Origin of the sequence: uncultured Brachyspira sp. (assembly GCF_944393015.1) — a bacterium.
Classification (GTDB): Bacteria; Spirochaetota; Brachyspiria; order Brachyspirales; family Brachyspiraceae; genus Brachyspira.
The window spans coordinates 57,672-115,342 of sequence record NZ_CALXYQ010000002.1 but is presented as its reverse complement, the minus strand read 5'-3'; the positions used below and the strand labels follow the sequence as shown (position 1 = coordinate 115,342).

The window sequence follows — 57,671 nt, the reverse complement described above, 5'->3', positions numbered from 1 at the left end:
ATATCTCTCTTAATCTTTACAAACTATTACAAAACTCTATAACATTATTTTCGCATTTTATTCTATCTTCATGTAGAAAATAATCTATTTTTGCATTCTCATTTATAGTTTTATTCTGCTCATAAGCACGCCTAACATAAACATTAAATCCCCTATCAAATTTATATGCAAATAAATTATTCCTGCTTTCTTTTTTCATTTTATTTTTAAAATTATCTTCAAGTTTTTTTATCTCTTCAAAGAATTTTATTAATTCATTACGTTCATTCATAGGAAGAACATCATCTCCTATAAAGAAAGTAACATCTCCCCTGCCGTAAGAGCCAAATATATAAATAGCATTTGATTTAGGTAAATTACTATTCCACATAGGACTAGAAGATTTATTACTGCTGTATTTTATTTCTATAGCTATAATTTTTTTAGCTGTAAATATTAGAAAATCTGGAAAATTCTGACTTCCATAAGGCTGACATATAAAGCAGTTTTCCATACTCTTATCTTCTAAAGCATAAACATTATCAATCACTTTATCAGAGCTTTTATCTAAAATATCATTTTTTATAGAAGAAAGTATATTTTTAATTTCTTTATCAGAAGACATTCTCCTATTAAAGCCATGACGTTTTAAAGAGGCTTCAAATCTGTCTTCAAATTCATCACCCTCTTTGCTTTTAAGCCATTCTTTTTTATTTTTCTGTATATCTGTAAAAATATCACTAAGCATTTTTTTAATATAATTATAAATTAAAATATTGTCAAGTATTATACTTCATACTAATTGTTTCCACAACCAAATATCAGGCTTACCTATACCATTAGCATCGGGAAAAATGCCTGCAATTTTATATCCGTTTTTTTGATAAAATTCATGAGGATGATTATTAATATTTTTTATATTATTAAATATATATGATATATCAGTATTATTAAAATCAAATTGATGCAAATTAGTTCTAAAATCTTCATCATCTGAACCAAGCATTATATTAAGTACATTTTTTGATTTAGCCTCTCTTTCAATCTCCTTTAATAACTTAGAACCTATACCCATATTCCTGTATCCGTACTTTACTATCATAGGATGAAGTTCACATGTTATATTTGAGTACATCTCCAAAAGTCCTGCATATCCTATCAATATATTATTTTTTATATATCCCAAAGAAATAAAAGACTTATTAATTAATTCAATTACATCATCTATGCTATAGCAACTATTAAATGCTTCTGTCATCATTATTGATATATCTTCAGCATAATTAATATTTTCTTTAATATTTATAAACATAATCAAAAGCCTTTTTTCATATATTGACTGTTATTATCATTAAATATATAATCTCTAAAATATTTATCAATAATAAAAATTAAAATTATGAATAAAATCATTGTAATAATATCTTTAATCATACTATTAGCAACATCTTGTCAAACTTTGAATATCACTATACCGAATGATGTAAGAAAAATGCTTGCTAAAAATATTGATGAAGATAGAAGTCAAAATCCTCTTTATAGAGAGTTCAGAGCAGCTTGGATATCGTCAGTAGTTAATATAGACTGGCCTTTGAAAGGAGGAAGCGAATACGAGCAGAAAAAACTCATTGTAAAACATTTAGATACATTATATGAAAATAATTTCAATGCTTTATTTATTCAAGTGAAGCCGGATGCAGGAGTAATATTCAAATCAGAAATAAATCCTGCCACAAGATATTTTTTAGGTTCAAAATCAAGCGATGAAAAAGATGATTACCCTTTCAAAACTGATATGCTTGAGTTTATAATAGAAGAAGCTCATAAAAGAAATTTAGAAGTTCATGCTTGGTTTAATCCTTATAGAATGTCTTTTACTTATGATAAAACTAAAAGCTATGAAGAACAATTTTCAAAAAAGAATTTTATTCATACTTATGTTTCTAATAATCTTGAGCCTATATACTGGTATGATAACAGACTTTATTTAGATCCGGGCGAACCTATAAGTGCAAAGTATATAACAGATTCTGTTATAGAAGTCCTTGAAAATTATGATGTAGACGGCATACATTTTGATGATTATTTTTATCAAAACGCTGCAAGAGGAAAAACTTATAAAGATTGGCCTGATGAAGTAAGTGCTGAAAAATACGGAGCTAAAAGAGGATATAATATAACAAATAAATCTGATGATGATTATGGGGTTAATGGTCTTTATGCTTGGAGAAGAGATAATATCAACAGGCTTGTAAGCGATTTATACAGAGAAATAAAATCAAGAAAACCTTATGTAAAATGGACTATTTCACCTGCAGGAGTTTGGAGGAATAAAGATAAATTAGCAGAATATCCGGGAAGCAAATATGGAAGCGAAACAAGATCATATAATCCTAATTTTGATGCTTTGCATGCTGATGTTCTTTTATGGATGCTTAATGGAGAAAAAACAACTACTTTGAATAATGCCACAAGAAAAGACGGATTAAATAGAATGTATATCGATGCTATAATACCGCAAGTATATTGGACTTCAGAACATAAAACAGCACCTTTTGATAAAATAGTAAAATGGTGGGTTGATGAAGCAAAAAAATCAAATAATGAAAAACTTGCCGACATATATATAGGGCATGCTCTATACAGAATGGGAAGTGCTACAAATATAGAACCTTGGCATGATATTGATTTGATGTCAAGACAAATAAATTATATAAGAGATGTAGGTAAAGGATATATTAAAGGATCTGCATTCTTCACAATGCATAATATGTACAGAAAAGACAGAGATACAGGAAATTTCGGAAATGATGCCATTGAATATGTAAGAGAAAATAATTATATATTCAAAGCAATAGTACCAACAATGAATACAATGAAAGATATAAATAAAGCTCCTTTAAAATTAGAAAACCCAAGTATTAAAAAAGTTTTCGGAGGAATTGAAATAACATTTACAGACCCTAATGAATATAAGCTAGATAAATACGGACATCTTCTCCCTTCATATTCTTCATACTATGCTATATACAGAGAAACTATAGGAGAATCAGGAATAGAATTAATAGATAAAATAAGAAGAACAGATTTTAATACAAATGCAAAAATAATATACAAAGATAAAACAGCAAATTCAAAGCAGACTTATATATATTATGTTACAGCTTTGGACAGAATACATAATGAAAGCGAATATCTCACTATAATAAATGATTGACAAATATAATTAATAATATGATATTAGAAAATATATACTATACTGAAAATTTTTAAGTTTGTCAACCGATGCACTTTACATAGAATTATCAACTTTTTTGCCGCACAAAAAAGTTTTTATCCTTCAGATACGCTACGCGAAAACGCAATTGCTATAACTTTATATTTTAAAAATATTTATCAAATCTAAGATATAACCTAAATTTAGCTTAAAAATGCAGTAACAATAATAAATAATTTAATTTTTATTATAATAAATCAAAAATGAAAGCGAATATCTTACTATAATAAATGATTGACAAATATAATCTAATAAATATAATTAATAATATGATATTAGAAAATTTATACTATACTGATTATTATAAAAATCATTGGAATAAATACTCAATATTATTCTCAGATAAATACTTTGAAAGTGAAAATAAAACTATATTAAATGATGATTATTATATCATACATAAAAAATATTCAGGATACATTCATCAAAAAGATATTATAGGATATGAAAGAGGCCTATACACTAATCATGATAATAAACTTGTTTACAATTACAGAAGCGATGATGCCAGAATGTTTAAAATAATAAATCATAACAATAATGAATATTTTGTTTTTAATAGGGATTTGTCAGGTTTTTCTATAATAGATTTAAATAAAACTAATAAAGAATTTAATTTTTATTATAATAAACCAATAAATAAAAATGGAATCATTGTTTTTATGGACGCTGAGTATTGTAATAATAAAATTCTTTTTCATATATTTTATTTATCAAAAGCAGAGAACGGAGCATTTAAAAGAGTATTCAATTATTTATTATATGACTTTTCTAATGGAATTAATAGCAGTCAAAATTATGTTAACTTTATAGATATAAGAAAATCAATATTAGATTTATACGATTATGAATTGTATTTTAGTTATAAAGCATATTTTGATAATAACAGCATAATAGCAGAAGATTTATCTAACGGAAAAAAATTTAATATAAATTTATAAATCAGTTCAAAGCCTTATTTCTCATTAATATTAAAGCTAAATCATCAATTCCATTTTCTTCATCACTATACAATGAATAATATATTCCATTAACATTCCAATAGGCTATATATTCTTTTTTATCATTTGTCTGTATTGTTATTTCTATATTTGTTTCTTCATCAATATTTTTTCTTTCTTCTTTGAGATTATTAAAAAATGAAAGTAAATCATTTAAATTCTTTGAAGCTCTATAATAATAGTTAATATTATTATAATCAAAATTAGATTCTGCAATAGTTTTATTAACGATAGCATATTTAACATTCATAGCATGTTCAGGAGCCGGCACACAGTATCCTAAAACAGCAAAAGATTTTGTAGAGTCCACTGGTACAATATCAAACTTTTCATTATTATTTTTATTATCAGAACATGATATAAATAATAATATACTAAAAATTAAAAATAAGGATTTTATAATATGCATATAATTACCATTAGATTACAATAATTAATAAAATATATTATCAATATTTAAAAAATAAATTTAATATAATATTACTAAAAAATAATATATCATTAAATAAAACTATCAAACAATATTATCATTTCTAAATTTATCTCTGTATTTTTTTATAGGTATCCACCATGCAGTTTTTCTAATTAAAGAATTATTTGCCTTTAATTTATCTCTAATTTTATTTTAATCTAGTACTTGAAACAAAATCATGATTTTTTATAGAAATATCTAAAGATGATAAAAATGAAATTGATAAGAATAAATATTTATCAAGATAATAATTATTAGAAACATAATCCAATATATTAAAATGATTTTTCTTTGTTATTTCTATAATAACAAAATCTTCTTCTCCTCTCCAAGTTCTATTATTAATTTTTGTTATATAGCAATTTACTTCTGCCAAATCTTTTAAAACATCATTTAACATAATCTTTTCTCTTTTATTCCACAATAAAGCTTTATCATTTTCTACGTCTATATTAAATTGATGAAAACCATTATAAAATTCTGTTTCCGCCTCATTTCTGTAGTGTTTTAAAATGACCTTACATCCAATTTTTAAAACATATAAAAAACTATATATTGAATTCATAGGAAAAAAAGAATGATCTAAAGCATTTTGCATATGAACTTCATCAAAAAAATTAGCCTCATATTTTTCATAAAGTCTTTCAGAAAAACAAAATTCAGTATTAACTATTGGTTTTCTATTGTAGTTATTTAGCATTAGCTTATAATATTCAGCCAATGGATCACATGAAAATATATAATTATATTTATTTGGACTTAAAACAGTTACAGGTCCGCTTCCAGCATCCAAAATTTTTTTTACTTTCTCATCATGATCTATTTCATCCTGTATAAGTTTATCATCAATATAAGAATTCCAAGATTCATCATCTGAAATCACAGAATCCCAATAATTTAATTCATATGAAATACCATCTAACCATTTTGATACAAAATCTTTTAATTTATTCTCATTAATAGTCATTTTTATGTCCAATTTTATTATAGTATATTATATTATATATAAATAATAATGTCAATAAAATAATTTAATATACAATAAAATAAGTGATAATAATATTATCTGCTTCTAAGTTTAGGGTGAAGTATTTTATCCAAAGCAAAACCTAAAAATGCAAATGACATACCTAAAATAGCAATCAAAATTCCAGGAGGTATTATCCACCACCAAAGACCTGAAAGAACAGCAGAACCCTTCATAGCATCATGCAAAATCTGTCCCCAAGTAACTATGGAAGCATCTCCAAGTCCAAGTAATGATAAAGAAGATTCATAAACTATAGCTGAAGGTACAGCCAAAGCCATAGAAGCAAATGAAAAAGGCAAAAGTAATGGTGCTAAATGATTAAATATTATTCTAAAATGTCCTGCCCCAATAGTGCGTGCTGCCTCAATATAAGTTTCTTCTTTAAGCTGCATAGCCATAGAACGTACTGTCATAACTGAACCAGTCCAAGAGAAAAATATCATCATTGTTATCATGGTCCATATACTAGGCTTGAATATTGCACTCATAACTATCATAACAGGAAGTACAGGTATGCCTATAAATATTTGGTAAATAAACTGCATAGTATTATCAACAAATCCTCCGAAATATGCTGATACTATTCCATACATTACGCCTATTATAACAGATATAAAACTTGTAGCTATTCCTATAAATAATGCCCATTTAAGTCCTGATACCAAACCTGAAAATATATCTCTTTTCATATTATCAGTACCCATTATACCGGACATAGATCCTACCAATACCATATAAGGATCTTCAAAGCTGGCATTATCTCCTGAAAATTTACCGCTCACTTCAAATTTATAAACGCCTTTCAATGCTTGAAAATTTTTAGCCATATCATCTTTTTTGGTATTAAAAAGTATTTTCATAGGATTAGTTGTGAGAGTATCAATCTGTCTTGCTAATATTCTAGGAACTGACTCTCTATAAAATCTGAATATTCTATTTTTTGAATCATTGAATGATGATATTCTTAAATCACCGTTTATATTATGTAAACTATCAGAAAGCGTAATTACTGCCCCATCTGGTCTTGTTACACTCCATATCAATCCTGTAGAGCCATTAACATTGGCATGAAAAATTAAATCCACTGGAGCTTTATCAAATTTATAATCATATTCAAATACTGCTTTATAATTTAATTCTCCATCAATATAGTTAGTTTCAACACTTATAGGCTTTATATCTGTTGTGATAGCTGATTTTTCTTTCTGAAAAAAATTAAGCCATTCAGGAGCAGCCGAAGCGGGATTATCCTGCCAATAAGTTATATCTCTCCATCTTTTTGGAGCTTCTTTATAAGTTAAAAGCAAAGGCTCTAATAATGATACCATAATAGCCAAAACAAGTATGCATAAACCTACAACACCTGTTTTATCTTTTTTAAACTCATCAAAAAATTCTATTACAGGAGCAAGTTTTTTCTTAATATTATTTTTATTAATATTATTCTCCATTACATCTTGCCTCCAACTTTTATTCTAGGATCTAAGAATCCGTAAGATATATCAAGAATCACCAATCCTAATTGATAAAGTGCTGTGGTTATAGCTAAATTACCCATTAATACTGGTATATCATTCTGCTGAACTGATATCCAATAAAGATTACCTAAACCGGGCCAAGAGAATATACCCTCAAATATAATTGATCCTGCAATAGAACCAAGAAGTCCCAATAAAGTTATAGTAACTATTGGAGGAGCTGAACTTCTTAAAGTATGTCCAAGTAAAACTGACTTCTCTGATATTCCTCTTGCAGTTGCTGCCATAATATAATCTTCCTGCAATGTTGATAATACTATATTTCTTACAACGAATGAAAGTCCCCAAAAACCTATTAATGTTAATGTTAGCAAAGGTAAAGCCATATGCCATAACATATCCAAATAATACATTATGCCTGTAGGTGTTGGTATTGAATGCACACCTCCAGATGGGAATAATTTAAACTTATAAACAAAAATCATTATAAGTATCATTGAAAGCCACCAAGTAGGCATACCGTAAACGATCATAGTTATAATACTTGTACTTCTATCAAATAATCCTCCTGCCTTTCTTGCCTTTATAAGTCCTATTATCAAACCTATCATCATTTGTATAACTGATGCGGTTGTGAAAAGTATTATAGAACGAGGAAGTGCCTCTCCTATTATCTTTATAACATCTCTATTACCGTTTGAATCCATCATAATAGAAGATTTTCCAAATTGAAAAGTTATTGTATTAATGCCTCTTATAAATATTCTCTCACCTATGCTTCTATTAAGCCAATAGATATCATAATAATATGATCTTCTCTCTTTTATAAAATTCTCAACATCTTCAGTACGCATATTACTAAGTCCTCTCACTTCAGCATTTATATTTTCTTCAATTTGTGCCTTGAGAGTTTTTTCACTAACAGTATTAAATATAGCAGAAGACATAAACATCAGTATTACAAACATGATTATGCCTTTCAAAATTCTTTTAATAACAAAATAAGTAAACATAATATAATCCTTTCAAGCATTATACTAAAAATAATAAAAATTGTAAAGTATTATTATGTTAATTTAATTATGTTAATTATTTCGAATTTAAAATCCTACGCACGGTGAGTTCATTAAAAATATTAATTAAATTGCATTTCAAAAAACTGCATTATAATAAAAGAGTATTAATCGTGCGTTAAAAATTTTTTAAACTTAATAAAAACTTGGGTGGGTGCTGGAATTTCTTATTAAGCAACAAATATAAATAAAATATAATTGCAAAATTAATCTATAAAAAGTAAAGGGCGGGGTATGTAATTAAGTTTTAAAACTTTATTTCAATCCCCACCATATTTTCTTATTAACTCATATTAAATTTTTTAATTATTATTTTTTTATTGCGTACTTAGAAAATATAATACCCACCCTAGATTTTTTTAAATTTAGAGTTTACTTACCGCCCTAAAATAGATGATATTTATATATCAGCAATACTCAGTTTTTTCATTAAACGAAGCTGACTCACCTTTTTCTGTATGCTCATCCATAAGAATATTAACTATTTCATCAGCACGATTATTTTCTTTGTTAGTGGAATGACCTTTTACTTTTATGAACTCTATATTATGTTTTTTAGAAAGTTCTATTAATTTTAACCAATATTCTTTATTTTCAACAGGCTTCTTATCACTTTTTACCCAATTATTTTTCTGCCAAGAATATATCCATTTAGTCATGCCATTTACTAAATATGCACTGTCGCTATGAAGCTTAATATTATGTGAATGCTTTAATCTCTCAAGTGCTTTAATAGCCGCTTTCATTTCCATTCTGTTATTTGTGGTATTATCCTCACTTTCTCCTATCTCAAGACGAAGATTATACTTTTCACTTATAAGTATTGCCGCCCATGCACCAAGCCCAGGATTTCCTCTGCATCCGCCATCTGTATATATAATGATATTATCTTTTGTCATGAATTTTTCTTATGTTTATTTGATATTATAAAAATTATGAAGCTAATAAATTAATCAATTTATCATTTATTTCTTTTATTAAATTTTCTCTAGTATAATCTTTTTTATACACTGTAAAACCTGAAGCTTTAGGATGTCCGCCGCCGCCGAAACTCTCAGCAACTTCTCTAATATTTTTAGGACATCTGCTCCTCATACTCACTCTAAAACTATCTTCATTTTCATGAATAATAAAACCTATCAATACATCGTCCATTTGTATAAGAGTATCTGAAGCACTAACAGCAAGCTCTTTCATATTAGTTCCGCAAATAGTGTCTCCCAAGCATAGATATCCTATTTTGTTTTTATCATCTATCACCATACTTCTGTATATTTCCATTAAAGCAGCAACATCATTCTTAGTATATCTTTTTCTAACAACATTTCCAAGATTTTCCTGTATGATTCCAACTTTCATTAATTGAGAACCATAAAGTAAAGTCCTATCTGTTGTATTGCTGAATATAAAACTTCCTGTATCTGTACAAATACCGCAGTAAAGAAGTGTTGCTATATCAGAATCAAACTTTTCTAAATAATCCTGAAATATATCAACTATTATCTCGCAAGTAGCACCTGCAGTGGTATCATCATAAAACATAGTAACACCATTAATATTTCTAACCTTATGATGATCTATAAATATTACTTCATTATACTCATTTAATATTTCAGAAATCCAACCAATTCTGTCTATATCACCTGAATCAAGAACAACCAAAACATCTTTTTTAGGTAAAGAGTTTTCATTAACTTCAAAAATCACTTTATCAATAAATAAAACATTCTGCAAATCTCTTTGCATTTTATCAGTATTTACAACCTGAGCATTTTTACCAAATATATTTTTAATAATTAAAGATAAAGCAAGCCCTGAACATATACAATCGCAATCCGGATTTCTATGCCCTGTAATAGTAACATTATCAGCCTTTGAAAGTCTATCTATTATTTCTTTTTTTGATACATTTAATTTATTATTTTCCATAGATTGTTTATCTTTAATTCATTTATTATTATAAAATTAATTTTCTTCAGGAATTTCTTCCGGTATATCTAAGTTTTTTATATCAGTTAATACTTTATTTGTTTCTATTAGATTTTTATCATAGTGAAATGTTAAATTAGGAACATACCTAATAGTAAGCTGTTTTTTTAGATAAGAAAATATAACTCCCTTAGCACTATTAAGTCCATTAAGAACTTCATTTTGCTTATCTTCATGCAAGCATACAAAATATACTTTAGCATTCTTTAAATCTTTAGCAGTATCTACTTTAGTGATAGTTACAAGATTATTTTTTATTCTAGGATCTTCTATCTCTCTCATAATAATCATAGAGAGAGTCTGCTTTATATTTTCATTAACTCTAAGTATTCTATGTGAGGACATAACAGTATTTACTTAATTATTTATTTTACTATAGAATTATTAACAGCATTAGTTAAATCATCAAGCTCATCTTTAATGAATACTTTATCTATATCAACTAAAATAATCATCTGTTCATTAGCTTTAACTAATCCCATTATATATCTGCTGTCAATTCCAACATGCATATCTATATCTTCTTGAATATTTTCGCTATTTATAGTAAGAACGTCTGATACAGAGTCAACAACCAAACCATATTTTTTATCACCTATAGCTACAACTACAATTACGCAGTTTTCAGGATTCATAGGCTCATCAAAATGGAATCTTGCTCTTAAATCTATAACAAGAATTATAGTACCTCTCAAATTAATAATACCTTTCAAATAATCCGGACAATTCGGAATTGGAGAAGGCTGCATAAAGTTTAATATTTCCTGAACTTTTAATATATCTATTCCATATAATTCATTATTTATTTTAAATACAAGTATTTGATTTGATATGGCACTGCTCATGTTATCTCCTTTAAATCATATTAAGAATTATAATATATAATGTACATAAGTCAAGTAATTTTATTATTGTTTTTATTCATTTTATATCATATTTAATAAAAATACAATCATATTTAAAAATTAATATTTAAACTCTACAATATAATCATTATTTTTATATGACATTATATGATTTTTTTCAACTTGTATTATATATTTTCAATAATTAAATATTATTGCAATTAACATATTTTTTATAATTTACATATTTCTTCTATGCTTAACCCTGTTATCTCACTTATTAATTCTATATCAATATTTTTATTTTTCATATTTTTAGCAGTTGAAATTAATGTTTCTTTTGTTCCTTTTTCTATACCTTTTTCTATACCTTTTTCTATACCTTTTTCTATACCTTGTTTAAAACCTATTTCTATACCTTCTTTTTTTCCTTCCTCTCTCTCATACTGAAGCATAACTGACTGTCCGTAAAGAAAAGTATCTCTTTCATTATAGGCAGACATTTCTTTTTCATCAGCTACAAATCTTTTATATTTATCTATTACTTTAGGCATGATAATGTTACCCCCTATTAACTTATTAATACTTTTTTCTAAATCTTTAGTAGTAAAAAAATCAATCCAAGATAAAAGTTTATTTTTATTATACTCATCTATACTAGCATTTTTTAATATTTCCATAAATCTCTTAATCTCTATAAAATGTATCTGAAAATCGTCTAATCTAAGAGTGGGATTATATATATCAGCAAATGTCAAACATTTATGTTCTTTTCTTATATCAGTTTCACTTCCTATGTTTAAATTAAAATTTAAAAAACTAATACTAATCATTTGACTTATATTAATATAATTTTCATTTTCTTTTAATTCAGAAGCTACATTTTTTGCTATGTAATACAATATTCTTTTTATAAAATTATTATTTCCAACTAGCTGTATTTCAATAAGTATCTTTTTACCGTCTTTAGTTTTTGCTTTAACATCAAGTATAGACTCTTTTAAATTCTCATTTTCAGGTAAGTTGTAAGGATTAATTATTTCAAGATTACTGACAGATTCAAGACCTGCATCATTCAAAACAGCATTAACAATATTTTCTAAAATATCCTCATCTCCTTCTTTTCCGATTAGATATCGTACAAATAAATCATTAAGTCTGTTAATCTCTTTCATGATTTTATTATACTAAAAACATTCCAATTTGTCAAAGTTTATAATTATAACTAAAATAATTCTATAATTTTTTAATATAAATAGTCATAAAAATATATTTTTTCACATAAAAACTTGACATCATATTTTTGTATAGTATAATAACAAATACGGTATGTTAATATAAAGAGGTATAATATGACTGAATTGACAGATAAACAAAGAGATATTTTTAATTTTCTGCAAAAATTCACTAATGAAAACGGCTATCCTCCTACTGTTAAAGAAATCATGGTTCATTTCAATTTCGCTTCTCCTACTGCAGTAACAACTCATTTGACAGCATTGGAAAAAAAAGGATATGTAAAAAAAACAGGTAAAAGAGCAAGAGGTAGTGTACCTATAGACACTTCAGGAAAAGGTAATCATAATATGATAAAAATACCACTTCTAGCTAATGAAGTTAAAGCAGGTCTTTTAATGGATGTTGCAGATGAAACTGTAGAAGAAACTTATTCGCTTCCTAAATCTATAGCACAAGATGAGAATAATTTCCTTATGAAAGTAATTGGTGATTCTATGATTAATGCTCATATAAAAGAAGGTGATATGGTTTTGGTTCATCCTTCAAATGAAGCTGATAATGGTGATATTGTAGTTGCTAAAATAGATGATAATGGAAATGAAGAAATAACTATTAAAAGATTTTTCAGAGAAAAAGATTTTATTAAATTAGTATCTGAAAATAATAATTATCCTCCTATAGAAAAAGAAAGTGTAACTATAGTAGGTAAAGTAATAGGCTTAATAAGATTAAAAATATGATTGATATAATAAAAAAGGGGGCTTTTGAAAGCTCCCTTTAATTTTGCATTTTTATAAATATTATCTGTAATTTGTAAACTGTAAAGGTATAGGATAATCTTTTCCTTTAATCATAGTAATAACAGCCTGCAAATCATCTTTTTTAGCTCCTGATACTCTAATTTGTTCATCTTGTATGCTAGCCTGAACTTTCAATTTCATGTCTTTAATATCTTTAACTATTTGTTTAGCTAAATCTTTATCTATACCATGAACTATTTCATTAATCTCTCTTATAGCATCTCCGGCAGCTTTTTCTTTTTTCTTTTCTCTTAAGCACTTTTGATTTAAGCCTCTTTTAATGAATTTCTGAAATAAAATATCTCTAACCTGATTAAGAACAAAATCTGCAGGTGCTAATATAGTTATTGTTTTTTCACCTTTATTTAGTTCAATTTGTATATTCTGTCCTTTGAAATCGAATCTATTATCTATTTCTTTAACAGCAACATTAACACAGTCATCTATAACCTGCATATCAACCTCAGAAACTATATCAAAACTTGGATCTTTTGCCATATTTAAACTCCTTTAAAAATATAATATTTATAACTCTAATACAGAATTATATTAATTCAAATAATAATATTTATATAAAAGCAATATTACTTTTCGGTATTTAATAATTTTTTATAAAGTTTAGTATATTCCAAAACGGTTTTATGAAGAGAATAATCTTTACTCATAGCATTAAATATGAGCTTATCCCAAACATCTTTTTTATTATAATATAAATCGAAAGCTAAGTCCATAGTATCAACGAAACTTTTCACAGAATATTCATTGAAAGTAAAACCTGTAGCCTTATTGACGCTTTTATTTCCGCTGTAATTGATAACCGTATCTTTAAGTCCGCCTACTGCATGAACTATAGGAATGCTTCCATATTTCATGCTGTATATTTGATTAAGTCCGCAAGGCTCGAAACGGCTAGGCATTAAATACATATCGCTTCCTGCTGTTAATCTATGTGCTAATGATTCATCAAATGTAAATAGTATTTTTATATTCTTAGCTCTGCCGGCTCTTTTAGTAAATTCATTTTCAAAATCTTTGAAATAATTATTCTTACTGAAAAGAAAAATAAAGTTAGCATCATAAGTAGAAATTTCAAAAAAAGCAGAATATATTAAATCAAGTCCTTTCTGCGGATCAAATCTTGATATCATAGTTACAAGAGGATAATTTTTATTTGCAAAGCCTAATTCTTTATATAAAGAATTTCTTATAAGTTTTTTCTTTTCTACAGAATTAATATCATAATTATTTTTTATAAGTTTATCAGTTGCAGGATTCCAAGCTTCATAATGAATGCCGTTAAGTACTCCGTATAATTTTTGAGATATTCCTTCAAGAAGACTATTCATTCCGCATCCGAATTCTTCTCCCTGTATCTCCTTAGCATAAGAAGGACTAACCGTTGTAACTATATCTGAAAGTATAATACCAGCTTTAATGAAACTTACATTTCCATAAAACTCTAATCTGCTATGAACAAAAAATTTCCAAGATACATTAAGTAGCGTATATATATCAGAAGAGAAATTTCCTTGATAAGCTAAATTATGAATAGTAAACATTACTTTTAATTTTTTCAAAGCCTCTTCATCATTATAAACTTCTTTTATATAAAGAGCTATCAAAGCAGTTTGCCAATCATGAATATGAACTATATCCAATTTAAAATTTTCTTCCTTATATAAATATATTATTAATTTAATAACAGCTTTCGAAAATAATATGAATCTGCTTGCATTATCAGGATAGTCAATACCATTTTCAGAATATAATCCATCTCTTTTAAAGAAATTATCCTGCTTTATAAAATAAATATTTACGTTATCATTTTCGGGATGCTTTATTCTAGCTGCTTCTACTTTTATTTTTTCTTTTCCATGCTCTATTTCAAATTCAGCTATAATATCTTTTTTGCTTATCAATTTATAATTTTGTTTGTATAAAGGTATAACTAAAGATGCATTAATATTAGAAGAACCTAATTTAATGGAAGATAATTCCAAAGGCAAACTTCCGGCAATATCTCCCAAACCTCCTGTTTTAGAAAATGGATATGCTTCGCTGGATACCATAAATATATTCATAAATTACTTCCATAAATATTTTTAGTATAGTATAGTTATATATCTTTTAGGCTGAAAAATCAAGTAATTTATTTTTATAATATAATGAGAAAGTAATATATATTTTTTTACCATAAATTTATAATATTGTTATTATTTAATAAGTACAAAATCTATAGGAAAAAATATGAAGTATTTTAAAGAATTAATTAAAAATTATAAAGTTTCAAAAGAAAGTCAATTAACAAAAGAATGCTTAAACACAGAAATAAAAGGCATAGCATATAATTCAAGATTAATAAAGAAAAATTATTTATTTGTTGCCATAAAAGGACTTAAAGATGACGGACATAAATATATAGAAAGTGCAATAAATAATAAAGCAAGCATTATAATATATGATAATACTGCAGATAAAGAGTTCATAAAAAAATTACAAGATAATCATAAAGATGTGCATTTTGTTGCTGTAAAAAATCCTAGAGAATGTCTTGCATATATTTCAGCAAAGTTCTTTGATGAGCCTACAAAAAAAATAAATACAATAGGCATAACAGGAACTAATGGAAAAACTACTACAACATATCTATTAAAATCTGTACTTGAAGCTAATAAAAATAAAACAACTTTAATAGGCACTATCAAAAATATGATAGGAAAAACAGAAATAAAAACTAATCTAACCACTCCTGAATCTATTGATTTAGAAAGTATATTTGATAAGTCTATAAAAAAAGGTGTATCTCATATAGTTATGGAATCATCATCTCAGGCACTTACTATGAATAGATGTGATTATTTAAATTATGATACTGCTATTTTTACTAATATAACAGAGGATCATCTTGATTATCATGGAGATATGCAGACTTATCTCAAAGCAAAATTAAAATTATTTTCACTATTAAAAGAAAGCAGCAAAAAGAAAAAATTAGCAATAGTAAATATAGATACTGACAACTTTAAACAAATATCTAATCATATAAAAAAATTAGGAATAAAAATGGTTACTTATGGAATCAATGAAAAAGCTGATTATTATGGAAAAGTTATTTCATTGAATTCTAAAAATACAGAATATGAATTCTATGCTAAAGGTAAATTTATATCAAAAGTAAAATTATCAATGCTTGGAAGATTCAATATTTTAAACTCGCTTTCAATTTTAGCTTATGTTTGTGAGAATAAATTGGATATAGAAAAGTCAATAAAAGCTATGAGAAAAGTGCAAGTAGCAGGAAGATTTGAAATAGTAACAAAAGAAAAACATCCATTTATAGTAGCAGTTGATTATTCACATACGCCTGACAGTTTAGAAAATATTTTAGTAGAAGCTAAAAAATTAAATCCAAATAGAGTTATAGCAGTATTTGGATGCGGAGGAGATAGAGATAGGAAAAAACGCCCTATAATGGCAGAAATAGCTGAAAAATATTCTGATATAGCAATACTCACAACTGATAATCAAAGAACTGAAGATATTAATCAGATAATGAACGATATTGAAAAAGGATTCAAAAATAATAATTATAAAAAAATTATTGATAGGAAAGAAGCTATATTTGAAGCTGTAAAAGAAGCTAAAGAAAATGATATAATTATAATAGCCGGAAAAGGTCATGAAACATATCAAATATTCCCTGATAAAACAATACATTTCGATGACAGAGAAGAAGCAAGAGAAGCTTTAAAAAAGTACTATCCTAATATTTAAAAAAAATATGAGCAGACAATAATTCAATTTCATATTGCCTGCTCATTTTATGTATATGAATTATAATTACATTCCAAACATACCAAGTATAGAAACAAGTATATAGTCAGTTATAAGTATTATCATAAAACTATAAACAACGCTTATAGTAGTAGCCTTACCTACTCCCTCAGCACCGCCTGAAGTTCTAAAGCCATAAAAACAAGATATAATCATAACTTCAGCACCGAATATTGTAGACTTTATTAAACTTCCTATAAAGTCTCCCATACTTATTACAGAAATCGCTCTGTCAAAATAATGCATAGGATCGCTATGTAAAACAAATACTGTAACAATGGCACCTCCTAAAACACCTATAACATCTGCAGAAACTGTAAGCATAGGAAGTGATATAACAGCAGCCCAGAAACGAGGAACAGCAACATACTCTATAGGATTGGTATATAAAGTTTTTAAAGCATCCAACTGTTCACTTACCTGCATAGTACCAATCTCAGCAGTAACAGAACTTCCAACCCTTCCTGCAAATATCAAGGCAAGAAGCATAGGAGATAACTCCTTAACCATAGCTTTACCAACCATAGAACCTACAAATTGCGATATACCTTTCAATACACTGTCAAGAACTACGGCTATCTGCAATGACATAACCATTCCTGTACAAAGCACTGTAACGGAAGCAACAACAAAGGAATCAACACCCATTCTTACTATCTGTTCTTTTAAAAGTTTAAATGAGAATGTCGGTCTGAATGTGTATTTGAACACTTCTATAATAAGAGCTGCAAATTCCCCCAAAGTTGCCAAAAAACCTACTACTTTATTTTTTATACCCTTTCGTAATTCTATTTTCATATCAAATAATTCCATAATAAAATTACTCCTTATAATTAAGACTCGCTGCTATTATAAATATTTTCAAATCTAGTTTGATCTGCTATAAAGTGAAGCGGTATACCATCATGTATAGCACCATTTCTATGTTTTGCAAGTATAACTTCAACTTGATTAGTTCTTTCATCTATGACTTCATCATCTTTGCCTTCTTTATTAGGCTTTTGTCTATGCAAGAACATGACTATATCAGCATCCTGCTCTATAGAACCTGACTCTCTCAAATCTGAAAGTCTTGGTTTATCCTGTCTTTGTTCAACGGCTCTTGATAACTGCGCCAAAGATATAACAGGCACATTAAGCTCTTTAGCCAATGCTTTAAGCCCTCTTGAAATATCAGCTATTTCCTGCTCTCTTGTACCATTTCTTCTAGCATTAGAACCGGAATGAATTAACTGCAAATAATCAACAACAATTAATTTTAAATCTATTTCTTTGCCTGTTGTTTTACTCATTTCAGCAAATTTATATTTCATTTGCCTAGCCTTTCCCCTTATTTCCATAATAGTTAATTGGCTTGAGTCATCTATCAATAAATTTGCCTGAGATAAGCTATTAAAAGTTTGTCCGAGTTTAGTCCATTCCTGTTTTTCTAAATCTCCGGATCTTATCCTAGATAAACTTATTCTAGCCTTACTTGCAATTAATCTTTCTACAAGCTGCATTCTGCTCATTTCAAGAGAAAAGAAGCCAATACCGAAGTTAGAAGTTTCTATATTTGTAATGACATGTTCTATTATATTTAAAGAAAAACTAGTCTTACCCACAGAAGGTCTTGCAGCCAATATTATTAAATCTGATGGCTGAAAACCATGTGTAACCTTGTCAAGTGCTATAAAACCAGAAGGTACTCCTGTAACAGTACCTTTATGTTTTTTTCTGCTTTCTATTGTGGTTAAAGCTTCATAAAGTAAATCTCTTATATGAATAAAATCATTATCAAGTCTTCTTTGAGTAACTTCAAATATTTTCTTCTCAGCAAAATCAGCAATATCTTTAGTTTCAGCATCTTTTGCCTCATAAGCTGATTTTTGTATATCCTGAGAAACAGTTATCAAATCTCTTAATAATGATTTTTCTGCAATAATTTCAGCATAATATTTGGCATTCTGATGAAAAGGAGTCCCATCTATAATACGAATCAAATATGCTTCATCATTTTGAATGATTTTTTCAAATAAACCATTTTCTTTAAGATATCTTAAAGTTGTTTCTGCATTGATGGCTATTCCTCTATTATGCATTTCTAAAATGCTTTCATAGAGCATACGATTTCTTTCACTGTAAAAATCAGTAGATTTTATTTTGGATATAGCGACAGATACAGCCTGAGAATTTTGAAGCATGGCACCCAATAGAGACTCTTCAGCCTCTATTGAGCAGGGTGTATTATTCATTAAATATTATGCCTATTAATTGGATATTAGCTTTTTACTTAAGCTTCTGCAGATGCTGTTTCAACTGCTGCATTATTTTCTTCTTTAACTTCTTCTGCAGCTGGATTTTCATCTACATTTACAACTTTAATTTTGATATTAGCATTAACGCTATGGTATAATTTGATTTCTACTTCAAAGTCACCTAGTTCTTTTATATGTTTTTCCATATGAACATCGCGTTTGTTTATATCAATTTCTTTTTCTTTCAAAGCATCAACTATAGTTTGTTGGCTTACTGAACCATATAATTTGCCGTTTTCAGCAACTTTCATAGGTATAACAACAGTAATGTCCACAATTTTACCTTTTAATATTTCTGCTTCCATTTTTCTTTTAGCTCTTTTCTTTTCTAAGCTTTTTTGCATTTGAGCTAAAGTTCTTAAATTAGCAGCATTTTTTACTACTGCTATATTTCTTGGAATAAGGTAATTTCTTGCATAGCCGTCTTTTACTTTACATATATCACCTTCATAACCTAATGATATAAAATCTTTTTTTAAGATAACTTCCATTTGCCTTCTCCTTGATTTACTCTATTAAATAATAATATAATAAATTTCACTTTATAATTTCCATATTATAACATATTTTACATACAATAGCAAGTATCAAAAAATAGTCAATATAAAAAATAAATAAAATACTACTACATAGTATATTGCTAAACTTTTAAAAAATGTTATAATAAATTAGAATAATCTAACAAAAGGAGTTAAAAAATGAAATATTCTATTGTTTATACAAGTAAAAGCGGAAATACTGAAAAATTGGCTTTGGCTATAAAAGAAGCTGCTAATGGAGAATGTCTTCAATGCGTAAAGGCTGATGCAGTAGACAATAACAAAGTTAATGATTCAGATATAGTATTCGTTGGTGCTGGAAGCTACAAAGGTACTTGCGATGAAGCTGCTGGAAAGTTTATGCAGACATTAAAAAATAAAAAAGTATTCTTATTTATGACTGTTGGTTATGGTGATAATCAGGCTTATTATGATAAAATGCTTAATCCAGCTAAAACTTTCTTGGATTCTTCAAATAATTTAATTGGTACTTATGCTTGTCAGGGTCAATGGATAGACGGACAAAAGAAAAATTTAGAAAACATGCTTGAAAAAGCTGCAAGCGAAGATGAGAAAAAAGTTGTTCAAGCTAAATTAGCAAATTATGATAATGCTATGGGACACCCTAATGCTGATGATTTAAACAAATTAAAAGAAGTTGTTAAATCTATTAATTAAAAAATAATATAAAAAATAAGCTCTCGATAATAGTCTTTACATTATTGAGAGCTTTTCTATATTAATCATATTCTATTCAAATCTACAGGCAATTCTAAAACTCTTACAGCATTTTCTAAAGCAGTTCTCATAATATCTTCTTTGCTTTCTCCCCTAACCTCTGCAAGTACTTCTACTGTATAAGGAATAAAAGAAGGTTCGTTAGCTCTGCCTCTAACCTTCTGAGGAGTAAGATAAGGAGCATCAGTTTCTATTGTAAACATGTCCTTAGGTACATATTTTACAGCATCTCTTATAAAATCATTTTTCATATATGTGGAAGATCCTGAAAAAGATAATATATATCCCAAATCCAAAGCATTTTTTGCATCCTCTACATTTCCGCTGAAACAATGAAATATTCCTCTTTTTGGCAAATCGGCATCTTTAAGAACTTTAAAAGTATCTTTGAAAGCATCTCTGCTGTGAATCAATATAGGTAAATCAACATTTTTTGCTGCCTCGCATAAAGCTCTAAAAAATGCTTTTTGTTCATTTTTATTATCTTCATTATGATAATAATCGAGTCCTATTTCTCCTACTGCATATATAGATTTGTTTCTTTTCTCTAATGTTTTTTTATTTAAATTTTTTATTTTTAATTCAAAAGCTTTTAAAGTGTCTTCATCATTCTCATTTGCATAATCAGGATAATAACCCATACTAAAAAATACACCTTCAGCATCGGATAATATAAACATACGTTCATCTATATCATCTGGGTGAACTCCTATATCTACAAAATAAAATATTCCTGCCTTATTAGCACGCTCTAAAACTTCCTCTAAATCTTTGCTTTTTTTAGATATATATGTAAGATGGCAATGACTGTCTATCATTATGTTAACTCCAATTATAATCTATTTTTATTATTCTTCTAAATTATCGCCTGAAAGTATGTGGAAATGAACATGGAATACTGTCTGACCTGCTCCGGCACCGCAATTATTCATTATTCTAAAAGATTCCAAACCTTGTTCTTTAGCAACTTCTTTTATAGTTTCAAGAACCTTATTCATTATAAACTCATCTGTTTCCAATATATTTTTAACATGAGGCTTTGGAACAACAAGTAAATGTACTTTTGCTTTAGGATTTAAATCTTTAAATACCACGCAGTATTCATTTTCTTTTATAAACTGTGAAGGAATTTCTCCTTTTATAATTTTACAAAATATACAATCTTTATCAAAATATTTATCTTCATTATAATTACTCATAATAATTCTCCTAATAATTAAAATATAATTTTATAATTAAAAAACTATTGCAATATAAATATAATAAATCAAAATGAAAAATTAATCTATATTATAATAAAAAAATAAATAATATTATTAGTAATTATTATCAATAAGTATTGAAATTAATTTTCATAATATATATAATAATTTCATAAAAAATAAAAACAAAAGGTATAAAAATGATAGAAAATTATTCACCTGTATCGTTGGCATTATTTGGAGGCGGTATAACTTTTGCATTTACAGCATTAGGATCAGCACTTGTATTTTTCTTTATGTCAGAAATAAAACCTAAACTACTAGCAACTATGTACGGATTTGCAGCAGGAGTTATGACGGCTGCTAGTTTCTGGTCATTGCTTGCTCCTTCAATAGAATTATCAGAAAATACTAATCTTCCTAATTGGTTAATACCAGTAGCAGGATTTTTATTAGGGGCATTTTTTATATGGGTATTGGATAAAGTAATGCCTCATATGCATATAGTAAATGGTCATGAAGAAACAGAAGGTACTAAAGTTCAATTATCAAAAAGCATACTATTATTCTTAGCTATAACTTTACATAATATACCTGAAGGTTTAGCAGTAGGTGTAACATTCGGAGCTTTTTCTGTTGGGGACAGCGGAGTAACATTCAATGCTGCATTAGCTTTAGCACTTGGTATAGGTTTGCAGAATTTCCCTGAAGGTGCTGCGGTTTCTCTTCCTCTCAAAACAACAGGGGTATCAAAATTAAAATCTTTTTCACTCGGTGCAATATCGGGAATAGTAGAGCCTATTGCTGCCGTTATAGGTGCTTTGGCTGTTACAAAACTCACAATAATACTTCCAATAGCTTTGGCTTTTTCTGCCGGTGCTATGATGTATGTTGTTATAGAAGAACTTGTGCCTGAAGCTGTTGCTGAAGAACATAACCATTTTGGTGTATTCGGTTTTATATTCGGATTCGCTATAATGATGGTTTTAGATGTGGCTTTAGGTTGATAAATACTATATTGCAAAGTTAATAAAAAAATATAATATATATTGCATTGATTTAAAAATTAAGGATATTTAATGCAATATATATTATATATTATACTTTCCATAATAATTTTTTTACTAATAATACTAACAATAATTTCAAATCACTTCGTCAATAAACTTCTAATAAAAACAAATAAAAAACTATTTGAAAGAAAAGAAAGTGGTAAGGAAGAGAGCGAAGAAAAAAAACGTATAAAAGAAGAAAGAAGAATATGGTTTGAAAGCTCTCAAAAAGATGTATATACCACTTCAAGTGATAATTTAAAATTGCATGCTCATCTTATAAATAATAAAAGCAATGTATATGTTATAATAGTTCACCCTTATGAAGCAAGAGGCTCATATATGAAATATTTTATAGAAAAATTTTATAATATGGGATTTAATATATTAGCAATAGATTTAAGAACTCATGGAGAAAGCGAAGGAAAAATATATTCTTTAGGATATTTAGAAAGATTAGATGTTTTAGCTTGGATAAAATATATAAATGATAATTATAATGATAGCCAAATAATTCTTTACGGAATTTCTATGGGAGCAAATGCTGTCATGATGTGCTGTAATGAAGATAACACAAATAATGTAAAGGCAATAATAGAGGATGCTGGTTTTACTAATGCCTATGAGCAGTTAAAAAGAAGATTGGACATGGCATATAAATTTTCTTTTCTTCCAATAGTTGAAGCAACATCATTAATGTCAAAAATAAGATTAGGTTTTTCATTTGAAGATATTGATGTTAAAAAAAGAGTGGCAATGTCAAAAATACCTATTCTTTTTATACATGGTGATAAAGATGAGCTTGTAGATTATAATATGGCTAATAAACTTTATGATGCTTGTTCCTCTGAAAAAGAAAAACTCATTATAAAAGATGGGCATCATATATCTGCTGTTTTCAGTAATGAAGATTTATATTGGAATACAATCAAAAATTTTATAAGTAAATATATTAGTTAAATAAAAAAGCAGGATAATAAATACCCTGCTAAAAAACTATTGAGAATATATATTAATTGTCTACTAAATATAAACTGAATTGTCCGCCTATATCAACAGCACCATAATCATTTTTACTAAATCTTGAATCATTGACTCTTCCAGGTCCGAAATCATATCCTACATAAAGACCTAATCCTAAAGCTGTTTCATCGCTAAAGAAGAATAAATAATCCACTGTTAATTTAAGATAAGGAATTACTGACATTTGATATTTATTTTTAATATCATTTAAAGTATAATAACTATTAGAATTTTCAAATTGATTATAAGTGGAATTATAATTTTTTGTAGATTCTCCTCCAGCCAATGGAATTTTAACTCCTGCACCTAATCCTATAAAGAAATTATATATATTAAATTTAGGAAGTATGCCTATATTCAATGTGTCGAAATAATAAGTTGTTTTTACATTTTGATATTGACCTGTAGTTCCTGCTGCTTTGCTTTCATTAAATGCATAAACTTCTCTATGATAAGCCAAATCCAATGCTATAGAAAATCCCATAAAATTATCAAAACCATTATATATACCAGGAGTTATTCCAACACCCCATTCAAAACCAGCATCGGTAGTTAATTTACCATCGCTGCTATTAACTCCCAATTTATGATCCTGATAGCTTTGAGATATAGATGCACCTAATGGTATGTATAATCCTATACCAGCATGAAAATCGCCAAAAACAGTGCTGAATTGCATTATAAAAATACTAATAATTGCGATAAGTATCTTTTTCATAAACACTCCTTTATTAATTAATTATAATAATATTATAATACATTGTAAATAAAATGTCAAGAAAAAGTAAATAATTTTTACTAAAAAAGATAAATATCGCTAATAAAGTAAAATTTATTTATCAACATAATTCTTAGGTATACCAGGAAGTATATAATCAAATAAAGCATAATTAGCCATATATAAAGTATCTCTGTCATTTGGGTTTATAGCATTAACAGGAACTCTATATGTCTTTATATATCTGTATGAATCAATTATACCTTTATCAAAATTATTATATAAATACTTCATCACAGTATAATAATCACCTGAAGCATTAGTTGTATATGTAAATAAAAGTTTAGTATCATTTCTAGCTTTTAAATATCTGTTTATATCATTATTTCTAGCTGGAGATAAGAAAATATCCATATCATCATAAGGCTTATTTCTATTTGTATCTATTCCTATATAATGCATTAAAGGTATTTTTCCATTCGCATTATCGAATGATTTTACAGCTAAACTTTCTAATGAAGTATAGAAGTTAGTTTCAGTATTAAGTTTTATAGAAGGCTTACCAACATCTAAAATAGATGAAGGAGAATACTGGAACTCTCTTATTTTTATAACATCATTATTCTGGAATGCCTCCAAATATGCAAAAGGAACAGTAAATAAATTAGCAGCCGAACCTGTTATGTATATAGTCTTCACTCTTTCAGCATCTTTAATTATATCAGATGAAAGCATAGCACTTTGAATAGATTTCAATGAATTTCTTCTATCCCTTGGTTTTGCCACATTTGTAAAACTATTTAAATATGTATTGAGTTTATCCCTGTCTATCAAAACGGCTTTTTTTACTTCACTGTCGCCTATAACATAACTATAAGCTGCATATTTATTATCCTCATAAGCATAGAATATGAACATAGTATTAGTATTTTCATTAGAGAATATTTCATAGGCATCTTTTATGTTATTATCAAAATTACTTTCAGGAACTCTTATTTTATTTAATAATCCGTATATATAAGCTGAATTAGTTTTATATAATGAATAGAATCTATTAGCAAAAGAGGCTACTGTTTCAGCTTCAAATATATATTGATTTCCATAAATATAATTCATAGTAGTGAATATATCATTTTCATTAGTTGCATCTTTATTCATAATAGTATTTGCAACAGTTAATACTTCATTAGTATTTTGCATTCTATTCAAGAAATTAGTTACTGTATCAATAGGAGTCTTAGCATATATTAAATCATAAAGAACGGCAACTTCTAAAATTTTATCTTTATTTTCTCCGTCTACCCTATTTGCAATATAATTCAAATATCTTACAGACTCTTTAGGATCATTTTTAGCTTTTAAGAATCTTGATAAAGTTCTAGGTGTAAAGTATTCATCTATTAAATCATAATTATTATTAGTATACAAATACATAAAATGCAATGCTCTGTTAGCACCTTTAACTGCCCATTCTTCTCCCATTCTTCTATAAACAGGAAGCATTGCTTTTATAAATCTGTAGGCATTAGAATCGCTTATATTAGTATATGAACTTGCAAAGAATTTATATCCTTCTTCAGAAAATAAATAAGCTGTATTTGTATCTCTAACAGAATATCTATCTTCAACAATTCTAGCATAATTAAGCATCTTTTCATTGTCGCTTTGAGAATAAGCAATAACATTTGACATCATTGTCATACTTGGAGATGCACTTGCCGAATAAGAATTATAAAGTCTAGTTTTAAACTCATAAGCTGCATTTGATAATGAAGATACACTGTAATCAGGTTTTCCATATACAGTAAACATATTATTATCATAGCCTTTCATACTAACTTCCAATGAATTAGATGATAGTTTTCTGAAATAATTAGTGTAGAACATCACTCTAGAATCTTTTCCGCCTTTTCCTACAACTAAAGCTATATTATTTATATTTCTTATAACTCTCCTATTATTTGTAAATGTTTCATTATCACAATAAACTATATACAAATTCTTTTTCATTATATTAGATATATCGGAAGCACTAGCACCTGTTATATCAGTAACCAATGGAACATAAGAATTAGTAATAATATCTTTTAACTCTATAAATCTGAAATTGCCTCTTCTTCTCCTGTTTGTAGAAACTGTATTTGTAGAAGTCATATTTGTAGACATATCATTTGAAGACATAGTATTAGTCTCTTCAGGATTATAAGAAACATTCATATATAAATTATTATTTAATTCATTATCATTTGTCAAATTATTATAACTATAAACACTATTAGTGGCATTGGTATTACTTGCCATAGTCATACTATTATTTATTTCTTTCTGAGCATTTCTAGTAGTTCTAAAGAATGCTATCAATTTGCTATCTATATAAGCAGTTTTTACCGGAAGCATATATTCTGTTGAATCGTACAATTCTCTTACAAAAATATTTTTATTGCTTATAACAATAGGTCTGAATCCTATATGAGTAACATAGTTTTTAGTTTTAGGCATAGCATTAGTCTGCATATAGAATTTAGTTTTTCCATTTTCTCTAACGAATCTATATCCTAAATAAGTATCCCAAATAAGAGTTTCATCTTTACGCATAGATTTATCAATATCTTCAGGTTTAACATCGCATATAACTATAGGCTCTATAGGAGTATTAGAGAATTTTTCTATAGCCTCTTTTTCATATTTAGATATTTCTTTAAGCATAGCAGCTTCCATCTTACTGTCATAAGGAGTAGCTACAGCATTTAAATACATTTGATATGAGTATAAAGCTTTTTCATAAAGTTTATAATATTCTCTTAAGTAATAATTATTTTCACCCAAAGTATAAAGTCTTCTATCTAAGAATTTTCTTCGCATATCAATAGCATCAAACATAGCAAGTATATTGATACTAGCATCAGGATAACTGTCTTGTAAAAACTCTATAACTTTATATTTAGCCTGTCTTAATATAAAGTTATTATCTTCTACAAATGTTATCATAAATACACTTTCTCTTAATCTTTTTAATATTCTAAATACATACTGCACAGGATAATCCAAACTATCAGGATATCTATTTCTATATTTAGAGCTGAAATCAATCAAGGTAGTAAGTATTGCTATTTCTTCAACAGCAAATGCAGAAGTCTGTGCTTTTGAGAATGCTGACATATATTCTCTTGCCGCTTCTTCTATATATCCGGCTAATTCATAAGCTTTAGCTAAATTATATCTTATAATAATTTCTGTTTTTAGATCTACTGGAAAATTAGAATTAGATGATAAAATATATTTATATCTATCTATAGCATCTTTAAGCATAGATAATCTTTGTACATTAACATCATGATCTCTCATATCTGTAGGATCATCTGATTGTTTTTTTCTATAATTAACACTATTATCAGCTGTAAGTTTGAATGCCATTATATAATTGAAAGCTGCTATATGAGAATATAATAATAATCTATCCTTTGTACTTACAACATTATTTGTAGATAATATCTGAAGTGTTTTAGTAGTATTAAATAATTCTATAAAGAATTCTCTTTTAATAGAAGTTAAATCATTTTCTGATAAATATCTTAAATATAAAGATGATAAACTTAAATAGTTTTTAGCATCATTTTCAGCATTCTGATACTGCAGACTAGGATTATTTTCTAAAGTTTTTTTATCTAAAGTTTTCTGATATTCTTCTATAGAAGTTTTGAAAGACATTATAGAATTTGACTGATCTCCCTGTCTGTAATAAAGATATCCTTCATTGTTATAGTATGTAGCAAGCATTAAAGGCTGAATAGATTTTTTAGGCTTATCCTGAATAATATAATTACGGTATGAAGATAAAGCCTCTCTGGCTTCAGAATATCTTCCCATTTTCTCATACAATTCCTGATATATAGAATAAAGCATCTGCTGTTTATCTACGTTTAAAGGTTCTCCAGGTATATATCCTCCAAATGAAGCAAGTCCCAAATTCACCACATTAATATTAGCACCATATAAAGTAATACTAACATAATTAGGAGTATAAACAGAAGAATCCAAACTATCTATTTGAGCCTTTACACTATCACAATAAGCCAAAGCATTATTATAATCTTCTAATTTTAAATAACATGCAGCAAGTAAAAGCTGATTAAGTTCATTTTTATTAACATCATCTTTTGTAAGTTTATCTCTTTCTAATAAATACTCTATAGCTTTTTCATAATCTTCTTGTTCTATAGCAGCAACAGAAGTATATCCAACTATTTTGTATACACTTTCCTTATCACCTAATTTTTCAAACAAAGCACGGGCTTTATCATATTCAGCATAAGCTCCTTTTATATCATTGTTCATCCATAAAGAATAACCATAAAAGAAATGATACCAAGCCTTACTCTTATCAGTTCCTATTTGATTAAGCAAACTTTCAGCTTCTTTATATTCATTAACTGCATCTGAATATCTTCCATTTATCAAATAAGAATTGGCAAGCATTATAGATACAACATTAGGTTTAGTTCTTACCTTACTTTTAGCCATTATTAGTGAATCTATAATTTCTGAATCCAAATTCTGAGTTTGGAATGCAAGCATATTATAACCCATATATTGACCATTAGTAATAGCATTATCTTTATAAGCTGGTACTAACTCTATTACACTTCTAGATATTTTTTCATCTTGAAGAACCTGCATTCTTAAAGCCTGAGCAAATGTTAACATCTCAGCTTTTTTTACATAATAATTTTCTTCATCAGGATATAAGAATATGGCAAAATTAATATATGAAGCAGCCTTTTCAACTATAGTATCAAAAGCCTTATTTAAATACAAATAAAATCCGTCTTCTCTTTTTTTCTCGCTTACAACATAACGTTCAGGACTATACTGTTTTGATATAGCTATACCATAATATCTATTAGCCAAATAATAATAAGCATTTGCAAGTTCAGCATGTGCCTCATGAGAAGAATATCTAGTTGATAAGATATTTCTCTCTCTCTCAAATATAGTTTCTTCAAGAGACTCTATTGTACTGTAAGCTCTAAGTCCGCTCTCTATAACTCTTGATGATGATGAAGTATCATTAGGGTTATATTTCAAAGTTTCATTATAATTATCATAAGCAGCTGCATATTTACCTTCATTGTAGGCTTTATCTGCTAAAGATTTATAATAATCAGCTAATGTATCTTTACAATACTGAGCTTCATAAGTAGAATCAAAATTCTTTCCGCCTGAACTTAATGCTTCTTTAAACAAAGCATAAGATCCGTCATCTTTCTCTGCCATAAGAACCTTAGCATTAGCATAATATCCCAAGGCAAGCATTATATCATTTTTAGATTCAACATAAGGCTTAAACAAATTAGTAGCATCATCATAATTTCTTGAAAGTATAAGTCCGTCTAAATATATAAGTCTTGTAGCCACAGCTAAAGGAGCATAAGGATGTGAATTTTCTATTATAGTATCATAAGAAATTTTTGAATCCTTTATGAAATCTTTTGCGATCTCCAATCTATCTGAAAATAATAAATCTTTTCTTTTATAAGGATTATTATAAATATCATCATCTTCAGGGTATTTATATCCATTATCTTCAACTGAATGTGCATATAATTTAGCTATAAGCAAATACAAATCTTTATTAATATTCAAATTAAGAAGTTCAGTTAAAATTGAAAATGTATCTTTATTATTTTTATTAGCTTTATATTTTTCATTGGCTGATATATATCCTGTCCAAGCTATTAGATTTGTCATTTCCAAATCATTATTAGTTAAAAAATATTCATTTGTATAAGATCCTATATCAAACCAATTATTATTAGTATCAAAATTCTCATCTATTTTTGATGTTAAAAATCCCGGAAATGTATCTAAATATTCAGATGTTAATACTTTTTTAGTATTATTATATTCTTTAAGATTATTATTAGTGTATGATGATATCATCATATTAAAATATGCTTTAGCAACGTTATTTTGATCTTCAGAAAAAGGAAAATATTCAGCAAATCTATCTATAACATCAACTTTTCTATTGTATGGAAGCTCTACAAAACTATTATACATAGTTGCAGAATTAGCATCTTTTATAAAATACTCCTTAGTAGACCCCATTGTTACTACAGTTGTACCATCTTCGCTTACAACATAAGCACCTACTAAAGCGGAAGGATATGCAACATCAAAAGTAGTTAATTGTGTATCTTCTGATAAAACATAATATTGATGAGTTGCCAAAGAATATGACATTAAACGTCTTTTATCATAATAGGTTAAATTGCCGTCTCTGTCAGAATCTTTTTCTATTTCAAAGAAAATAATAGTATCATCATTATAAAATGTAGGATTAAATTTAAATGTATCGGTATCTGTAAGTATAGTTAAATTTGTTTGAGAATTAGTATCAGCATTTAAATCTAATAAAACTAATTGAGAATATCTTTCCCCTATTTTAGAAGTAATAAAGGCTATTTTTGTATCATCAAAAGAAAATGCTGGGGAACTGGCTTCAATATCTGATAATTTCTGAAGATCTTTACCATTAGGTTTAACAGTAAAAAGTTTTTTAATTCCGCCGTCTCTATCTGAAATAAAAGCTATAGAATTACCTTTATGAGAAACAACTGGATCAGTATCATACCCCTTATAATCAGTGAGCCTTATAATACTTTGCTCTAAATTTTCTAAATTATTTTTGGAAGTTCGTATACCAAGATTATAAAGCTTGAATAAATAAATATCTCCGAAAGCATCATCTCTAGTTGAAGAAAATACTATATATTTAGATTTATCATCGACAGAAACAGATGTATCTATTCCAGGACTTCTAGTTAATCTATAGGTTTCTAAAGTATATGAATCTACTGCAAAAATATCAGTATTTCCGGCATTTTCCCTTGAATAATAAATCCAAGTACCTTCTCTATCAATTACAGCATCTAATGCCGGATTTACTTCACCAGATGTTAAAGAATATCTTTTATATTCTCTTAAAAAAGGTCTGCTTTCAAATGCATAATCAGTATTTTTCTGACTTGATGCACAAGCAAACAAAATAAAAGAAAATAAAATTAATATTTTAAATTTTATATAACACTTTAATCTCATACTCTTCCAATTATAATAATTTATTACAAAACTAAAACATATGTAAAGTATTATACAAAAAAAAACAAATAAAATCAATCTAAATATTAGAATGAATCTACTGCCTCATCTACACTTTCATATACTTCAAATAAATCTTCTAACTCTACTGTTTTTAATATTTTTTTGATTATATCAGGAACGCAAGCTAGTACTAATCTTCCATTTTTATCTTTAATTTTTCTCATTATAGAGATGAATACTCTTATACCGCTAGAACTCAAATATTCAATACCTGATAATTCTAATATTAAATTAATAGAACCTGATTCTACTAATTGCTCTAATTCAGCTTCAATAGATACTGATAAATTAACATCTAATTTACCAACTAAACTTACAACTTTTACTTTACCTTTATCTTCTATATTTAAACTCATATATTTCTCCTTGAAAATAATAATTGATTTTGCAAGTATAACAAATAAAAAAAATTATTCAATATACTTACATATATAACAATAATATTAATAAAATTGTAATATCTATTTTTCTGAAAAATTGATTATTACGATAAAATTCCTATCATAGCTTTTTTTTCCCAATTTATATCCGATGACTGAGGACAAGGAAAAGTACTCCATTTAACATTTTTTTTGGCAATCCAATTTTCTTTATCTTCAAAAACTCCGTTAAATTTCATCCATTTATTTAGCTTGGTATAGTAAGAAGGTTTATAAGCATAGGTATAATATAATTTATTGTTTTCAACTATATACCCTTCCATAAATGTTACTTTTATAGAAGGATATCCTGAAAAAACAAGCATAAATTTATTTAAATGATCTGTATTGCTGTAAACTGCCATATTCTCATGTTTTGCTTGAATAAAACTTAATCTCTTTTTTTTATTTATGATAAGGTCGCCGTCTTCTCTGAATAGATAATCTCTATCAGCTTCCTTTACAATTCTAGTCTTTACTAATTTAATCCAAGCATTATCATAAGAAATAACGGTTTTATTAGTTATGAAAAATAAAACCGTTAAAACTAATAATATAACTAATATAATAGAAATATACGACATTATATTTTTTAATATAACTCTCCTGCATATTCACCTTCAGCCCAGTTAACATCTTCCGGCTGAGGTACAGGATAAGAACTCCAATCTGCATCTGAATTTGCTACCCATCTATCATTTGTAAAAGTAGAATTAGCTTTTTTCCAAGAATCTAATTTACCTTGATAGCTTCTTATATATTTTGAATATCTCATTATTTTTCCGCCTTCTATAGAATAGCCTTCAACTAGATTAAGACCTAAAGCTGGAGCATTATCATAAAACATAGATATAGGCACCTGATGATTATAATATGCATGAGTATCTGATCTAGCTCCTATGAATTTATAAATTTTAACTAAATGAAGCGGATTATTGCCTGAAACTAATTCTAAATCCCCGCCAGGTCTTCCTTCATATAAAGCTCCTCTCATATCTATTGTCTTTCTAAATATAAAACTAGACCAATTTTTAGAATAATCACTATCTTTTGTTATATTTTGGGCATTTAAAAAATTAAATGAAAAAACAAATAACAATATAAATAAAATTATTTTCTTCATAATTTTCTCCTATTTTTCTATTATATATAAATCAAATAAAAAATATAAATGTAAAATACACTTTTCCGTATTATTATCGGAATAATACTTTATTTATAAAAACAATAAAAAAATTAATTATGAAAAAACAACATTATTCAGAAAAAACTCTCTGCATAATAATATCTGATATATAAGAAGCCAATTCTTCTACAGATATAAAACAATCATTAACTATCCAATCTGTAAGAACTGATATGAATGCTCCGGAATAAAAGCTAACCATAACTCTAATAACATTATCTTTATTTGGACGTATAGTCTTAAAATCTTTTATTCCTTCTATTACATAAGAAGCTAAATACTCTCTCAAAATACTAGTAACACTTCCGTCTTTATTGTTTTGGAATATTATTTTTAAATATTTTCTGTTCAAATAAAAATATTGTAATATTCTTTCCATTATATCGACATGCGAGTCTTTTAATTTATTTTCTATTTTATATCTTTTCAAATCTTCTAAAAATTTTGCCTCATATTCATCTAATTTTGATTTTAATAATTCATATTTATCATTATAATAAGTATAAAAAGTACTTCTATGCATATTAGCTTTTGCACATATATCAATTACTCTTATATCTTCAAAAGGCTTTTCTTCCAATAAAAGACCAAGAGAGTCTTCAAGCAACTTTTTAGTTTTTTTTACTCTGGCATTATTTTTATTTGAACTGCTTTTCATATAAAATGTCCTAGATTTTGATAAATAAAAAATATTAATAGACTTGTGTATATTATATTATAATATTATAAAATGTAAACAATTTATATTTTATAATTATAAATATTTTAATAAAAAATATAAATTAATTTCACAATAAACAACAATATAATACTTATGTCTATAAAATAGTCCTATTTTCTACTATTTATAAAATAATCCGATTATGAATATTATTTGATATATAATTTTTTTAATTAACAATATAAATTCATAATAAAATTTGCTATACTATAATGTATAATATATAACCTGGAATAATGAGATAATGAAAAATTTAATATACTTTTTTGCTAATAATAGAATGCTGGTAAATATCATAATATTCGTTTCTATTATGATAGGTCTATATTCATACTATAATATAGATAAAGAATCATTTCCTTCTACAGACTTGGAATTAATGATTTTGCAAGTTGTTTATCCAGGAGCTTCTCCATTAGATGTAGAACAAAATGCCGTTATACAAATAGAAGACCAATTAAGGACTATATCCGGAATAGATGAATTTACTTCTATAATAACAGAAAATGCTGCTATTATATTCGTGCAGTTAGATATGGAAATAGATACAAGCAAAGCTAAAGATGAAATATTTAGAAAGATGCAAAGCGTGCCGGATATGGCTTCAGAAGTTCAAACTATAGAGATAACAGATATAAACCCAAAATTAACTCCAATATATAATATAGGCGTGCATTTCAAAAAAGGATATAATGGAGATGAAAAAGTTTTATACGATTTCAGTAAGGAGTTAGAAAGACAATTAAAATATGTTGATGGTGTTGCTGATATAAGGGTTCAGGGAAGAACTGATCCGGAAATAAAAATTCTAGCCGATCCTAAAAAACTTCAGGAATATTATATTTCTCTAACAGACATAGTAAATTCACTTTCTGCAAGAAACATAAGAGCTACAAGCGGTGATTTGAAAAAGCCTATCTATATGGATTTAGAAGAAAATGAAGAAGAAAAAACAATAGTTACAATGGGACAATTTGAAAATCCTACAGAAGCTACTAATGTTGTTGTTCGCTCTACTTTCAATGGTCAGAGAGTAAGGATACAGGATTTGGCAAAGGTAGACAGCGGTTTCGTTGAAAAATCTATATATGTAAGAATAAACAGCGTTGAAGGATATTCTTTAAGCATATTAAAAAAAGAAAATGCTGATATAGTAAAAACTACAGAAAATATAAATGCATTTCTTAAAAATAATCAAAATTTAATACCTGAAAATATTGAAGTTACAACTATGGGAGAAACTTCAAGAATGGTATTGGCTCTTACAAATGTTGCAACAAGCAATTTAATATTTGGTTTTATTATAATATTAGTGGTTCTTTTAATATTCTTAGATTTCAAAAGTGCTTTATTTACAAGTATAGGAATGATAGTTGTAATATTTATTACTTTTTCATATATACATTTCTCTGATTTAACATTCAATATAATATCTCTTGCCGGAATAATTACAGTTATAGGAATGGTTGTTGATAATAGTATTGTAGTGTGTGAAAATATATATGACTTTCAAAAGGTTGGTAAGACAGGACTTGATGGTACAGTAGAGGCCGTAAAAGATGTTGTTAGTCCTATAATGGTTGCTACTATGACTACCGTTGTTGCTTTTATGCCTATGCTTCTTACTAAAGATGTTGTTGGAAAATTGATTGCTCCTTTTCCTAAAGTTGTTGTAGTTGCTTTGATTGCCAGTTTATTTCAGGCTATATTCCTTCTTCCTAATAATTTGCAGGATAAAACTAAAAAGAATTCTAAATTTAATTTTTTAAGAAAAATAAAAAATCCATTAGATTTTGATAAAGAAAAGTTATTCAATGCTATGAAAAATCCTTTTAATAAGGCTTTGAAAATATTATTAAAATTCAGATATCTTGTAGTATTATTTTTTGTAATACTTTTGATATTTTCATTCTTCCTAGCAAAAGACAGTCTTAAAAAATTCATACTTATATATGATACAAGCTCAGACAGTATAATGATAAATATTGATTCGGGAATAGGAAACTCTATTAAAAACACTATGAAATATGTTGAGCAAATAGAAAATGCCATATACAAATCTGTTGATCCTAAAAACTTAGTTGCAGTAAATAGCGTAATTGGAAAACAGGTTAATCAAAACATAGTTGATATTTCAGAAGAATCTGCAAATCTTGCCGGTATTACAGTTTATCTTATACCTTCTACAGAAAGAAAAAAAACAGCCTATGACATAATGGACGATATAAATGCAGAATTAGAAAAAACAAGTTTAAGACAGGAACTCGATGCTTTGATGGTATCTGTTAAACTTCCAATGGATCCGGGAAAAGCAGTTGATATAAAAATCGTAGGTAATGATATTAATCAAACTAGAAAAGTAAGAGATGAAGTGAAAGCATATTTACTTAGTTTAAATGGCGTTATAAATTATTATGATGATGACAAAATAGGAAAAGATGAATTAAGAGTATTATTCGACTATGATGAAATAGCTCAATTAGGTATGAATGTTGCTAATGTTGCAAATGAACTTAGAACTGCATACAGCGGAACAGTCGCAACATCAATACAGGAACTTGATTATAAATTAGATTTTAGAGTACAGTTAAACAGAGATTATATATATGATACTAATGTACTTAATAATCTTGTTATACCAAATACTTATAATAGACTTCTTTATTTGAAAAATGTTGCTAAAATAGTTGAAACTAATGGAGTATCTGCAATAAGGCATTATAATGGACAGAGATGTATAACAATCAATGCCGATTTAGTTCAGGGACAAAATACATCTATACAGGTAATGTTTGCCATACAGAATAAATTTAAAGATATAAGCCAAAGATATCCGGGTGTTATAATAGGATTCGGAGGTGAGGCTGATCAAACAGTAGGAGCTTTAGACGGACTTACAGTTACATTATTTATAGCAATAGTTTTAATATATTTAATATTATTATTACAATTTAAAAAATTTGCTCAGCCTTTGATGATAATGTTCTTAATACCATTTACATTAACAGGGGTATTTATTGCATTCTATCTTCATGGTATGCCTATGTCATTTATAGGTTTTATAGGTATAGTGGGATTATGCGGTGTTCTTGTAAATGACGGTATTATAATGATAGACTTAATAAACAAAATCATAGAATCCGGTAAAACAAATCCTGATGCTTTGGATAATCCTAAAAAGTTTGCATTTAATTCTATAGTAGAAGGCGCCACTCAAAGACTTTTACCTATATTCTTAACTACAGTAACTACAGTTGGTGGATTGATGCCTACGGTTTATGGTATAGGAGGAGATGCCGATTTGATAGTGCCTATAGTTATGAGTTTAGCTTATGGTCTTATATTCTCAACATTAATAACTTTGATATTTTTACCTTGTGTATTCATGATAGCAGTTGATTTGAAACTTATAAAATTAAAATAATTTGCAAGGATTACAAAATATATTTAATATTTAATTAAAAACATTTTTCATATTGACCTTAGAGTTAACTCCAATGTTATAATTAGAAATATAACAATTAAGGAGAATACTATTTATGAATATAAAAGAATTTTTAAAAGATTATAGTTCAGGAAAATCAATAGATATGTTTTCTGAAGAGTTTATAAATATAGCAAATAAAATGCAGGAAACAGAAAAACTATTATGGCAATATAATAATACATTTCAAAGCTATAAAAATAACAAAGAAATTTTAAATCAAATTTTTGAAACCAATTTAGATGAATCTGTAATTATAATGCAAAATTTTCATGTTGATATAGGAAATATAGAGTTCGGAAAAAATATATTTATAAATAAGAACTGCACTATAATGGATATAGGCGGAGTAATTATAGAAGATAATGTACAGATAGCACATAATGTGAGTATAATAACTCCTAATCATGATTTTGATAATAGAAATATACTTATACCAAAAAGAATTGTAATAAAGAAAAATGTATGGATTGGTACAGGTGCTATTATACTTCCGGGCGTTACCATTGGAGAAAATTCAATAGTTGCTGCCGGTGCTGTTGTAAATAAAGATGTTGAAAGCAATACTATAGTAGGAGGCAATCCCGCTAAAGTGATAAAACCTTTATAAATTATACTCGTTTCAAAACTAATTGATAAATTAGTTTTATATAAAAAATATAGTAATAACTTATTTTTTATAATAAATGTTTTACGTACTGTATTACTTATCTATAGAATGCAGTCTTTTTGGTTCTTTGTGTCAACAAAAGAACTGGGGGTGTGGGGGCTAGTCCCCACAATTATAAATAAAATTAGTTTTGAAACAAGTCTATTGTTTTAGCTTTAATTAATAATAAAAAATTGGTATGTTCTTAAAAAATTATTAAGTCATACCAATTTATCTTCTTTTATTTATTACATATCATTTAATGACTATCATTAACTATATTGAAACTTTATCCATTTACCGCTTAAATATCTAAAAGTAAATATTATAGCCTTAACTATCCAATCAACAAACATAGCTATCCAAGTGCCAACCATACCCATTTTGAAATATAATGCGAATACATAAGCCAACACTATCCTGCATAACACCATTGAAACTGAAGCTACTATCATAGGAAACTTAGCATCTCCTGAGGCTCTGAATACCACAGGCAAAGAATAACCTAAAGGCCATATAATCATCATAATGGCATGATACCATGATAATTTATAAGTATATCCTGTAGCCTCTGCTGATAAATGATATATATTAAGTATTATAGGCAAAATGGCAAGCATAATAGCACTAGTTATAGTCTGAGATACATAAATAATAGCTATAATCTTTTTAGTATAATATTTAGTTTGATTATAATCATTAGCACCCACACATTGAGATATAATAGTTGTAAGTCCTAAGCCTATAGCCATACCGGGAAGAACCTCCAAACTAGCTATAAGAGTAGATACAGAATTTGCAGCTATTGAAGCTGTTCCGAATGTAGATATTAAACTCAATATAAGAAGTCTTCCTAAATAGAACATTCCATTTTCTATACCATAAGGAATGCCTACTGATAATATTCTTTTTATTGTTTGCAAATCCATCTTATACATAATTTTATTTTTTATATATATAAGATTATTTTTATTAAGCCCCAAAATTATAATTATTAAAGCCGAACCTATTCTGCTAATTAGCGTAGATATTGCCGCCCCTGCTATACCCATTTTGAATACATAAATTAAAAGAGCATTCCCTATAACATTTAATATATTCATAGATATCATAATCTTCATTGATATTTTTGAATTACCTATAGTTCTAAACATTGAAGCCCCGCCATTATAAATAGCTAAAAATGGTATTGAAGCTGCCACTATCAGCATATAAGTATTTGCTTCATTTCTAACTTCATCGGTTATGCTTCCGAACAATGCAGAAAATATAGCATCTTTAAATAAATATATAATTAATGTTATAAATACAGAAAATAATAATAAAAATCTTATAAGCTGATTGATAGAGTCATCTGCCTTTTCTATATTATTAGCTCCTATATGCTGACCGCTTGCAACTGCACCTCCTGTAGCAACAGCAGCAAATATACTTATAAGAAATGCAATTACAAAATCCACTAAGAATACAGCAGATACGGCAGACTCCCCTACACTAGCAACCATTATAGAATCTATAAGCCCCACTAAATATTCTAAAAATACTTCTATAATAAGCGGAACAAATAATTTTATAAGATATTTATTAGAAAACATATAATTTGTTTTTATATTATTGTTAAAGTCCGAATAACTTATATCACTCACTTTCCAACCCTCAAAAAATTAATTTAATTATTCTTTAATAAAATAATCAAACATTCAATCCCATATTGTATGCTTCCTTCATAAAATCTTTATCGTTAATCTCTCCTTTATTCCAAACGCTATGTGCTAATATAAAACCTTTCTCTCTTACATCTTCCAAACAATCTAAAAAGCCTCTGAATCCGTCAATAGTTCTAAGCATTTCATCTTTATTTTCAGTAGCAGCAGTTGCAATAAAATAAAAATCTTTGTTCTTAATCTCTAAATATTTAGTAACGCATCTGTCTATAAATGTTTTCATTTGAGCATTCATTGTATAGAAGTATACAGGTGTAGCCATTACTATTACATCAGCTTCAAGCATTTTATCCAATATATCTTTCATATCATCTTTTTGTACGCAAGGCTTATTATTTTTATAGCAAGTTCCGCAGTCTTCGCAATAACCTATATTCTTATCTTTAAAAAATATTTTTTCAGCATTATGTCCTGCTTCTTTTGCACCTTTTAAAAATTCATCGCATAATGTATCAGAATTACCGCCTCTTCTTGGGCTAGATGATATTATCAATACTTTTTTACTCATTTTACAACACCTCATTTTTATTAATTTTGAAAGTATTATAGCATTAGAGTGCACTCCAATGTCAAATGATTTTATAGAGTTTTTTATAAAAATGAATAAATTTTATATAAAAATTATAGATTATAAAAATATATAATTAGCTATTAACATTCAAGATAATAATAAAATAATAATACAATTCATTAATATATACATAAACAACTATATTTTATCAAAAATAAAACTATAGTTTCTTTTTAATATATGGGGCTTTGCCCCATACCCCACTTCTTTTGTTGCCACAAAGAAGCAAAAAGGCTGCATTTGGTCTTTAATTTAATAAATTATATTACATATAATACAATTTTAGTATGATTTAGTGCTAATTTTATACTTGCACTTTCGCGAAGCGTATCCGAGCTTGTCGAGGATATAGGTTCTTTTTGCGGCGGGAAAAAGAACAACAAAAAATTGAAAAACTTAAAAATTTTTAGTATATATAAATAATATTACTACAAGATATATATTTTTATAATTTGTTTTTTAGTTCTTCTAAAAATATTTTTGAAGCTTCTGAAAATACTTGATTCTTCTTCCAAACCACTCTCAATTCTATTTCTAATCTTGGATTTAGTTTTATAAAGCATAAATCGCTTGTATTGATTGTATTAACTAATTTATCTATAGTTAAAGCATATCCTATACCATCTTCTACCATTAAAGCAGCATTGTAAATCAAATTATAACTTAATATAATATTCAATTTATCAAAATCATTTCCTATCCATTCACTAAATTTTGAAGTTTGTATTTTATTATTAAAAAATATTTTTGGACATATTATAGGTATATCAAATAAATCATTTTTTTCTATGAATTTATTTTTAGATAAATGAGAATCTTTCCTCATCAATAATCCATAAACCTCTTTATAAGGAATATCTATATAATCATATTTAGATGAATCTATATTTCCTATAAGCACTCCAAAATCTAAAAGTCCTTTATCAAGTTTCTCTGTAATTTCAGAATATGCACCGCTATGAATATGGTATATTATATTAGGATGAGACTCTCTAAGATCTTTTATCACATCTGCAATTAATTTTATATAATAAGTTTCCGCACTTCCTATATAAATATCGCCTGCTATAATATCATCTGAAGATTTAAACTCCATTCTGGTTTTTTCTACCATGTCAATAATTTCTTCTGCCCTCTTTTTAAGTAAAACACCATCGGAAGTAAGTTTTATACTATAGTTGCTTCTTATAAACAATTTCTTACCGATTTCTTTTTCTAAATTACTTATTTGTCTTGAAAGATTAGGCTGTGTTAAATTGAGAGAATTTGCTGCTTTTGTAATACTTCCTTCTCTGGCAGCCGTTAAAAAATATGTTAAAGACTTTATATCCATTTTTAATACCAATCAATTTTTATTTTATAATATCATATTCAGCATTATATAGCAATACCTTTTTAGTATAACTAATTATAAGATATAAGTATTTGATATATTTTAATAATAACTTAAAATTACCGCATAAGATAAAGAAAAGGAGAATATTATGACTATATCAGAAGTAAGCGAATTAACAGGTTTATCAAAAGATACTTTAAGATATTATGAAAAAATAGGAATAATACCTGAAATAAGCAGAAACAAAAGCGGTATTAGAATTTACAATGATTATAATTTGCAATGCATAAAATTCTCAAAATCAATGCGTGATCTAGGTATATCATTAGATTCAATAATCAAATATATAAAATTATACAAAAAAGGAAAAAACACTTTAAACGAAAGAAGATCAATACTAATCAATGAAAGAGATATTATGCAAAGACATATTAATGAAATGAAAATGAAATTAGAAATGTTAAATAAAAAATTAGAAGAAAAAGATTTCTTTAATTAAATGAAAAATATCTTTTCATATTGACACTGGAGTTAACTTCAATGATACAATCATAAAACAATTTGTTAGTACATACAAAAAAGGAGAAAAAATGAAAAATATTTTATTAATCTTATTTGTTTTGATTGCAGTAATATCATGCAATTCAAATAATACCAACAATACTGCTTATAAATATAATGCAGCACCTACAAACACAGTTTTAATTAAGAATGGAGAGGGACAAAAATCAAAAGGTTCATCTGACTATTTTACAGGCGATGTTGAAGTTGAGACTATAACTTCCCCAAATGAAACTTCCAAATTTTCTGTAGCTTATGTTACATTTCAAGCTGGTGCAAGAAGTGCTTGGCATACTCATCCCTGCGGACAGCATTTAATAGTTATTGAAGGTATAGGACTTACTCAGGAAGAAGGAAAGCCTATACAAGAGTTCAGAGCTGGTGACACTCTATATTGTCCTTCTAATATAAAGCATTGGCATGGGGCTTCTCCTACTTCACCTATGAAGCATATTGCTATAACAGGAGATTCTAACGGTAATAATGTTACTTGGATGGAGCATGTTACTGATGAAGAATATTACAGCTATACAAATCAATAATAAAGGATTTTAAGTTTATGAAAAAAATTATTATAACTTTTATACTATTTATAGGATTATTTACTATGAACGCTTTCGCACAAACTACAAGAATAAAATTAACTTTTGGAAGCAATGAAATCTATGCGGTAATTACAAATTCAAAAGCTGGAAATGATTTTTTATCATTACTTCCTTTAAATATTAAAGCAGAAGATTATAACAGCACAGAAAAAATATTTTATTTAAGTAAAAAACTAAACACTCAAAATGAACCAGATGGAATAAATCCTAAAGCCGGAGATATTACTTATTATGCTCCTTGGGGCAATATTGCTATATTTTATAAGAATTTCAGATATTCAAATAATTTAATTTATTTAGGAAAATTTGAAAATGCATCAGATATATCAAAGCTTTCAAATATGAAAGGAGATTTTGATATACGTATTGAAAAAGCAAATTAATATTTTATTTAAAATTCGGAGATACTATGAATACTATAAAATTAAATAATAATGTTGAAATGCCTATTCTAGGATTTGGAGTATACAGAGTAGAAGATTATGAGGAATGCAAAAAAGCATGTCTTTATGCTATTGAAGCAGGATACAGACATATAGACACAGCATCAATATATCTTAACGAAAAAGCTGTTGGAGATGCCATAAAAGAAAGCGGAATCAACAGAAAAGAAATGTTTATCACTACCAAATTATGGATACAGGATGCTGATTATGATAAGGCAAAGAAAGCATTTCAAATATCTATGGAAAAATTAGGATTGGACTATTTAGATTTATATTTAATTCATATGCCTTTTGGTAATTATTATGCTGCTTGGAAGGCAATGGAAGAATTATATGAAGCAGGATATATAAAATCTATAGGCTGCTGCAATTTCTATAAAGATAGATTAATTGATTTTGCTGCACATAGTAAAATAATGCCTGCAATTAATCAGATAGAAACTCATCCGTTTTTTCAAAGATGGGAAGATCAAGATTTGATGAAAGAATATAATATAACATTAGAATCTTGGGGACCTTTAGCAGAAGGAAAAAATAATATTTTCAATAATGAAATATTAAAAACTATAGGCAAAAAATATAATAAAACTGCAGCTCAAGTTATTTTAAGATGGCTTACTCAAAGAAATATACCTATTATTCCAAAGAGTGTAAACAAAGAAAGAATAATAGAAAACTCTAAAATATTTGATTTTACATTAGATGATAATGACATGAATATTATAAAAACTTTGGATAATAATAAAAACATAATATTTCTTAATGATGACGCTGACTTTATAAAGCAATTATTAAAATTGAAATATTAAAAATTAATAAAAATCAAGGAGATTATTAAATGAAAAAAACTTTAAAAATTATTTTATCTTTATCTATCCTAGTGATAGTATTTTCATGCATAGCAAATTCACAAAATAAAGGAGAAAGTTTAACTATGACAGAAAAAGCAAAAAACAAATATAATGAATTACTCAAAAGAGATGCAAGCTTAACTAAACCTAATGATCCAGATCTAGAAAGTATATTTAATAATTTCTTATATGGAGAAGTTTATAATCATGGAACATTGGATCCTAAATTAAGAGAACTTGTAACATTAGTTTCTTTAACTGCCTCACAAGGTACTGACATGATAAAACCTCATGTAGAAACAGCTTTAAATATTGGAGTTAGTCCTATAGAGATAAAAGAAGCATTGTATCAATGTTCGCCTTATGTAGGATTTCCTAGAGTATTTGCTGCATTAGAAAAAGCAAATGAAGTATTTAAAGAAAAAAATATTTCACTTCCTATAGAATCTCAATCAACAGTTACAGAAGAAACTAGATTCGATAAAGGACTTGAAATACAAACTAATACATTTGGCACAAGAATATTAGACGCTCATAATAATGCTCCAGCAAATCAAAAACATATTCAAAATTTCTTATCAGCTAATTGTTTTGGAGATTTTTATACAAGAAAGGGACTTAATATGAAAGAGAGAGAGTTATTAACTTTCATAATGATAGTATCTTTAGGGGGAGCTGAGCCTCAGGCAGCTTCTCATGCAAGTGCTAATATATCTATAGGAAACAGTAAAGATATGTTAATAGAAGCTGTAACTCAATGCATACCTTACATAGGTTATCCAAGAACATTGAATGCTATAACAATAATTAACAATCTAAAATAATTAAGATTATAAAATTACATTAATTATACTCTATCATAATAAAAATATAATGAAAATAAAAAATGCAGATAGGTGTATATTTTCAAAATAAAATTTTATTTAATAGTAGATTAAGGAGGAACAAAAATGAAAAAAATAATTAAAAGAATATTAATGTCATTGCTTATTTCAAGTACATTATTAATCGGAGGCTTAAACGCTCAAAGTTCAAAAACATTAATAGTATATTTCTCTTGGGGCGGAAATACTAGAACAGCTGCTAATATGATAAAAAATCTTACTCAGGCAGATATATTTGAAGTAAAAACTGTTGAAAGCTATCCGAGTTCTTATAATGATACTGTAAATCAGGCAAGAAAAGAACAAAATGATGATTTTTTACCAAAGTTAAGTGCTAATATAAATAATTTATCTAACTATGATACTATAATATTATGTTACCCTAATTGGTGGGGAACTATTCCGCAGTCAGTAAAACAATTATTATTAACTCATGATTTCAGCGGTAAAAAAATTGCTCCTTTATGCACTCATGGAGGAAGCAGAATGGGAAGAAGTGTTACTGATATAACTTCATTATGTCCTAATTCAACTATACTAGAAAGTTTAAGTATATCTGGAGGAAGCGTTAATAGTTCAGAAAATAATATAAAAACATGGCTTCAAAATATTAATATACTATAAGATTTTTATTTACTGTCATTGATTATTAGTTATTAATTAATCGATGACAGTACAAATTAATTAATAATTTTAATAATATTTAAATAAAGGAGATTTTATGAAGAATTTAATCTTTATACTTTTATCAATAATTATATTATCATCATGCAGTAATAAAAATAATTCTGAAAAAACAATAAAAACAGATTACATAGTTTCTAATATTGAAAATTCAGAAATTAATAATAATGAAAAACAAACTATAAATATAAATTATACTCAAAACGACTCAAAAATATTAATAGCATATTTCACTTGGTCAGATAACACAGTAGTAGAAAATCCTGCCTCTATTGATGTAGATGCTGAAACTTCTGCAAGTGTACTTTCTCCGGGCAATGCTGAATTAATAGCTACTTGGATACAGGAAGAAACAGGAGGAGATTTATTCAGTATAAAAACTCAAAATAAATATTCAAGCGATTATGATGAATGTTTGAATCAGGCTAGAAAGGAAAGGGACAATAACGAAAGACCTGCACTAACTGACAAAGTTAATAATATAGATGATTATGATGTTATATTTTTAGGCTTTCCTAACTGGTGGTATACATGTCCTATGGCAGTATTTACATTTGTTGAAAGCTATGATTTATCAGGAAAAACTATAATACCATTTTGTACTCACGGAACAGGAGGACTTTCAAGAACGATAAGAGATTTAAAAAAATTACTACCATCTAACTGCAAAGTATTAGACCCTATTGGAGTATACAGACCAGAAGTAAAAAATTCAAAAAGTAAAGTTGTGGATTGGGTGAGAAAATTAAATTATTAAAATTAAATAGTATGTTTTTTGAAAAATAAATTAATAAAAATTTTTAAGTTTATCAGTTTTTTGTTGTTCTTTTCCCGCCGCATACGCTCTGCGGACTTCGTCAAAGAACCTTATATCCTCATAAACTCGGATACGCTTCTCGAAAGTGCAAGTATAAAATTAGTATAAATCATACTAAAATTATCTTACATGTAAGATAATTTATTAAATTAAAGCCCAAATGTAGCCTTTTTGCTTCTTTGTGGCAACAAAAGAAGTGGGGTCTGGGGCAAAGCCCCAGATATCAAAACAAAAATATAACTTTACTTTTGACAAAATATAGTTGTTTAGGTATATCCTAAAAACAATCAATTATATTATATAAAAGAGGAGGAACTTATTTATGAAAAAAATAATTAAAATAATAGTGGATATAATAATGACTTTGCTTTTTTTCATTTTAATGGCATATCATTTTACAGGAGACGCTATACATGAATATTTAGGTTTCTCACTTTTTATATTTTTCATACTTCATCATATACTAAATTTTAATTGGTATAAAAACTTACCTAAAGGAAAATACAATTTTAACAGAGCATTAAACACATTTATTAATACTATGCTTTTTATATGTATGGCAGGTTTAATGATAAGCGGTATACTATTTTCTCAAAGGGTATTAGGTTTTCTTAATATTCATAACAGCGGAATGTTCACAAGACGCTTACATATGATTTCAAACTCTTGGGGATTTATATTTATGTCCGCACATTTAGGAATGCATTGGGGTATGTTTATAAATATGAGTAAAAAATTCATTAATATAAAAAAGCAGATATCCATAGTAATAGCTTCATTAATAGCCTTATACGGAGTTATTTCATTTATTAAAAGAGGCTTGTATAATAAAATGTTTTTGCTTGTGGAGTTTGCTTTCTTTAATTATGAAGAACCTGTAATATTTTTCTTTATGGATTATGTATCCATAATGGGCTTATTCATATTTATACCATACTATTTACAAACTTTAAGCAACAAATTAAATTCTAAATATTAGAAAACAAAACATAAAAAATAACTGGCATTCTGTAAATTTATTGCTAATAAGTTGTTAACAATAATAAAAAATAATAGCTGATAACTTATATACTAAATTATCAGCTAATTTTTTACTTAAAAATAATTAAGATTTACAAATTTTAATTATTTATTTTATTATCATTTCTTTTGTAAAACTATTTAAATTTTTATGTCCGTCTTTAGTTACAAGTATCAAATCTTCTATTCTCACACCTGTATTTTTATCAGCACAATAAATACCTGGCTCTATTGAAAATATCATACCCTCTTTTAATAATGCATGATGAACAGAACTAACATCTCCATATTCATGAACATCCATACCTATACAATGTCCTGTTCTATGAGTAAAATATTCACCGTATCCATTTTCTGTTATATAAGAACGTGCTTCATTATCTATATCTGAAAATTTTAATCCTTCTTTTACTTTATCAATGGCTCTTTCATTAGCAGTTTTTACTATATTATATATTTTTTTAGCCTCATCATTAGGCTCTCCGAAAAATATAGTTCTAGTCATATCTGAACAATACCCATCATGCATACAGCCCATATCTATAACTAAACAGCCATTATCACCTATTACAGTATTGCCTGTAGAATAATGAGGATTAGCAGCATTCTCTGCAAAAGCTATTATAGGAGTAAATGAAAATCCTCCGTCTGCTCCATTTCTTTTATATATAAGTTTTAATTCCTCTAAAGCATCAAGCTCCTTCATACCTACTTTTACAAAATCAATAATATCTTTCATACTTTTATCATTGATTTCTGAAGCTTTAATCATCTTTTTTATTTCTTCTTCGTCCTTTTGCATTCTTACATAATCTATACATGAAGAAGCATTTATATATTTTTTTGCTATATCTAATTCCATCATCTCAAGTAAGAAATTGGAAGTCATAACCTTATCTATACCAATATTTTTATCTTTATGTACAAATTGAGATAATTTTTTCACTGCACTTTCTGTATCTGAATAATATAAAATATCTATATCTTTATTATTTAATGGGAAAAGCTGATTATTAATAAGATGAACTTCATTGTCCTGATTGATATAAAGTCCTAAAAATCTTTCTCCTGAATGTATATTAATATTTGTAAGATAATATATAGACATTCTGTCTGTTATAACAAATTGATAAATATCTTTTTCTTTCATAGAGCTAATAACTCTGTTTAATATATTAGTATTCATAAAAAATAATTCCTTTTATAAAAATCAAAAAATTATTAATATATATTATATAATGCAATGTATTATTTGTATATAAACTATTTATTTTTTTCGGGCAAACTAAGCAAAGTTAAAGCAGTCAATGTTAATAATACACCTATAACAGAAAGCACGGTAGGTATTTCATGATAAAAGAATATTCCAAAAAACATTGCAGCTATAGGTTCACCTGAAGCCAATATAGAAGCCTTTCCAGCATCCATATGTCCTAAAGCTATAGTAAAAAATGCATAAGGAAATACCTATGTACAAAGTGAATGAAAAAGCATAAAAACCAACATACCAGAACCATTTTCTACCACAACATTTGAAAGTGCTTTCCAATCGGTAAAAGGCAATGATATTATAGCTATACTTATTAATGCATATAAAGTAACAGTTAATGTATTATAATTTTTTATTATAGCAAGTTTAGAAAATATACTGTAAAGTCCGTAGAAAAATGCTCCTAAAAAACCTATAAATATACCGAAATATGTCCAACGCATAGTTTCATTAGTTTCAAGTACTCCGCTTGCAAAGAAACAGCCGAGCAATGCTAGTATCATACAAATAACTTTTTTACAGTGATTTTCTCTTTAAAAAATATATTAGCAAATATCAAAACAAATATAGGAGATAAACTCAAAAGTACAGCAGATAAAGATAATGATAATTGCTTTACTGCCTCATTATAACAAATATTAAGTCCCAATATTCCAAGTATGCCAGCTGAAACAAATATCCATAAATCTTTTAATTTTATTTTTATTAAAGATCTATCATATAAAAATACGCATATAAAAAATATTATGCTTGCTACAATAACTCTTGAAGAAACAACAGTAAAACTATTAATATTCAATTCCATAAGTCTTCTTATAAATATTCCGCCGCCTCCCCAAAATATACCGGATAATATAGGAAGAATAGGTATAAACTTTTTCATAATGAAACAAGACTCCATAAAATAATAATTAAAAATTTGAATCAGTATTATATATTAAAAATAATTTTTTTTAATAGTGAATTTCTAAATATTTTTTATATTAAACTGCTTTTTTATTAATTCCTGATGTTCTAAAGATGTATAACTTAAAAGCTCAAAAAATAATTTACTTGGAAAAACTGAATATTGAATATATCTATGATAAGGACGAACCAATTTATAATATTTTTTATCTAATAGTTTTGAACGTCCTAATGTTAATAAAAATACTCCTACATATTCTCCAACTAATTTTTCTTTATAATCATAATCATCTTTGAAATCATTTACTTTTATTAATGTTTCATCTAAATAATTAAATATTTCATCTTTATAGTTTTCTATACTTTTGGCTAGGCAATTAGCTATTGAAGATAAAAGGATACTGTTATTTTCATTTAATATCTTTTTATCATCAAAACTGCTGTATATATTCAAAGTATTTATTATTACTTCCCTATTAATAATATTTTTTATAGGAGCATATATTTCAAATAATAATTTCATTGAATCTATATTATTATTAATAACAATATCCGTAATAGTTTCTTCATCTTTTTTAATCAATAATTCTTCTATAATATACCATAAAGGTTTTGAATCAATTATTTTGCATAGAATTTTATTTTTTATATAATTATCATCTATAAGTCTTTTTGCAGATTCGGTATTTAAAGGCATATTAATGGTTTCTAGTTCATAACTTCCAAATAAATTAGGAGCATTATCAACAATTTTTCTTAATACTCTTTTTTGTATATCATTCAACTCTGGATTTATTAATTCTTCTTTTTTCTTTTTATTTAGAAAAACTCTTGTAACGGCTTCTATTAATATATCATCATAACTTTTTTCATCACTATTAATATTACCTGTAACATTACTTTTTGTTTTAATGCCTTCAGTACTTAATAATGTTTCAATATCAGCTGAATAAGCCCAAGCATATTTTGCTATATTAGAAAAATTATCATCCCATACCCAATCAACACCTGCACAATTATTTTCTATTATATACAAAAGCAAATTAGAAATATCTTTATTAAATATTCCCGTATAAGCTAGACAAATTGCTGCCGAGCCTCTTACCAAAAGAGAGTCACTGCTATTCATAATATTATAAACTTCTTCAATATGTTTATTAACTTTTAATTTTTTTATGTCATTGATATCACTAATATTTGGATATTCTTTATAATAGTCTTTATTATAAATTTTATAATTATGCTGTGCTGCTATAAAACCTTGTACTAATAAAGTTGAAGCCTGACGAATATAAGCATTATTTTTATTTCCATTTTCTAATTTTAAACATTCATCGTAAGAAAAATTCAATATTTCATCTAAAGAGTTTGGAATAAAACATAATAATCTCATAGCCTCAAGTGAATTGCTTTTATTATAAAAATCAAGTATTTCATTTTTATATTTTTTAACAGTACCATAATATTTAGTTTTATAAAAGAATGGCGTATTAATAAAATGCTTTTCTCCCAATGCTATTCTTGCAAGAAATATACATGCCAATTCTGAAGCATTATTATTTAACTTAAGTAAATCTGCCAAATAAGGAACAGCCATTTTTGAAGATTTATAAACACTTCCTTGATGAGTAGTTGCTGCATAAAGTCCATAAACTCCGAAATTAACATCATTATCATCATCGCTAGTTAAAGCTTCTATATAATAAGGAGTTAAATCTGCTTTACCGTAAGCATCATAAACATTACCCCATTTCTCATCATAAAGTCCATTAGGAACATATCTATTTTTTCCAGTTAATGGAGGACGTTCTATTTTATCCGATTTAAATTCAGAATTCTCATCATTATTTATATGATAATTATCCCATTTTGGAAGTAATTCTATATTCATAATAGTTTAAGCTCCTTACAAAAATCAATAACTATTTCAAAACCTTCATTTGCCAACACCAATAATAATTCTTTAAACTTAATTAAATAATTTTCATTAACAGAAGCTAATTCATAAGATTTTTTGATATCTTCTAATGCTTCATCATATAATTTTTTAGGATTTTCATTAGTTTCAGCAAAATTAAGCTTGATACTTGCCCTATTAAAATATAAAAGCCAATACTCACTATCTAACTCAATAGCTTTATCGCAATCTTTAATAGCTTCCTCGTTTTTATTTAAGTTATATAAAACAATAGCCCTATTTCCATAAGCCTCTATATAATACTCATCTATCTCTAATACTTTATTATAAAGATTTAAAGCCTTCTCATAATTTTCATTAGTATTATAATATAATGCCTTATTATAATAAGCATCTATATTATTATTAATTTCTATAGCCTTATCATAATTTGCTATAATATCTTCTTCATTATAATTTAGTTCATTTTTTGCATTTCCTCTGCTATTATAAGCATTGCTGTATTTAGGATTTATTTCAATAGCTTTATCGTAATCATCTAATGCATTTTTATAATCTTCTAAATTAGATTTTGAAAGTCCTCTATTATAGTAAAGTTCTGCATCATTTTTATTTAATTTTATAGCACAAGTAAAATCTTCAATAGCCTTTTCAAATTCTCCTAATGCTCCATAACATAAGCCTCTATTATTATAAACATAGCCAATGGTATTATCAAGTTTTATACTTTTAGTGTAATCTTTAATGGCTTTCTCATAATGACCCATATCATATTCAGTTAAACCCTTATTATAATATATATCTGCATTATTATTATCCAATTTTAAAGCAGTATTAAAATCTTTTAACGCCTCTTTATATTTGCCTAAATTGTTTTTTGCAAGTCCTCTGCAATTATAAACTTCTGCACTATCTCCATTATAAAATATTAGTTTATCATAATATTCTATTGACTTTTCATAATTTCCTGCATCGAATGCTTCATTTGCTAATTTGTAAAAATCATCAATCATACTTTATCCTTTAAAAATTATTATAACTCTTTTACTAAACCGCATATTGAAGATACAAATCTTTTATTCAATTCCAAAGGATTGCTTGGACAATTAAAATCAAAATTATTATCTTCATCTAATTTATAAAACACTGCTCTTTCAATATTAACATCTTCATCTTGTACATAACCAACCATCAAATAATTAAAATGAATAACAAACATTATTTTTGCTATTTCATCTTTCAAAGAATATTCAAAAAAAGTTCCAGCATCTAAAACCTCTCCCCTTTTCATATCAAGAGAAGCTGCAAATTTCATTAATGCATAAGGATTAACTTTTTTATCATGATATACTATTTCAAGATTTTTATTTATATCTTTTTCTTCCGGAAGTTCATAAATCATATTAAGCTGTTCTATAGGCTGGGCAATATCATAATCTGCTAATTGATTTTTCCATTTTAATAAAATTTCATTATCAAGTTCTATAGGGTGAATTAATGTTATATTCTTTTTATTTTTTAATTCATCTTTAAATATATATTCTTCATCATATACTGTATTAAAAGAACCGTCTTCTGTGTATCTGAATGACTCTATTAATTTATTATTATCATCGTAAATACCCCATATAAGTTTTTGAGCAAATATATTCATCAAAGGATTATCCACAAATACTTCTTTAAATCCTTTATAGCTCCATTTCCTTCCATTTAATAATACTTTTTTCAATCTTATAATTTGATTTTCTACAGTATTTTTTATAGATTTTTTCAATTCTGTTAATTCTTTTTTTGCTTTTGATGCAGTATCTTTATCATCTTTACTATTTAGAGCTGGCAAAGATTTTATTATTTTATCATTTTGATTGTCTTTAATAGATAAACTAAAATCATTATTTATGCTTATAGTAAAAGTTCTTTTAGCCTCTCCGCCATAAGATAAAATCTTTTGTCCTTTACTGTCAAAATCAAAATTAGGTATTATTTTATCAATAAGTTCATCTCTGCTGATTCCAAGTATAGAAGAAACATTTTCTAATGCGGTTTTAGCAGCATTTTTTACTTGATTATTTTTATACTTTAAAGAAATAGAATCAAGCATAACAAGAACCAATTTATTTCCATTCAATGCCATACATTGTACTATATGTGCAGCCAATGCTCCTCTGGCATTATTAGTTAAATAATCAACTTCATTTTTTAATTTTAATACTGTTTCATTATCCATATATAAACAGTAAAGAATATATATGTTTTTTAATTCTATAGGATATTTCAAATTAACAAATTCATTATAAATATTTGATAAAGCATTTCTAAAATATTCCATATCAAAATGATTAATTATTTTTTCTATATCTATTAATTTATTTATTTCTTTTAATGCTATATATTCAGTAAAAATATACTTCATTACTTTTAATGGCACTAATGTTTTTTTATCTTTAAATAATACATTTGATATTTCTTTTTCTATAAAGCTATATTTATTGATTTTTTCTTCATATCCTTCATTATAATATTTATCTACATGAGAGATTATTTCTTCTATATTTTCAAATTCAAAATTTTCATTGAATCTGCTCATATCCCAAATTCTTATTATGCTTTTTAATGAAGTTTCAAATTCTCCTTTAGCTTTATCAAGTTTTTGAAGTACATCATCTTTTACTTTGCTTTCTGATTTTTCTAATATTTTAATGCATGTCTTTTTTATCTCTTTTGATTTCGATGTTTCAAGAAGTTTTAATACTAATTTATAATTTTCTATTTTACTTTCTTTAGTATATAAAGTATTCAAAAAATGTATGGTAAAATTAATATCCTTAGAAATATTTTTTATTAACTTATCATCATCTATAAACTTATAAATATCTTCTAAATAATCATTGCCTATTTCTGTGATATTATATATATTCAACAATGTTTTTTTCTTATTATCTGCAGAATATATAGCACTTGTATAAATATAATAAGTTAAATAAATATCTATTATGTTAACTTTATCATTTAAAGTAAATATTTCTTTTACGATATTAAAAACTGTTTCATCATATAAATAATTTCTAGCCAAAATAAAACTATTTATTGTAATATAAGAATAAAGAGTTGAGTTTATAAAATTTTTAGCCTTATCATTATAATCATACAATAAAGCAAGCATATAGGTATGATATTCAAATATATTATGTATCAAATATTTATAATCATTATAATCATCATAACATTCAGGAAGCGGATCTAAAAAATTAAATAAAAAATCTACTGCCCTGTCAACTATATTATTGTCTATAGTTTCAGTTTCTTTTTTATTAAATAAAAATGCGGATATAAGCAAATAAATATCAATACAATTATCTACAAAATGCATGTTATTATATTTTAATTGAGGATTAGAATTGTTATAATCAAGCAACACAGATTCCTGATATAATTTATACATGTTATAGAAATTATCTTTATCTTCATTGTATAATGATTCTATTAATTCCAATTTTATACTTTGAGAATTAGATTTAAATAAATAAAATATTTTCTGTAAGATTTCAGGAAGTTCATTAACAAAAGGATATGTTAAAGTTACATTATTATATTTATTATCAGAAGAAGTGTAATCAACATCTATTATATATCTTATAAAATATTCACTCTTATAAAAGACATTAATATCCTTCATAAATAAAGCTGACGAACCTTTATTATTTAATAAAATTTCTACAAACTTCTTTTTTATTTCCTCTGATACATCAATTATTAAAAATAAAGAACATAAAATATTTCTAATTATTATATTTTCTCTGTCTTCTATTTTTGAAATAATAGATAATAATTTATTAGCCAAATTTTTATCTTTTGTATGTATTATTAATTGAGATAAAATATATAATGGACAATATATTTGATAATCTTTATATTCATCGATTATTTCATCATCAGTTTTATTTTTTATTTCTTCTATAAATCTATTAAAAGAATTTTTTATTTTATTATCTATTTTTACCAAATCCTTAAAAATTAAATTATAACATTTTAAAAAATCTATAAAAAAATGAATTCCTATAATATTTTCTTTGTTTTCAAAAATATAGTAAAGAAATGCATTTTTTACAGACTCATCTAAATAATAAAATCTTATAATATTATAAGTATTAGTTTCTCTATACTCATAATTATTATGTATATAAAGAATAAGCAGTCTTTTATATGATTCTCTTTCATCTTGTCGGCATTTACTTAAATCATTAATAAAAGCATCAAAATCATTTCTATTCATTATAGAATGAACTCTTTCAGGTACTTCATCAGTTTTTAAATACACATAATCTTCAATACTACGTCTAAGCTCATCTGAAATATCTTTATTGTTAGTAACTTTTTTTATATGACTTTCTATACTTCCCATAATTTATCCTTATATAATTTGAATGATACAAAAAATATATAATGAAACTATTTTTTTATCAATTTTATTGTTATTCATATATGTTATAAGTGTTTATTGATTGATTAGGATTTTATTGAAATTTAAAAGAATTATTAAAAAAAATAAACCGCTTTTGTGGGATGAACAAAGCGGCTTATTACAAATATAGTTATTGGGGGGTAGTCCAATCAACTAAATATATTATCGGCCGGAAGGAAATTAACTTTAATATTTTTATAAAAAATTCAATATTTTAAACTTTATTTATTGAAATTATTTACAGATAATAAAAACTAAAAATATATAATTTTTATTGATAAAAATTTTAATTTTAAATAAAATCTTATTTTTGTATTGACATAAATACAGGATATGTTAGAATACACTAACAAAAGAAAACGTATACCTAACAAAATAAAGCTCTTTGTATCTTTAATATGATACTATATTTTATAACCTTCATTTAATTAAATTGTATGCCCCCTATTTTTAGGGGGCATAAAAAATAAATGCTTCCAAATATTAAAACCGCATATTAAAAAATATGTAAAAAAATATTACTATTTGACATTATAAATAATATTGCTATAATAAAATAATATTATTTATGTAGAATATTAATTAATTGTTATGGATAATCAAAAATGAAAGTTATAAAATTGCTGAAAAGAATAAATAAAAAAAAAGAATTAGACATATCAGAATACAAGAATAAATACGTAGAAACTAAAAAAGATAAACTACGTTTTGATAAAATGCTTCAGAAGTCAGTTTCTATGGGACTGGTAATGAAGAAATCTAATACTTTAAAACTCACTAATGAAGGGAAAATATATTTAGAAAGAGAATTAAAACAAATAACAAATAAAGAAAGAGATATATTAAAAGATAGAAAATCAAAATCAAAAAATAAAAAAACTGATTCCGGCAATAAAAAAACAAGCATACCAAAACCAGAAATAAAAATAGATATTAATAATGCTAAGAAAGACGCTGAGATAATAGCAAAAGCCTATAATGTTCCGACTGAATTTCCAAAAAAATGTTTGGAAGAGGCTAAACTATTACCAGACAGCATGGAAAATGTAGAATTAGAATTTGACAGAATAGATTTAAGAGATATAAGAACCGTAACAATAGACGGAGCAGATTCAAAAGATTTTGATGATGCTATAAGTATAGAAAAATTAAATGACGGTTATAAATTAGGTATTCATATTGCTGATGTCAGTCATTTTGTAGTAATGGGAAGTGCTTTAGATAGAGAGGCAAGAAAGAGAGGAAACAGCGTTTATTTAATTGATACAGTTTATCCAATGTTTCCGCATGAGCTTTCAAATGGGATATGTTCTTTAAATGAAGGCGTAAGCAGATTCACAATGACTGTATTTGTAACAATAGACAATAAAGGAAATATAAAAGAAAGTACTTTTCATAAAAGCGTTA

The 57,671-nt window shown here is 26.5% G+C and carries 52 protein-coding genes (1 of these 52 only partly in view); 18 read left to right on the top strand and 34 right to left on the bottom strand.

What is annotated here, in order from left to right:
* Window positions 1-16: 16 nt before the first annotated feature.
* Both Q0K19_RS01425 and Q0K19_RS01420 read right to left on the bottom strand, forming a co-directional pair.
* Entirely contained in the window at window positions 17-727 is a 711-nt protein-coding gene (locus Q0K19_RS01425; RefSeq protein WP_297244856.1) for a type II restriction endonuclease, read from the bottom strand.
* A 45-nt stretch (window positions 728-772) separates the two neighbouring features.
* Window positions 773-1,291, bottom strand: a complete 519-nt coding sequence (locus Q0K19_RS01420; RefSeq protein WP_297244855.1) for a GNAT family N-acetyltransferase — start codon at window positions 1,289-1,291, stop codon at window positions 773-775.
* 87 nt (window positions 1,292-1,378) lie between these two features.
* Between Q0K19_RS01420 and Q0K19_RS01415 the strand changes: the two genes are divergently transcribed.
* Together Q0K19_RS01415 and Q0K19_RS01410 are read left to right on the top strand one after the other, a co-directional pair.
* On the top strand, window positions 1,379-3,196 hold the full coding sequence (locus Q0K19_RS01415) for a family 10 glycosylhydrolase (RefSeq protein WP_297244854.1): 1,818 nt from the start codon (window positions 1,379-1,381) through the stop codon (window positions 3,194-3,196).
* Window positions 3,197-3,525: 329 nt separating this feature from the next.
* Window positions 3,526-4,197 (top strand): hypothetical protein, encoded by a 672-nt coding sequence (locus Q0K19_RS01410; RefSeq protein ID WP_297244853.1) that lies wholly within the window; start codon window positions 3,526-3,528, stop codon window positions 4,195-4,197.
* Window position 4,198: 1 nt separating this feature from the next.
* Here the strand turns inward: Q0K19_RS01410 and Q0K19_RS01405 are convergent, their stop codons facing one another.
* The 9 genes from Q0K19_RS01405 to Q0K19_RS01365 form a co-directional block, all read right to left on the bottom strand.
* A complete protein-coding gene (locus Q0K19_RS01405; RefSeq protein ID WP_297244852.1) occupies window positions 4,199-4,666 on the bottom strand; it encodes a hypothetical protein in 468 nt (155 codons plus the stop codon).
* A gap of 211 nt (window positions 4,667-4,877) precedes the next feature.
* Window positions 4,878-5,696 (bottom strand): hypothetical protein, encoded by an 819-nt coding sequence (locus Q0K19_RS01400; RefSeq protein ID WP_297244851.1) that lies wholly within the window; start codon window positions 5,694-5,696, stop codon window positions 4,878-4,880.
* A 95-nt stretch (window positions 5,697-5,791) separates the two neighbouring features.
* Window positions 5,792-7,210 (bottom strand): ABC transporter permease, encoded by a 1,419-nt coding sequence (locus Q0K19_RS01395; protein WP_297244850.1) that lies wholly within the window; start codon window positions 7,208-7,210, stop codon window positions 5,792-5,794.
* Window positions 7,210-8,250, bottom strand: a complete 1,041-nt coding sequence (locus Q0K19_RS01390) for an ABC transporter permease (RefSeq protein ID WP_297244849.1) — start codon at window positions 8,248-8,250, stop codon at window positions 7,210-7,212. Before Q0K19_RS01390 ends, Q0K19_RS01395 begins: the two co-directional genes overlap by 1 nt.
* Window positions 8,251-8,717: 467 nt before the next feature.
* Window positions 8,718-9,209 (bottom strand): ribonuclease HI, encoded by a 492-nt coding sequence (gene rnhA / locus Q0K19_RS01385; RefSeq protein WP_297244848.1) that lies wholly within the window; start codon window positions 9,207-9,209, stop codon window positions 8,718-8,720.
* Between the two features lie 34 nt (window positions 9,210-9,243).
* Window positions 9,244-10,239 (bottom strand): bifunctional oligoribonuclease/PAP phosphatase NrnA, encoded by a 996-nt coding sequence (locus Q0K19_RS01380; RefSeq protein WP_297244847.1) that lies wholly within the window; start codon window positions 10,237-10,239, stop codon window positions 9,244-9,246.
* Window positions 10,240-10,275: 36 nt separating this feature from the next.
* Complete coding sequence (gene rbfA / locus Q0K19_RS01375) at window positions 10,276-10,644, bottom strand: 30S ribosome-binding factor RbfA (RefSeq protein ID WP_014487615.1); 369 nt, start codon at window positions 10,642-10,644, stop codon at window positions 10,276-10,278.
* 20 nt (window positions 10,645-10,664) lie between these two features.
* A complete protein-coding gene (locus tag Q0K19_RS01370) occupies window positions 10,665-11,144 on the bottom strand; it encodes a chemotaxis protein CheW (protein WP_297244846.1) in 480 nt (159 codons plus the stop codon).
* A 233-nt stretch (window positions 11,145-11,377) separates the two neighbouring features.
* Window positions 11,378-12,319 (bottom strand): Rpn family recombination-promoting nuclease/putative transposase, encoded by a 942-nt coding sequence (locus Q0K19_RS01365; protein ID WP_297244845.1) that lies wholly within the window; start codon window positions 12,317-12,319, stop codon window positions 11,378-11,380.
* Window positions 12,320-12,496: 177 nt separating this feature from the next.
* Here Q0K19_RS01365 and lexA point away from each other — a divergent pair, with 177 nt between their 5' ends.
* Window positions 12,497-13,123 (top strand): transcriptional repressor LexA, encoded by a 627-nt coding sequence (gene lexA, locus Q0K19_RS01360; RefSeq protein ID WP_297244844.1) that lies wholly within the window; start codon window positions 12,497-12,499, stop codon window positions 13,121-13,123.
* A gap of 60 nt (window positions 13,124-13,183) precedes the next feature.
* Here the strand turns inward: lexA and Q0K19_RS01355 are convergent, their stop codons facing one another.
* A complete protein-coding gene (locus Q0K19_RS01355; protein WP_012670174.1) occupies window positions 13,184-13,681 on the bottom strand; it encodes a YajQ family cyclic di-GMP-binding protein in 498 nt (165 codons plus the stop codon).
* Window positions 13,682-13,767: 86 nt separating this feature from the next.
* The gene (locus Q0K19_RS01350) at window positions 13,768-15,264 is read right to left on the bottom strand and encodes a glycogen synthase (protein ID WP_297244843.1); all 1,497 of its coding nucleotides are present in this window, start codon (window positions 15,262-15,264) and stop codon (window positions 13,768-13,770) included.
* A 166-nt stretch (window positions 15,265-15,430) separates the two neighbouring features.
* On the opposite strand from Q0K19_RS01350, the gene Q0K19_RS01345 reads away from it, so the two are divergent.
* Window positions 15,431-16,957, top strand: a complete 1,527-nt coding sequence (locus Q0K19_RS01345; RefSeq protein ID WP_297244842.1) for a UDP-N-acetylmuramoyl-L-alanyl-D-glutamate--2,6-diaminopimelate ligase — start codon at window positions 15,431-15,433, stop codon at window positions 16,955-16,957.
* Window positions 16,958-17,023: 66 nt separating this feature from the next.
* Here Q0K19_RS01345 and Q0K19_RS01340 read toward each other — a convergent pair whose 3' ends face one another.
* The 3 genes from Q0K19_RS01340 to rplI are packed head-to-tail and all read right to left on the bottom strand — an operon-like array spanning window position 17,024 to window position 19,805.
* Window positions 17,024-17,830, bottom strand: a complete 807-nt coding sequence (locus Q0K19_RS01340; RefSeq protein ID WP_297244841.1) for an ABC transporter permease — start codon at window positions 17,828-17,830, stop codon at window positions 17,024-17,026.
* A gap of 20 nt (window positions 17,831-17,850) precedes the next feature.
* Window positions 17,851-19,251, bottom strand: coding sequence for a replicative DNA helicase (gene dnaB, locus Q0K19_RS01335; RefSeq protein ID WP_297244840.1), 1,401 nt, complete (start codon window positions 19,249-19,251; stop codon window positions 17,851-17,853).
* Window positions 19,252-19,289: 38 nt separating this feature from the next.
* Complete coding sequence (rplI, locus tag Q0K19_RS01330) at window positions 19,290-19,805, bottom strand: 50S ribosomal protein L9 (RefSeq protein WP_014487607.1); 516 nt, start codon at window positions 19,803-19,805, stop codon at window positions 19,290-19,292.
* A gap of 207 nt (window positions 19,806-20,012) precedes the next feature.
* On the opposite strand from rplI, the gene Q0K19_RS01325 reads away from it, so the two are divergent.
* On the top strand, window positions 20,013-20,531 hold the full coding sequence (locus tag Q0K19_RS01325; RefSeq protein WP_297244839.1) for a flavodoxin family protein: 519 nt from the start codon (window positions 20,013-20,015) through the stop codon (window positions 20,529-20,531).
* A gap of 65 nt (window positions 20,532-20,596) precedes the next feature.
* Here the strand turns inward: Q0K19_RS01325 and Q0K19_RS01320 are convergent, their stop codons facing one another.
* Together Q0K19_RS01320 and Q0K19_RS01315 are read right to left on the bottom strand one after the other, a co-directional pair.
* Window positions 20,597-21,409, bottom strand: coding sequence for a TatD family hydrolase (locus Q0K19_RS01320; protein WP_297244838.1), 813 nt, complete (start codon window positions 21,407-21,409; stop codon window positions 20,597-20,599).
* Between the two features lie 30 nt (window positions 21,410-21,439).
* Entirely contained in the window at window positions 21,440-21,790 is a 351-nt protein-coding gene (locus Q0K19_RS01315; protein WP_014487604.1) for a histidine triad nucleotide-binding protein, read from the bottom strand.
* A 203-nt stretch (window positions 21,791-21,993) separates the two neighbouring features.
* On the opposite strand from Q0K19_RS01315, the gene Q0K19_RS01310 reads away from it, so the two are divergent.
* Both Q0K19_RS01310 and Q0K19_RS01305 read left to right on the top strand, forming a co-directional pair.
* Complete coding sequence (locus tag Q0K19_RS01310; protein ID WP_014487603.1) at window positions 21,994-22,800, top strand: ZIP family metal transporter; 807 nt, start codon at window positions 21,994-21,996, stop codon at window positions 22,798-22,800.
* 72 nt (window positions 22,801-22,872) lie between these two features.
* Complete coding sequence (locus Q0K19_RS01305; protein ID WP_297244837.1) at window positions 22,873-23,805, top strand: alpha/beta hydrolase; 933 nt, start codon at window positions 22,873-22,875, stop codon at window positions 23,803-23,805.
* 52 nt (window positions 23,806-23,857) lie between these two features.
* Here Q0K19_RS01305 and Q0K19_RS01300 read toward each other — a convergent pair whose 3' ends face one another.
* The 6 genes from Q0K19_RS01300 to Q0K19_RS01275 all read right to left on the bottom strand — a co-directional run bounded on the left by Q0K19_RS01300 (window position 23,858) and on the right by Q0K19_RS01275 (window position 34,013).
* Window positions 23,858-24,586, bottom strand: coding sequence for a hypothetical protein (locus tag Q0K19_RS01300; protein WP_297244836.1), 729 nt, complete (start codon window positions 24,584-24,586; stop codon window positions 23,858-23,860).
* 114 nt (window positions 24,587-24,700) lie between these two features.
* Window positions 24,701-31,687 (bottom strand): ABC transporter, encoded by a 6,987-nt coding sequence (locus Q0K19_RS01295; protein WP_297244835.1) that lies wholly within the window; start codon window positions 31,685-31,687, stop codon window positions 24,701-24,703.
* Window positions 31,688-31,773: 86 nt separating this feature from the next.
* Window positions 31,774-32,106, bottom strand: a complete 333-nt coding sequence (locus Q0K19_RS01290) for an STAS domain-containing protein (protein ID WP_297244834.1) — start codon at window positions 32,104-32,106, stop codon at window positions 31,774-31,776.
* Window positions 32,107-32,234: 128 nt separating this feature from the next.
* On the bottom strand, window positions 32,235-32,753 hold the full coding sequence (locus Q0K19_RS01285; protein ID WP_297244833.1) for a hypothetical protein: 519 nt from the start codon (window positions 32,751-32,753) through the stop codon (window positions 32,235-32,237).
* 8 nt (window positions 32,754-32,761) lie between these two features.
* The gene (locus tag Q0K19_RS01280; RefSeq protein ID WP_297244832.1) at window positions 32,762-33,292 is read right to left on the bottom strand and encodes a hypothetical protein; all 531 of its coding nucleotides are present in this window, start codon (window positions 33,290-33,292) and stop codon (window positions 32,762-32,764) included.
* 133 nt (window positions 33,293-33,425) lie between these two features.
* A complete protein-coding gene (locus Q0K19_RS01275; RefSeq protein ID WP_014487596.1) occupies window positions 33,426-34,013 on the bottom strand; it encodes a TetR/AcrR family transcriptional regulator C-terminal domain-containing protein in 588 nt (195 codons plus the stop codon).
* A gap of 307 nt (window positions 34,014-34,320) precedes the next feature.
* Between Q0K19_RS01275 and Q0K19_RS01270 the strand changes: the two genes are divergently transcribed.
* Both Q0K19_RS01270 and Q0K19_RS01265 read left to right on the top strand, forming a co-directional pair.
* A complete protein-coding gene (locus Q0K19_RS01270; protein WP_297244831.1) occupies window positions 34,321-37,500 on the top strand; it encodes an efflux RND transporter permease subunit in 3,180 nt (1,059 codons plus the stop codon).
* 115 nt (window positions 37,501-37,615) lie between these two features.
* Window positions 37,616-38,170, top strand: coding sequence for a sugar O-acetyltransferase (locus tag Q0K19_RS01265; protein ID WP_297244830.1), 555 nt, complete (start codon window positions 37,616-37,618; stop codon window positions 38,168-38,170).
* Between the two features lie 311 nt (window positions 38,171-38,481).
* On the opposite strand, the gene Q0K19_RS01260 is transcribed toward Q0K19_RS01265, so the two are convergent.
* The 3 genes from Q0K19_RS01260 to Q0K19_RS01250 all read right to left on the bottom strand — a co-directional run bounded on the left by Q0K19_RS01260 (window position 38,482) and on the right by Q0K19_RS01250 (window position 41,837).
* On the bottom strand, window positions 38,482-39,855 hold the full coding sequence (locus Q0K19_RS01260) for an MATE family efflux transporter (protein ID WP_297244829.1): 1,374 nt from the start codon (window positions 39,853-39,855) through the stop codon (window positions 38,482-38,484).
* Between the two features lie 46 nt (window positions 39,856-39,901).
* Window positions 39,902-40,441, bottom strand: a complete 540-nt coding sequence (locus tag Q0K19_RS01255; RefSeq protein ID WP_297244828.1) for a flavodoxin family protein — start codon at window positions 40,439-40,441, stop codon at window positions 39,902-39,904.
* Between the two features lie 508 nt (window positions 40,442-40,949).
* Window positions 40,950-41,837 carry a LysR family transcriptional regulator gene (locus tag Q0K19_RS01250; RefSeq protein ID WP_297244827.1) on the bottom strand — a complete coding sequence of 296 codons (888 nt, stop codon included), beginning with the start codon at window positions 41,835-41,837 and terminating at the stop codon, window positions 40,950-40,952.
* A 151-nt stretch (window positions 41,838-41,988) separates the two neighbouring features.
* On the opposite strand from Q0K19_RS01250, the gene Q0K19_RS01245 reads away from it, so the two are divergent.
* From Q0K19_RS01245 to Q0K19_RS01210, 8 genes are all read left to right on the top strand, one after another.
* On the top strand, window positions 41,989-42,339 hold the full coding sequence (locus Q0K19_RS01245) for a MerR family transcriptional regulator (protein ID WP_297244826.1): 351 nt from the start codon (window positions 41,989-41,991) through the stop codon (window positions 42,337-42,339).
* Window positions 42,340-42,430: 91 nt separating this feature from the next.
* Complete coding sequence (locus tag Q0K19_RS01240; protein WP_297244825.1) at window positions 42,431-42,943, top strand: cupin domain-containing protein; 513 nt, start codon at window positions 42,431-42,433, stop codon at window positions 42,941-42,943.
* Window positions 42,944-42,960: 17 nt separating this feature from the next.
* A complete protein-coding gene (locus tag Q0K19_RS01235; RefSeq protein ID WP_047114126.1) occupies window positions 42,961-43,389 on the top strand; it encodes a cyclophilin-like fold protein in 429 nt (142 codons plus the stop codon).
* A 26-nt stretch (window positions 43,390-43,415) separates the two neighbouring features.
* A complete protein-coding gene (locus Q0K19_RS01230; RefSeq protein WP_297244824.1) occupies window positions 43,416-44,261 on the top strand; it encodes an aldo/keto reductase in 846 nt (281 codons plus the stop codon).
* 29 nt (window positions 44,262-44,290) lie between these two features.
* Complete coding sequence (locus tag Q0K19_RS01225; protein ID WP_297244823.1) at window positions 44,291-45,127, top strand: carboxymuconolactone decarboxylase family protein; 837 nt, start codon at window positions 44,291-44,293, stop codon at window positions 45,125-45,127.
* Between the two features lie 126 nt (window positions 45,128-45,253).
* A complete protein-coding gene (locus tag Q0K19_RS01220) occupies window positions 45,254-45,811 on the top strand; it encodes a flavodoxin (protein WP_297244822.1) in 558 nt (185 codons plus the stop codon).
* A gap of 97 nt (window positions 45,812-45,908) precedes the next feature.
* Entirely contained in the window at window positions 45,909-46,628 is a 720-nt protein-coding gene (locus Q0K19_RS01215; protein ID WP_297244821.1) for a flavodoxin, read from the top strand.
* A 382-nt stretch (window positions 46,629-47,010) separates the two neighbouring features.
* Entirely contained in the window at window positions 47,011-47,667 is a 657-nt protein-coding gene (locus tag Q0K19_RS01210; RefSeq protein ID WP_297244820.1) for a DUF4405 domain-containing protein, read from the top strand.
* Between the two features lie 150 nt (window positions 47,668-47,817).
* Here the strand turns inward: Q0K19_RS01210 and Q0K19_RS01205 are convergent, their stop codons facing one another.
* From Q0K19_RS01205 to Q0K19_RS01175, 7 genes are all read right to left on the bottom strand, one after another.
* A complete protein-coding gene (locus Q0K19_RS01205) occupies window positions 47,818-48,894 on the bottom strand; it encodes a Xaa-Pro peptidase family protein (RefSeq protein WP_297244819.1) in 1,077 nt (358 codons plus the stop codon).
* A 77-nt stretch (window positions 48,895-48,971) separates the two neighbouring features.
* Window positions 48,972-49,136 (bottom strand): EamA family transporter, encoded by a 165-nt coding sequence (locus tag Q0K19_RS01200; RefSeq protein WP_297244818.1) that lies wholly within the window; start codon window positions 49,134-49,136, stop codon window positions 48,972-48,974.
* Window positions 49,137-49,175: 39 nt separating this feature from the next.
* Window positions 49,176-49,481, bottom strand: coding sequence for a hypothetical protein (locus tag Q0K19_RS01195; protein WP_297244817.1), 306 nt, complete (start codon window positions 49,479-49,481; stop codon window positions 49,176-49,178).
* Window positions 49,478-49,861 carry an EamA family transporter gene (locus tag Q0K19_RS01190; protein ID WP_297244816.1) on the bottom strand — a complete coding sequence of 128 codons (384 nt, stop codon included), beginning with the start codon at window positions 49,859-49,861 and terminating at the stop codon, window positions 49,478-49,480. The genes Q0K19_RS01195 and Q0K19_RS01190 overlap by 4 nt, the downstream gene beginning before the upstream one ends.
* Window positions 49,862-49,945: 84 nt before the next feature.
* Window positions 49,946-51,775, bottom strand: coding sequence for a hypothetical protein (locus Q0K19_RS01185; RefSeq protein ID WP_297244815.1), 1,830 nt, complete (start codon window positions 51,773-51,775; stop codon window positions 49,946-49,948).
* Window positions 51,772-52,815 carry a tetratricopeptide repeat protein gene (locus tag Q0K19_RS01180; protein ID WP_297244814.1) on the bottom strand — a complete coding sequence of 348 codons (1,044 nt, stop codon included), beginning with the start codon at window positions 52,813-52,815 and terminating at the stop codon, window positions 51,772-51,774. The genes Q0K19_RS01185 and Q0K19_RS01180 overlap by 4 nt, the downstream gene beginning before the upstream one ends.
* A gap of 20 nt (window positions 52,816-52,835) precedes the next feature.
* Window positions 52,836-56,204 (bottom strand): DUF4132 domain-containing protein, encoded by a 3,369-nt coding sequence (locus Q0K19_RS01175; RefSeq protein WP_297244813.1) that lies wholly within the window; start codon window positions 56,202-56,204, stop codon window positions 52,836-52,838.
* Between the two features lie 665 nt (window positions 56,205-56,869).
* Between Q0K19_RS01175 and Q0K19_RS01170 the strand changes: the two genes are divergently transcribed.
* Window positions 56,870-57,671 carry the beginning of a ribonuclease R family protein gene (locus tag Q0K19_RS01170; protein WP_297244812.1) on the top strand. The gene runs 1,199 nt beyond the window's last position, so the window shows 802 of its 2,001 coding nt (coding positions 1-802); its start codon is at window positions 56,870-56,872; its stop codon lies beyond the right edge, outside the window.

Bases quoted from the DNA above. Each gene is read 5' to 3' on its own strand.
- Q0K19_RS01425 (WP_297244856.1), bottom strand. From the start codon at position 727: ATGCTTAGTGATATTTTTACAGATATACAGAAAAATAAAAAAGAATGG.
- Q0K19_RS01420 (WP_297244855.1), bottom strand. From the start codon at position 1,291: ATGTTTATAAATATTAAAGAAAATATTAATTATGCTGAAGATATATCA.
- Q0K19_RS01415 (WP_297244854.1), top strand. From the start codon at position 1,379: ATGAATAAAATCATTGTAATAATATCTTTAATCATACTATTAGCAACA.
- Q0K19_RS01410 (WP_297244853.1), top strand. From the start codon at position 3,526: ATGATATTAGAAAATTTATACTATACTGATTATTATAAAAATCATTGG.
- Q0K19_RS01405 (WP_297244852.1), bottom strand. From the start codon at position 4,666: ATGCATATTATAAAATCCTTATTTTTAATTTTTAGTATATTATTATTT.
- Q0K19_RS01400 (WP_297244851.1), bottom strand. From the start codon at position 5,696: ATGACTATTAATGAGAATAAATTAAAAGATTTTGTATCAAAATGGTTA.
- Q0K19_RS01395 (WP_297244850.1), bottom strand. From the start codon at position 7,210: ATGGAGAATAATATTAATAAAAATAATATTAAGAAAAAACTTGCTCCT.
- Q0K19_RS01390 (WP_297244849.1), bottom strand. From the start codon at position 8,250: ATGTTTACTTATTTTGTTATTAAAAGAATTTTGAAAGGCATAATCATG.
- rnhA (WP_297244848.1), bottom strand. From the start codon at position 9,209: ATGACAAAAGATAATATCATTATATATACAGATGGCGGATGCAGAGGA.
- Q0K19_RS01380 (WP_297244847.1), bottom strand. From the start codon at position 10,239: ATGGAAAATAATAAATTAAATGTATCAAAAAAAGAAATAATAGATAGA.
- rbfA (WP_014487615.1), bottom strand. From the start codon at position 10,644: ATGTCCTCACATAGAATACTTAGAGTTAATGAAAATATAAAGCAGACT.
- Q0K19_RS01370 (WP_297244846.1), bottom strand. From the start codon at position 11,144: ATGAGCAGTGCCATATCAAATCAAATACTTGTATTTAAAATAAATAAT.
- Q0K19_RS01365 (WP_297244845.1), bottom strand. From the start codon at position 12,319: ATGAAAGAGATTAACAGACTTAATGATTTATTTGTACGATATCTAATC.
- lexA (WP_297244844.1), top strand. From the start codon at position 12,497: ATGACTGAATTGACAGATAAACAAAGAGATATTTTTAATTTTCTGCAA.
- Q0K19_RS01355 (WP_012670174.1), bottom strand. From the start codon at position 13,681: ATGGCAAAAGATCCAAGTTTTGATATAGTTTCTGAGGTTGATATGCAG.
- Q0K19_RS01350 (WP_297244843.1), bottom strand. From the start codon at position 15,264: ATGAATATATTTATGGTATCCAGCGAAGCATATCCATTTTCTAAAACA.
- Q0K19_RS01345 (WP_297244842.1), top strand. From the start codon at position 15,431: ATGAAGTATTTTAAAGAATTAATTAAAAATTATAAAGTTTCAAAAGAA.
- Q0K19_RS01340 (WP_297244841.1), bottom strand. From the start codon at position 17,830: ATGGAATTATTTGATATGAAAATAGAATTACGAAAGGGTATAAAAAAT.
- dnaB (WP_297244840.1), bottom strand. From the start codon at position 19,251: ATGAATAATACACCCTGCTCAATAGAGGCTGAAGAGTCTCTATTGGGT.
- rplI (WP_014487607.1), bottom strand. From the start codon at position 19,805: ATGGAAGTTATCTTAAAAAAAGATTTTATATCATTAGGTTATGAAGGT.
- Q0K19_RS01325 (WP_297244839.1), top strand. From the start codon at position 20,013: ATGAAATATTCTATTGTTTATACAAGTAAAAGCGGAAATACTGAAAAA.
- Q0K19_RS01320 (WP_297244838.1), bottom strand. From the start codon at position 21,409: ATGATAGACAGTCATTGCCATCTTACATATATATCTAAAAAAAGCAAA.
- Q0K19_RS01315 (WP_014487604.1), bottom strand. From the start codon at position 21,790: ATGAGTAATTATAATGAAGATAAATATTTTGATAAAGATTGTATATTT.
- Q0K19_RS01310 (WP_014487603.1), top strand. From the start codon at position 21,994: ATGATAGAAAATTATTCACCTGTATCGTTGGCATTATTTGGAGGCGGT.
- Q0K19_RS01305 (WP_297244837.1), top strand. From the start codon at position 22,873: ATGCAATATATATTATATATTATACTTTCCATAATAATTTTTTTACTA.
- Q0K19_RS01300 (WP_297244836.1), bottom strand. From the start codon at position 24,586: ATGAAAAAGATACTTATCGCAATTATTAGTATTTTTATAATGCAATTC.
- Q0K19_RS01295 (WP_297244835.1), bottom strand. From the start codon at position 31,687: ATGAGATTAAAGTGTTATATAAAATTTAAAATATTAATTTTATTTTCT.
- Q0K19_RS01290 (WP_297244834.1), bottom strand. From the start codon at position 32,106: ATGAGTTTAAATATAGAAGATAAAGGTAAAGTAAAAGTTGTAAGTTTA.
- Q0K19_RS01285 (WP_297244833.1), bottom strand. From the start codon at position 32,753: ATGTCGTATATTTCTATTATATTAGTTATATTATTAGTTTTAACGGTT.
- Q0K19_RS01280 (WP_297244832.1), bottom strand. From the start codon at position 33,292: ATGAAGAAAATAATTTTATTTATATTGTTATTTGTTTTTTCATTTAAT.
- Q0K19_RS01275 (WP_014487596.1), bottom strand. From the start codon at position 34,013: ATGAAAAGCAGTTCAAATAAAAATAATGCCAGAGTAAAAAAAACTAAA.
- Q0K19_RS01270 (WP_297244831.1), top strand. From the start codon at position 34,321: ATGAAAAATTTAATATACTTTTTTGCTAATAATAGAATGCTGGTAAAT.
- Q0K19_RS01265 (WP_297244830.1), top strand. From the start codon at position 37,616: ATGAATATAAAAGAATTTTTAAAAGATTATAGTTCAGGAAAATCAATA.
- Q0K19_RS01255 (WP_297244828.1), bottom strand. From the start codon at position 40,441: ATGAGTAAAAAAGTATTGATAATATCATCTAGCCCAAGAAGAGGCGGT.
- Q0K19_RS01250 (WP_297244827.1), bottom strand. From the start codon at position 41,837: ATGGATATAAAGTCTTTAACATATTTTTTAACGGCTGCCAGAGAAGGA.
- Q0K19_RS01245 (WP_297244826.1), top strand. From the start codon at position 41,989: ATGACTATATCAGAAGTAAGCGAATTAACAGGTTTATCAAAAGATACT.
- Q0K19_RS01240 (WP_297244825.1), top strand. From the start codon at position 42,431: ATGAAAAATATTTTATTAATCTTATTTGTTTTGATTGCAGTAATATCA.
- Q0K19_RS01235 (WP_047114126.1), top strand. From the start codon at position 42,961: ATGAAAAAAATTATTATAACTTTTATACTATTTATAGGATTATTTACT.
- Q0K19_RS01230 (WP_297244824.1), top strand. From the start codon at position 43,416: ATGAATACTATAAAATTAAATAATAATGTTGAAATGCCTATTCTAGGA.
- Q0K19_RS01225 (WP_297244823.1), top strand. From the start codon at position 44,291: ATGAAAAAAACTTTAAAAATTATTTTATCTTTATCTATCCTAGTGATA.
- Q0K19_RS01220 (WP_297244822.1), top strand. From the start codon at position 45,254: ATGAAAAAAATAATTAAAAGAATATTAATGTCATTGCTTATTTCAAGT.
- Q0K19_RS01215 (WP_297244821.1), top strand. From the start codon at position 45,909: ATGAAGAATTTAATCTTTATACTTTTATCAATAATTATATTATCATCA.
- Q0K19_RS01210 (WP_297244820.1), top strand. From the start codon at position 47,011: ATGAAAAAAATAATTAAAATAATAGTGGATATAATAATGACTTTGCTT.
- Q0K19_RS01205 (WP_297244819.1), bottom strand. From the start codon at position 48,894: ATGAATACTAATATATTAAACAGAGTTATTAGCTCTATGAAAGAAAAA.
- Q0K19_RS01200 (WP_297244818.1), bottom strand. From the start codon at position 49,136: ATGGATGCTGGAAAGGCTTCTATATTGGCTTCAGGTGAACCTATAGCT.
- Q0K19_RS01195 (WP_297244817.1), bottom strand. From the start codon at position 49,481: ATGATACTAGCATTGCTCGGCTGTTTCTTTGCAAGCGGAGTACTTGAA.
- Q0K19_RS01190 (WP_297244816.1), bottom strand. From the start codon at position 49,861: ATGAAAAAGTTTATACCTATTCTTCCTATATTATCCGGTATATTTTGG.
- Q0K19_RS01185 (WP_297244815.1), bottom strand. From the start codon at position 51,775: ATGAATATAGAATTACTTCCAAAATGGGATAATTATCATATAAATAAT.
- Q0K19_RS01180 (WP_297244814.1), bottom strand. From the start codon at position 52,815: ATGATTGATGATTTTTACAAATTAGCAAATGAAGCATTCGATGCAGGA.
- Q0K19_RS01175 (WP_297244813.1), bottom strand. From the start codon at position 56,204: ATGGGAAGTATAGAAAGTCATATAAAAAAAGTTACTAACAATAAAGAT.